Origin of the sequence: Halomonas sp. SSL-5, from assembly GCF_030708455.1 — a bacterium.
In the GTDB taxonomy this organism is placed as follows: domain Bacteria; phylum Pseudomonadota; class Gammaproteobacteria; order Pseudomonadales; family Halomonadaceae; genus Halomonas.
In genome coordinates this window covers 114040-170178 of the sequence record NZ_JAUYWF010000009.1, presented here as the reverse complement: position 1 = coordinate 170178, position 56139 = coordinate 114040, and the positions used below count along the sequence as shown (strand labels likewise).

Genomic DNA, 56139 nt, shown 5'->3' with positions numbered 1-56139 from the left:
CAACAAGGAGCGGGTGCTGGCGTTCATCACCGACGGGGAGCCCTACATCTCGGGCCAGCCACTCCCCACCGAGCAGAACGCCATCGACGCCGGCAACGTCATCGACAGTGTCTCCATGCTCTCCTCCTACGGCTTCAACATCGACCTGGAGGACACCCAGTACACCGCCTACGTCGACAACACCCCGGGCGACGGGGTGCCGGTAGTGCCGGGCGGCGACCCCTCGGTGCTCGCCAACTCGCTGGGCTATGTGTTCTCGCCGGTGGCCGACGCCAACCCGGCGCATATCGTTTATGAGTGCCTGACCGACACCGACTGGGGCATGGGCGCCGACCCGGCGAGCCTTGACACCGCTAGCTTCGAGGCCGCCTCCCAGGTGCTCTACGCCGAGCAGTTCGGCGTGTTCATGACCTGGATGCAACAATCCAGCATCGAGGACTTCATCGGCGACGTGCTGGACCACATCAAGGGCGCCCTCTACCCCCACCCCCGCACCGGCAAGATCACCCTGCGCCTGTTGCGCGACGATCTCGACCACGACACCCTCAAGGAGATCACCCCCGACAACGCGGTGCTGGGCAACTTCAGCCGCAAGGGCTGGGGCGAGACCACCAACGAGATTGTGGTGACCTGGACCAACCCCGACACCGAGAAGGGTGAGACGGTGCGCGCCCAGGACCTCGCCAACCTGGCGCAGCAGGGCCAGCTCGTCTCCGGCAGCAAGAACTACTACGGCGTACGCACCCCGCAACTTGCGCTGCGCCTGGCCGAGCGTGACCTCCGCGAAGCCTCGGCGCCGCTGGCCTCCTGTGAGGTTGAAGTGGGCCCCGAGTTCTGGGACACGGTGCCGTTCGACGGCGTCAAGGTCACCTGGCCCGAGTTCGGGCTGGACGGCCTGGTGATGCGGGTGATGAAGGTCAACTACGGCGATAGTGCCAGCCGCAAGATTCGCCTCTCCCTGGTGGAGGACCTGTTCGCCCTGCCGCTGGCCAGCTATGTGCCGCCGCAGCAGGGTGAGTGGGAGGACCCCACGGCGCCGCCGGCCCCCGTATCGCACGCCTGGATGATGTCGTTCCCGCTCTACTTCGTCGATCTGGTGGGGGGTACGGTGAACGACCTGACTCACCCGGAGACCGGGGTGGTGGTGCTGGCGGCCAACCCGACTACCGACGAGAGCGCCACCTTCGACGTGCTGTGGAAGGGCACCACGGCCTCCGGCGATACCGCCTGGGAGTGGGTGCAGACCGACCGCCCCTTCCTGGGCCGGGCGACCCTGACCGTGGAGCTGCCGGCGGCGGTGACCAGCCCCGACGTGGGGCTGGAGGACCTCACCGGCTGGTGGGTACACCGTGACGACATCGTGCTGATCGGTGACAGCAGCCTGGCCCCCCACGAACTGGAGATGGCGTTGGTCACCGCCGTCGACGAGGAGACCGGGGCACCCACGTTGCTGCGCGGCGTGCTGGATACCGCACCGCGCACCTGGCCCGCCGGCACCCCGGTGTGGCTCACCACTCGGGAGATGTGGCGCCCACTGCCCAAGGACCTCAACGACGGCGACGCCTTCACCCTCAAGCTGCTGGTCACCACCGGCGAAGGGCAGCTCGACGAGAGCCTGGCCCCGGAGATCGCCGGCACGGGGGCAGCGCGCGCCTCGCTACCCTACCGGCCCGCCGACCTGCGCGCCCAGGGCTTCCTGTGGCCCGCCGAGGACTACTACCCGGACTACCCGGTCGGTGTCGAGTGGCTGGAGCGCAACCGCCTCACCGAGACCGGTGCCATGCTCGCTTGGGACGCCGCCGGTGCGACCCCGGAGAGCGGCACCGACTACCGCGTCACCGCCGAGGCCATCGACGAGACCGGCGCGGTGGCCGGGGTGATCGAGGAGGTAGTCACCGGGGGGCTCACCAGCTACACGCTGGATGACGCCACCGTGGGCGAGACCTGGGCCGGCTACCCCTTCATCCGTGTTTCGGTCGCCGCCGTGCGCGACGGGCTGACGAGCTGGCAGGCCGGGCAGGTGACCTTCCGCGGGCCGTTCCGTGAGCCGGAGGACGTGGGCATCGTCTACTTCCCGCCGGTTGGTCCCGAGATCATCGAAACCACTTTGACCCCATGAGGTGACACATGACGGTTCGTTTGCGCTGGACAGACGGCAACCCCGCGGAAACGGGGCACCGTATCTACCGCGACGGGGCGGCCATCGACCCCGAGGCGCTGCCTACGCCCCTGGCCGACATCGGCCCCGACATCGAGCAGTACACCGACGATACGGCGGTGGGTGGGCAGACGCACCACTACCGCGTCAGCGCCTATGTGGGGTCCGTGGAGAAGGTAGGTGCCGAGCTGGTGGTCGACGCGAATGGCCCCCTCGACCCCGTGGTGGGCAACGTCAATTTCTACTACAAGATGGACACCCTCGTCGGCGGCGAGGTGGTCGACGCGGCGGGCAAGCACAATGCCCTGATCCGCAACGGGGCCACGCAGATTGCGGTCGGGACCGGCTACGCGATGCAGTTCGACGGTAGCAACGACTACTTGGCGATTCGGGGGCTCTACCGGCCCGCCGACGCCACTTACCCGGAGTTCTCCGGGGGATGCTGGTTCAAGACATCCTCGGCAGACCGGCAAGTGCTGACCTCGTTCGACCGCTCCGAGTTCTACCGTCTACAGGTCTGCTACGGAGACGGGACGAGCTACGGAGACGGGACGGGCCTGCTCGGCATCAGCGTGACGGTCGACACCGGGAAGGTGCTTGACGTTGGCGGTATCACCCGTGTGGACGACGATCAGTGGCACCTGGCAGTGTTCACCTATGACCACGGGGCGCTGACCCTTTACCTGGACGGACGCATCGAGGAGCAGGCGACCTACGGCACCACCCTCGGACCTTCGCGGGCGGGGGTGGATCGCTATGGCTTCGTCGCCGTGGGGTCTGAGGCGAACAACGAGGACGGAGCGAAGAGCACCTTCTGGTTCAAAGGGGCGATGACCAAGGTATTTGAGATGGAGCGCGTCATGACGGAAGACGAAGTGGTGCGCATGTACCGCCTGGGGGTGGACGGATGAAGGCTATTCTAAAGTGGCTCAAGGTCAACCCGGTCGAGGACGAGGTGCGGGTCTACCGTGACACCCAGCCCTTCGACGAGAACAATCTGCCTGCAATACTCGCGACCCTGACGGCGGGGACGACCGAGTACGAGGACGCCACGGTAGTCGACAAGACGCGCTACCACTACCGGGTCGCCACGGTGATCCGCGGGGTGGAGCACCTGGGGGCGGAGAGGATCGTGGCGGTGGACAGCGACCTGGAGGTGCCCTACGGCATCTGGGTATCGGCCGTGGCCGACGCGTCGGGGTCGACCGCCGAGGTGGAGCGCCCCTTCTACGCCCGCTATGACCGCATGGCAACCACGAACTTCCAGTGGGACCGGCTGTTCGGCCTGACCGATGGGTTCGCCGTGAGTCAGTACAGCGCCACCGGCAACCCCGACACCGGCACCTTCGGCGGCACCATCAACCGCTTCTCGCCTTTCTACACCTTCTGGATCGAGGCCCAGTGCCGAAGCGATTACAATGGCTTCGCCAACTTCGACCTGGAGTTCAAGGACGCGACCGATACTGTGGTGGCGGCGCTGCGCTGCCGGCGCGACGTCAGCTACGGCGTCTCCCTGTGGTACGGCCCTGACCTGGCCAACCTGACGAGGGCACCTCGCACAAGCACCACATACACCGAAGTTGCAGGGCACCTGCGCTTCGACGCCGGGGGCTTCACCTACACCATGGACCCCGCGCTGCCGCTGCGCAGCGATCAACAGGTGACGAGCTTCCGTTACGACGTGGACCTCACGACCGTGACGAAGGTCGCCGTGAGCAACGCCCGTGCCCAGCACAATGCCAGCAATTCTGTCGTCTTCGTCCTGCTCCAGCTTGTCGACCAACGGCTGTTCGATGGCTTCACCGTCTCCGCTGATAGTGGCGCCGGCGAGTCGACGCTGACCTGGCAAGAAGCGGCGCCGGATTCCGTCGACGAAGTGCGTATCTACCGCGATACGGGGCTGCTGGACCCGCAGAACCTCCCGACACCCTTGGCCACCGTCAGCGGAGGTGTCGAAACCTATGTCGACACGGTACCGAGCACCAACGACGACTATTTCTACCTGATCGACGTGGTGGCGGCCGGCACGTCCCATCTGTCGGGGCAGTCGGTGGCGGTTTACAGTGATCTCAGCAATGGGCTGGTGGCTTGGTACACCATGGACAACATCTCCGGGTCGGTGCTGGTCGATGACTCGGGTAACGGGTATGACGGTGTCATGGCCGGCGTGTCTCAGGCGCCCAGCTTCCTCTCAGGCGGCGGTCAGGCCCTGGAGTTCGTTCCGTCCTCGGTAAGTCATGTCGACATCACGCCCGCCGTCCCCACGGGGACGACCTACACCGTGGCCGTGTGGCTGAAGCCGGACATCGTCGGGGGCTCCAACGACTGGTGGGTGGCTTCGAACAGGAGCGGCAGTGACCCAACCCCGAGTGGCTCCTGGCAACTGATTTACTACCCCCAGACGGCCAACGACATCATGTTCCAAATCTTCTCCGGGGGCAGCGTCGGCAGCCGTTTGAGGTCCTACTATGCTCCGCAGGTAGGGGTGGCGGTCCACGCCGTCGTGACCTACGACGGCACTATCGCCCGCTTCTATATCAACGGAGCCGAGACCGGGCAGCTTGCTATCTCCGTGCCTGGGAGTACCGCAACCCATACCCGCATCGGTGCCATGGGGTGGGTCGATCCGGTCAATTCAAACAGCGGGCTTTTCGACGGGCTTATGGACGATCTGCGCTTCTACAACCGCGCCCTGACGGCGACCGAGGTGCAGGCGCTGTACAACCTCAACGCCTAAAAACCGGCTGCACCCAGTCCCCGCCCCTGCTAGGCTCGCTATGCCAATCATTCCGCTAAATCTTCGTCCTCTACCGCCGCTAGGCTATGCCAATTCCGCCGCTAGGCTATGCCAATTCCGCCGCGCGGTTACACGATGTTGGGTAGCGGGGGCCGCTGGTTCTGAAACGAGAGGGAACCGATGGCCTTCGGGTCATGGGCACGAAAAAAGCCGACTCCCGGAGGAATCGGCTTATTCGATATTTGGTAGCGGGGACCGGATTTGAACCGATGACCTTCGGGTTATGAGCCCGACGAGCTACCAGACTGCTCCACCCCGCATCAACGTGAGGCGTATTCTACACGGGATTCACCTTTAGTCAAGCATCGTCCTCAAACGCTCGTCCCTCTCGCCCTCCTTGGGCCATACTGTTCCCGGCTTGTCATCAAGATGACAGCTTGACCAAGAACAATGTGCAGTCCGGCCGGGGTGGCCGGTGTACAGTGTCATCATCATCAGGGAGGTATACATGGCCAATTCATCACGCGTCGCTTGGGTCACCGGTGGTACCGGCGGCATCGGTAGTGCGATCTGCCGTTCACTGGCCGCCGAGGGCTACAAGGTAGTGGCCGGTTATCACAATCCGGAGAAGGCCAAGGCCTGGCTCGAGGAGCAGAAGGCCGCCGGCTTCGACAATATCGACATCGCCGGGATCGACCTGGTTGATTACGACGCCTGCGTGAAGGGCGTCAAGGAGATCGAGGAGAAGCACGGGCCGGTCGCCGTGCTGGTCAACTGTGCCGGTATCACCCGTGATGGCACCATGAAGAAGATGAGCCCCGAGCAGTGGCACGAGGTCATCGATACCAACCTGAACAGTGTCTTCAACACCTGCCGCAGCGTGATCGAGAGCATGCTTGACCAGCAGTATGGCCGGGTCATCAACATCTCGTCGATCAATGGCCGCAAGGGGCAGTTCGGGCAGGTGAACTACGCTGCCGCCAAGGCGGGGATGCACGGCCTGACCATGTCCCTGGCTCAGGAAACCGCCACCAAGGGCATTACCGTTAACACCGTGTCGCCGGGCTATATCGCCACCGACATGATCATGAACATTCCCGAGAAGGTGCGCGAGTCGATCCGTGAAACCATTCCGGTGAAGCGCTACGGCAAGCCCGAGGAGATCGGCCGCCTGGTGGCCTACCTGGCCGACGAGGAGTCTGGCTTCATCACCGGTGCCAACATCGATATCAACGGCGGCCAGTTCATGGGCTGACGCGGTTGGCTTCCCGCCTCGGGGCGGGACAGCGTCATGCAGGAGCGCGGGGGAGACCTCGCGCTCCTGTGTCGTTCAGGGGGGGGGCAGGCGCGACAGCCGCTCCAGCATATGGTCCAGCTCGCCGACCTCGCGCTGCCAGAGTGCCGGCGGCACGGGGCCGATGGCCAGCAGTTCGGCGAGCACGCCGCGCACCTCCTCGGCCCGGGACGGCTCGCGCCCCAGGTTGTCGTTGAGGCGTTCGACCTGTATCGCCAGGCGCAGCGGCTCGTCGCGCTGGCTGACGCTGCCCACGGCCAGCAGCGAAAGGTGCACCCTGACGCGTGCGAGGCGCTCCTCTACCGTGTCGGTGGAGGTGGCCTCCTGGCGGGCGGCGTTGCGCCGAGCGTGGGCGCGGCCCATGTCGTCGCCCAGGGTGAGCGCCTTCGGCAGTGCCACCTCCCGTGCCTCGCCGCCCTCGAGTCGTGCGGCGTCTGCCTCGAGATGTTCCTCGAGCAGCGGGCGCACGGCCTGCCACTCCTCCACCTGCTCGGCCACCGCCAGGCGCTCCAGGCGCTCGCGGCGGGCACGCACGATGCCGGACCAGCGTCGCCGCATGCCCTCGCTGCGGCGTCCGCCTGGGAGCGGCTCCAGCGCGGCGGCCTCGTCGATGGCCCTGGCCAACAGCGCTTCGTCGGCCGGCTGAGCAGGCTGCCAGCCGTCCATGCGGTCGATGAGCGCCTGCATGGCGTCCATGCGCTCCCTGGCGTGGCGAACGCGGTCGTCCCGGGCCGCCTCGCGGCTGGCGAAGATGGTGTCGCACAGGCCGCGGAACTCGCGCCACAGCGCCTGCTCCTCGCCCTTGGGGGCTCGGCCCAGTTCTCGCCAGCGACGCTGCAACGCCTTGGCCTGCTCGGCGCGCCTGGCCGCCGGGCTCTCCTCGCCCGACAGCTGGTGGGCCTCCTCGATCAGCTCTCGCTTGGCCTCGGCGATCTCCCTCGCGCGCTGGTCGATCAGCGCCTGGAGCCGGTGGCGGATGGCGCCGAAGCGCCGGCCGACGGCCTCCGCCTGGTCGCGTGGGACCGGCGAGGCCCGGCGCCACTGGTCTCGGGCGCGGTCGCGGATCTCGCGCAGGGCGTCGGGGTCGGCTTGCTCGGCGGGGTGGTCGAGGAGTGTCTCGAGCTGTTCGCACAGGGCGATACGCGTCGCCAGGTGGTTGTCGCGCTCGGCGTCGAGGCGTGCCCGCCAGGCAGCCAGGCGTTCGTGAATGCGGTCCGAGGCGGCGCGGAAGCGCGCCGATTGTTCGCGGTTGGCGGCGGCGTCGCCCAGTGATTTCCACTCCTTGACCAGCTGGCGGTGGCGGCGATCCAGGGCGCCCTCCACGCTGGCCTCATCGTCGGCCAGGGCCTCGATGCCGGCGACCAGCTGCTCGCGCTTGGGACCGGCCACGAAGCCCCGCCAGTCGCGCAGCTCGGCCAGCCTGGCGCCGAGGCGCTTGAAGCGTGCCTCCAGGGGGCGGAATCGAGCCGGATCGATGGGCTCGGCAAGCCGGCGCAGGCGCTGGTGCAGGCGGCTGGCCGGCTTGAAGGCACCGCGCTCCAGCAGCCGCTCGAGTTCATCGAGCTGTTCCTCGAAATGCTCTGCTGATACCTCGGCGGTCGCCGGCGAGGCCGCGGGGCGGTGCTCGAGTCGCTGGCGGGCCCTGAGAAGCAATGGCGTGGGGGCCAGGTCGCTGGGCCAGACGATCGCCGTGATCAAGCCCTTCAGGCGCTCCTCGTCGTCGTCCTCGAGGGCACGCTCCAGTTCGCCGGCGCGCTGCGTGAGGCGCACCCAGGCGCCGCCGATCTCCTCGAAGCGATTGAGGGCGGCGTCGTAACGCCGGCGCAGCGCTGCATCGGTGACATGGTGGTCGGCGAGCTCCTGCCAGCGATGGGCCAGCAGTCGCTTCTGGGCGCGCAGGCTGTCGATGTCCTGGGCGCCCAGCGTCTCGCTGCGCTCGAGTGCCTCGAGGCTCTCCTCCAGCGCCTCCACCAGGCTCTCGCTGGCCTGCTGGGCATCCTCGCGATGCCGATGGGCGACGGCACTGGCACGCTGCTGCGCCTCGTGATCCTCGACCACCTTGCGACAGCGCAGGCAGGCGTCGTGGTAGCGGCGTTCCAGGCTTGCGTCGGGCGTGTCCTCGAGCTGCTGCCATTCGCGCATGAGGTGGCGCAGGCGCCCGGCGTAGAGCGGCTCCCAGGGAGCGCCGGCGTGACGCTCCAGGGCCTGCACCAGCGATTCGCGACGCTCCCTGGCGGCGGCCAGCTCGGCGGCATCGGCGCGGCGGCGGTTGAGCCGCTCCCGGGCCTGGCGCATTACCTGGCGATCGCGCTTCGCCTCGCGCACCAGCCGCGTCAGGCCGGCGTCACTGTCGACCCTGGCCGCCGCGGCATGGCGCACCGCGGCGATGCCGTTGTCACAGGCCTGGCGCACCAGGGCCTCCTCGTCCTGGATGCGCTCGATCGCCGCCAGGCGCAGCTGCTGGTTGTCGCCCTCGAGGGCGATCGTCCCGAGCAGCGCGGTATCGTTGAGCCGGCCGACCATGGCGACCCGGGCGGAAAGCTCCAGCTGGCCCTCCTTGCCGCAGATCAGTGCCGTCAGGCGGCGTTCGAGTTCCGGCGAGCGCGCCTCGTCATCGAGCAGGGCGATCAGCCCCTCGGGGTCATCGAGCCGCGCGAGCGCCGCGGTGCGCACGGCCGGGTCGGCGTCCGCTGCCAGGCGCTCCAGGGCGTGACGCTGATCGTCGCGGGCGGGGTCGAGGCGCGCGATGGCCTGGCGGCGCACGCCGGGGTCGGGGTGCTGCCAGCGGGGGGCGAAGAGGCGGCGGAAGAGTCCGGACATTGGGCATCCTGGCGTGGGCGGCGTTGCGTGCCGGGGCACTCCCGCCCGTATCGTTGTTGGTCAATCGTATGATGGCTATCTAAGCATGCGCCGCGCCTGGGGAAAAGTCCGTGCCCGGGGCGGTCTGTGGCCGTACGGCGACACTGACAGGCGGCGCTCCTCGCGCGTATGATGGAGTTGCAGGGGAGGGGCGAGTCGCTTAGCTTTGACTCTACTCCCATCACAGCGACCTGGAGTTCGGCAATGAGCCTCAAACTGGACAGGGAAAGCGCAGCCTTCACTTTCAAGGGAGGCATGCTGCCGATGACGGTCATGGAACTGGCCAGTGCCGATCCCGAGCAGATTCGCGATCAGCTCGCCGGCAAGCTCAGCCAGTCGCCGGCCTTCTTCCAGCACACACCGGTAGTGCTCAGCGTGGAGAAGCTCGACGAGCCCCATCTCGCGCTGGAGCGCATCTGTGCCGTGTGTCGAGGCCACAAGCTGCTGCCGGTGGCTGTGCGTGGCGGTGCCGACCCGGTCAAGCAGTCGGCCTGGGCCCTGGGCCTCGGCTGGTTCCCGCCCCAGGAGAGTGGCCGGGCGCGCCCCCTGGAGAGCGTCGCCCCCGGCGAGGCGAGCGCCGCCGACGAGCCGGTCGACCTGGCGGCAGCGCCGGGAATGACCCACGGCGGACGGATCTTCCGCGGCACGGTGCGCTCCGGCCAGCAGGTGACCTCGCCGGAGGGCGACCTGGTGGTGGTCGGTGCGGTCAATGCCGGTGCCGAGGTGCTCGCCGCGGGCAGCGTGCACGTCTACGGCGCCCTGCGTGGCCGCGCCCTGGCCGGGATCCACGGTGATCCCCAGGCCAGCATCTTCTGCCGTGAGCTCCATGCCGAGCTGCTCTCGGTGGCCGGCAACTACAAGCGCCTCGAGGACATCGACCGACGCTTGCTGGGTACCCCGGTTCAGGTGCGCCTCGACGGCGATCAGCTGGGCATTACCTCGCTCGCCTGAGCGGCATGCCCGTGATGGCCCGATCCATTTCAACGACACGACAGGAAGCGACTCTTGGCCAAGATCATCGTTGTGACCTCCGGCAAGGGAGGCGTCGGCAAGACAACCAGTGCGGCAGCCATTGCCACTGGCCTGGCACTGCGCGGCAACAAGACCGTGGTCATCGACTTCGACGTCGGGCTGCGTAACCTCGACCTGATCATGGGCTGCGAGCGACGCGTGGTCTACGACCTGGTGAACGTCATCCAGGGTGAGGCGGGGCTGAGCCAGGCGCTGATCCGCGACAAGCGCGTGGACAACCTGCATATCCTCCCGGCCTCCCAGACCCGCGACAAGGATGCCCTGACCCTGGAAGGGGTCGAAAAGGTGCTCGATACCCTGAGCAAGGACTTTGACTACATCCTCTGCGATTCTCCCGCAGGCATCGAGCGTGGCGCCCAGCTGGCCATGTACTTCGCCGACGAGGCGATCGTGGTCACCAACCCCGAGGTCTCCTCGGTGCGCGACTCCGACCGCATCCTAGGACTGCTGGCCTCCAAGACCCGGCGTGCCGAGCGCGGCGAGGACGAGATCAAGCAGCACCTGCTGATCACCCGTTACAATGCCATGCGGGTCGACACCGGGGACATGCTCAACCTCGAGGACATCCGCGAGATCCTGGCCATCGACCTGGTCGGCCTGATCCCGGAGTCCGAGGCGGTGCTGCGCGCGTCCAACCAGGGGGTGCCGGTGACCCATGACAATGATAGCGATGCCGGCCAGGCCTACGCCGATACCGTGTCGCGTCTGCTCGGCGAGGAGGTGCCCCTGCGCTTCCACGAGTACCAGAAGAAGAGTCTGCTGAGCCGCATGTTCGGAGGAGGTCGTCGTTGAAACTGCTTGAATTCCTGAAGCGAGAACGCAAGAAGTCCGCGTCGGTCGCCAAGGAGCGGCTACAGATCATCGTGGCACACCAGCGCAGCCAGCGTGGGCAGCCCGATTACATGCCGATGCTCGAGCGCGAGCTGCTGGAGGTGATCCGTCGCTACGTCCAGGTGGACGATGACGCCATCAACATCAGCCTCGACAGCGAGGACAACTGCTCGGTGCTGGAGCTCAACGTGACCCTGCCCAAGGGCTCGCCGGGCTGAACCCGCCTGGCTGAGCGAGTCGCGGGGCTGTGCTAGGCTGTGGCCTCCATGCTGAATCGCCGGAGAGACCTTGCCCATGGCGCCGCCTGACGCCCCGCAGACCTTCCTGTGGCACGACTACGAGACCTTCGGTGCCGATCCGCGTCGCGATCGGCCTTCCCAGTTCGCCGCGATCCGCACCGATGCCGAGTTCAACGAGATCGGTGAGCCGGTTACCTGGTATTGCCGTCCGGCCGACGACTTCCTGCCCCATCCCCAGGCCTGCCTGGTCACCGGCATCACGCCCCAACAGGCGCGGCGTCGCGGGCTGCCGGAGGCGCAGTTTGCCGGACAGATCGAGGCGCTGATGAGCGTGCCGGGCACCTGCTCGGTGGGCTACAACAGCGTGCGCTTCGATGACGAGGTCAGCCGCCACCTCTTCTACCGCAACCTCCTCGACCCCTACGCCCGGGAGTGGCAGAACGGCAACTCGCGCTGGGACCTGATCGACGTGGTGCGGGCCTTTCACGCCCTTCGCCCGGAAGGGCTCGAGTGGCCGCGTCGGGAGGATGGTGCCCCCAGCTTCCGGCTCGAGGACCTCACCGCCGCCAACGGTATCGAGCACGCCGGGGCTCACGATGCCCTGGCCGACGTGCGCGCCACCATCGCCCTGGCCCGGCGCCTGCGCGAGGCCAATGCCAACCTCTTCGACCTGCTGCTGAGCCGGCGCGGCAAGCGCGCGGTGGGCAAGCTGCTCGATGTGCCCGGCCGCAAGCCGCTGCTGCACATCTCGCGGCGCTACCCGGCCAGCCGCGGCTGCGCCGCCCTGGTGGTGCCGCTGGCCGAGCATCCCACCAACCCCAACGGGGTGGTCGTCTATGACCTTTCGGTGGATCCGGCGCCGCTGTTCGAGCTCTCCGCCGAGCAGATTCGCCAGCGGGTCTTCGTCAGCAACGATGACCTCGCCGAGGGCACCGAGCGCATCCCGCTCAAGGTGATCCATATCAACAAGTGCCCGGTGCTCTTCCCGGCCGCTGCCCTCAAGGACGTGGCGGGGGAGCGCAAGGGGCAGTATGGCGATATCGTCGAGCGCCTGGGCCTGGACATGGCGGCCTGTCGCGACCACTGGAAGCGCCTCTCGGGCCACCCCGAGGTCGCCGCCCGGGCCGCCGAGGTGTTTGCCGAGCCGCCGCCAGCGGGGCCCGGGGATCCCGACCTGATGCTCTATTCGGGCGGCTTCTTCTCGCCGGCGGATCGCCAGCAGATGCAGCGGGTGCGCGATACCGCCCCCTGGGACCTGGTGGGGGCCAGCTTCGCCTTCCAGGACCCGCGCCTGGAGGAGATGCTGTTTCGCTACCGAGCGCGCAGCTTCCCGGAGACGCTGGAGGGCGCGGAGCTCGCCCGGTGGGAGGCCGACCGCTGGGCGCGCATGAATGACGCCGAAGTGGCGAGCCTGACCCTCAAGGGCTTCGCCCGGGAAATCGAGCGCCTCAATGGCGTCGAGCTCTCCGACCGCGACCGCCAGGTCCTCGAGGAGCTGGTGATGCACGTCGAAGCCATACTGCCGCCCCAGGCCTTCGATGCTTGAGAACATAAGAGCTAAGGGCTGATCTGATCGCGGGGCTGACCCGGCGGCAGGCCTTCGAGGAGGCGCTGTGAACCCATCCCTGGGCGCTACCGACGCCCTGCTTCGCTCTCGCATCCTGCTCCGCTTGCAGGACCGGTGCTGGCCATCCATGGCCAGCCCGTTCGGAGCAGTGCTCCTCACCCATGGCGTAGGACCTCCTCTTCGGCCTGCCCCCTGCGCCCCTTACTCCTGGCCCTCCGGCAGCGGTACGAGGTGCCTGGTGAGCGCCAGCACATCGTCGGGTTCGTCGCCCGGATCGTAGGCGACCCGTACCGAGGGGGCAGCGCGCAGCGCCGTCCAGGCCTCGCGAAGCTCTTCTGCAGATACGGCCAGCACGCGCTCGGCGAGCCGCTCGCGGCGATCGAAGTCGGTGTCGCCGTAGGCCAGTGCCCGCCACAGGCGGTCGGTGCGGCCCCCCAGGCTGGTGTCGCGCCGGGTCAGCTCGGCGTGAACCGCCTGGCGATAGGGCGCGAGGGAGGCCTCGTCCAGCCCCGCCAGGGTGCTGCCGAACGCCTCCAGGAAACGATCCACGTGCTCGTCGATCGACTCGCTGTCGGTCTCCGGTGACTGCACCAGCAGGGCAAGCCCCGGCGCGTCCAGCATCGGCGAGTAGCCGGCGTTGACCACGTAGCCGAGCTGCTGCTCGGTGCGCAGGCGCTGGTAGAAGGGGGTGTCGATCAGCTGCCCCAGCAGCGCCAGGCGTGCCTGGCTGTCAAGCGAGCGGTCTGGCCCCTGCAGGTAGCGCAGCAGGATCGACTCCTCGCGGCTGGTGTGCGGGGTCAGGATGGGCAGGTCCGTGGCGGCATCCAGGGGCACCAGCTCGGGAATCGCATCGGCGGAGAGCGTCGGGTCGAGGGTCTCGGCCACCCGGCGCGCGATGGCCTCGGCCTCCTCGCCACCGAGATTGCCCACCGCCATGGCTTCCAGACGCAGCGCGCCGAGGAAGGTGTCGCGGAAGCGGCGCAGGTCCTCATGGGTCAGCCCCTCGCTCGCCTCGAGCAGCGCCGCGCTCGGCCACTGCGGGCGCACCAGGGCTTCGGCCAGGGTGCGGTTGGCCTGGCGGTACAGCGGGTCCTGGGGAGCGTTGCGCCACTCTCGCTGCAGGCGGTAGCGGACCCGCTCGAAGGTGGCCGGCGCGATCTCGCCGCGCTTCAGCTGCTCGATCACTCGCTCCATCACCACGTCCTGACGGTCGCGCCAGCCGGAGAAGGCCAGGGTGATCCCCCGGGCGTGGGCATAGGCATCGACACCCTGGCCGGCCAGGCGTGCCGGGTAGAGCGCCTCGTTGAGGCTGTCCCCCAGCCAGCCGGCCAGCAGCCGGGCCAGCACCGCCTCGCGGGGCGCCTCGGCGGCCCGCGGATGCTGCAGGCTGAAACGCCACTCCGCCTTGGGCGTGTCGAAGCTGGCGTCGGCCATGTGCCAGAAGGCGAAGGCGGGTTCGTCGATCCGCTGCTGCGGGCGCTCGTCCTGGGCGTCGAGCAGCGTGAGGTCCTCGGCGATATAGGGGTTGGGCTCGGGCAGCGCCAGGCCGGCGAGGGGGGCGCCGTCGGCGGCGTGCGTATCGTCGCGCCAGGGGGCGTCGAACCATGGCGAGGTCCGTTCGCCCTCGACGTCCGGGGCGCTGTAGAGGCGAATCAGGTTCTCGGGGGCGAGCGCGGCCAGGTAGTCGCGGGTACGCTCGCGGTCGAAACCGTCCATGCGATAGTCGGCGTACTGCACATCCTCCACCGGGAAGCGTGCCAGGTTCATGGCCAGGCGCATGGCGTCCCTCAGGGGCGAGCCGTGCTGCTGGAACCGGAAGGCCTGCTCGGCCAGGCGCGCCTGCTGCTCATAGCGCCAGGCCTCGGGGCCGGCCTCGCGGATCGTCTCGATGGCGGCGAACAGGCTCGCCTCGATGGCCTCGCGCTGGCTGGCGCCCTCCGGCGTCAGGCTGACGCTGACGGTGAACAGGGCATGCTCACCGTCGCCCCGGGAGACCCCGGCGGAGAGGCCGTCGGCCCAGCCCGCCTCGCGCAGGGCGGCGAGCAGGCTGCCCTCGCCCTCGTGCCCCAGCAGGTGGGCGATCGGGTCGGCGGGTTTGTGGCGGTACTCGGCGATGGGGTCGGGCACCGGGAAGAAGAAACGCAGCTGGCGGCTGTCGCGCAGCGACTGCACGGCGACCCGCCTGGGGAGTGCCTCCGGCAGGGCCAGCGGGGTGGCGATCGCGGGGCGCTCGAGGCCGCGGTCGGGCACCCTGGCGAAGCGCTCGGCGATCAGTGCCTCCAGCTCGTCCAGGGGCTGGGGGGCGACCACCGCCAGGTGCATGACGTTGGCGCCGTAGTAGGTTTCGTAGAAGTCGATGACCCGCTGGCGCAGGCTAGGCTCGCCCTCGGGGCGGTCGGCCAGGGTCTCGCGACTGCCCACCGAGAAGCCGGTGAAGGGGTGCTCGGGGTTGAGCAGGCGGTCGAGCACGTCGTTCTCTCGCCGTCCCTCGTCGCGGATGCGCGCCATGTACTCGGAGTGCACCACGTTGCGCTCACTCTCCAGGCGGTCGGCGTTGAACAGCGGGGCGATGAAGAACTGGCTGAAGCGGTCCAGGGCGCCTTCGAGGGCATCCGGCTCAATATCGAAGAAGTAGTTGGTGTCCTGGGGCGCGGTGAAGGCGTTGTGGCTGCCACCATGGCGGGTCAGGTAGCCCTGATAGGCGTCCGCCTCGGGGTAGGGCTCGGTGCCCAGGAACAGCATATGCTCGAGGAAGTGGGCGAGGCCGGCCAGGTCCCCGGGGTCCTGGGCGCTGCCCACCGAGACATTGAGGGAGGCCGCCGCCTTGTCGGCCTCGGGGTCGCTGACCAGCAGGGCGGTGAGGCCGTTGTCCAGGGTCACCACGCGATAGTCGCGCTCATCCTGGGGGCTGATGCGGGGGGTGGTGGCGTCGGCCACCGCCGCGATGCTCTCGGCCCGGGCCGGGTCGGCGAGCAGCGGCAGGACGAGCAGCTGCAGGCACAGCAAGCAGAGGGGCAGCAGCCGCGTGAGCGGCGCAATGGTCTGGGCGCGGGTCATCGTCTCTCCAGGGGATTCTGGTGGCGCAGCATGGGGCCTACCGGATGAGCGCAGGCCGCCTCCTGATTCGCGGGGCTGTTCACACGTCTTGATACCGGGAAAGCGCCAAACAGTTCCCGCGGTGCCGGCGTCAGCATGGCCTGGGCCGCCTCGACCGGCGTCTGCGGGTCCAGCCAGCGCAGCGCGTCGGCGGGGGCAATGGCCGCCGGCAGGCGGTCGCTCAGTGGCGCCAGCAGCGCGTTGGTCGGCACCGTGATCAGCGCCAGGGAGTCGGTATGTTCGGCCAGGCTGGTGTGGAAGCGACACCAGAGTGCGGCCAGCAGCAGCGGGCCACGATCCACCCGGGTGACCAGGAAGGGCTGCTTGGCGCGGGGTTGGGGCTTCCAGACATAGATGCCGGTCGCCGGGACCAGGCAGCGCCGGGCCTGGAAGGCCTCGCGAAACATGCGGCGCGAGGACAGGGATTCGGCGCGGGCGCAGTGGGGCGCGTGGTCCAGCACCGTAAGCCAGGGTGGTGTCAGCCCCCAGAACAGCCGTCCCAGATGCATTCGCCCTGCCTCCAGGCGGATGCCCGAGAGCATGCGGCGGGGTGCCAGGTTGGCACTGGTCACCAGGGGCGTGTCCATCGCCAGGTCGGGCAGCAGCTGGCTGAAGTCGATCGGTGCGATATGCAGTCGGCCGGCCATGGGAGCTCCGGGTCAGGGGGCATCAGGGTAACATAGCTATCGAAAACAGTGTTCGATGTGCGCTATCCTTGGGGCCCTTCACGTAACTGCCCGCTCCGGCTCGCGAGGAACTCGATGGCTCGTCCCAGACAGCATGCTCCCGAGGCGCTTCATGCCCAGGTGATGGCGGCGTGCGACGCCTGGTTGCAGGACAATCCGGTACATAGCCTGTCGCTGCGCGCCCTGGCGCGCGAGGTGGGGTGTGCTCCCAGCACCCTGCTCAAGCTCTATGGCAGCTTTCATAACCTGCTGCAGCACGTCAACATCGAGACCCTCGGCCACCTGCGCGAGGTGATCGAGCCGCTGACCAGCCAGGCAGCGCCGGAGGAGCGGTTGCTTGCCCTGGCGCGCGCCTACTGGCAGTTTGCCCAGCGCGAGGCCTACCGCTGGCAGCTGCTGTTCGACTTTCCGCTGGCCCAGGAAGGTGAGCTGGATCAGCGCCAGACCGAGATGATCGAGGCGCTCTTCCGGCGCGTCGAGGCCGCCCTCAAGGAGTATCAGCCGGCCCTCGATGACCTCGAGGCACGTCGCCTGGGGCGTACCCTGTGGGGCAGCGTGCACGGCCTGGTGCTGCTGGGCCTCAACGAGCGCCTGGGCTACTGGCAGGGGCAGCAGCTGGAAGTGGGTGAGTTGCTCGACCAGCTGCTGGAAACCATCTTCGCCGGCCTGCGGGCCAGATAGGTGTCGCGATGACAGCGCTGCTCTGGTCCCTGGTCGCCTGTGTGGCGCTGTGGCTCGCCTGGCGGGTCGCGCATTCGCCGCGTCCGGTGGTGCGCCTGCTGGTCTACCTGCTGGTCCGCCTGGTCTATCGGCTGCGCCTGGTGGGGATCGAGCAGCTCCCCAGGCGCGGGGCGGCCCTGGTGGTGTGCAACCACGTCAGCTTCATGGATGCGCTGGTGATGGGAGGTGCCAGCCCGCGACCGCTGCGCTTCCTGATGGACAAGCCGATCTATGACTCGCCCTGGCTCAACTGGCTGTTTCGGCTGGTGGGGGCGATTCCCGTGGCATCGGAGCGCTGCGACCCGGGTAGCCTGCGCCGAGCGCTGGGGGAGGTGAGTCGTGCGCTGCGCGATGGCGAGGTGGTGATGCTGTTTCCCGAGGGGCGCCTGACGTCGGATGGCGAAGTGCAGGAGTTCCGCCGTGGCCTGGAGCTGATCCTCGCGCGTGACCCGGTGCCGGTGATCCCGGCGGGCCTCTCCGGGCTCTGGGGCTCATGGACCTCCCATTGCCACGGCCGCGCACTGAGCCGGCCGCCGCATCGCTTCCGCGCGCGGGTGATGCTGCAACTCGGCGAGCCGCTCTCGCCCGGCGCAGCCACTCGGCGTCATCTTGAGGCTCGGGTATGCGAGCTCAAGTGTGCGGGCGATGCCTGGACCCAGCCGGCAGTCGAGCAGCAGGTCCAGCGCCACTGAGTCGTGGTGTCCGGCCGTGGTGCCCGGCTCAGCGCCGCCGCGGTGCCGGCCAGCAGCGGGCTTCGGTGATCAGGTTGTCGCGTACCTCCTGGATCTCCATGCGGATGCCGCCCACCTGCAGCGAGACGGGGCCCTCCGGAAACGCCTCCAGGTGCTCGAGGATCAGGCCGTTGAGCGTCTTGGGACCATCGGTGGGCAGCTGCCAGCCCAGCGACTTGTTGACGTCGCGGATGTTGGCGGTGCCCTCGATCACTACGCTGCCGTCCTCCTGGCGGTGGATATCCTCCTCCATGCCCGCCACGTCGGTGGTGAACTCGCCGACGATCTCCTCGAGGATGTCCTCCAGCGTCACCAGCCCCTCCACGTCGCCATACTCGTCCACCACGATGCCGATGCGGCGCTTCTGTTTCTGGAAGTTGAGCAGCTGGGTATGCAGCGGGGTGGATTCGGGGATGAAGTAGGGCTCGCGGGCCTCCTGGACGATGGCGGCCTTGGTGACCTCGCCACGGGAGAGGAAGCGTGCCGCGTTGCGCAGGTGCAGCATGCCGATGATGTTGTTGATGTCACCCTTGTAGACCGGGAGTCGAGTGTGCTGGCTGGTACGGATCTGGGCGAGGATCTCCTCGAGGTCGTCGTCGAGGTTGATGCCGACGACCTCGTGGCGCGGCACCATGATGTCGTTCACGGTGACGTTCTCGAGGTCGAGGATGGAGAGCAGCATCGTCTGGTGGCGCTGGGGGATCAGGGTGCCCGCTTCGTGGACCACGGTGCGCAGCTCGTCGCGGGTCAGGTTGTCGCCGTCGCCATCGATGTTGCGCACGCCGATCAGTCGCAGCAGGCCGTTGGAGATCACGTTGACCAGCCAGACCAGCGGATAGAGCAGCTTGAGCAGCGGCTCGAGCACCAGCGAGGCGGGGAAGGCGATGCGCTCCGGCTTCACTGCCGCATAGGTCTTGGGGGTGACCTCGGCGAAGATCAGGATGGTGATGGTCAGGGCGGCGGTGGCCACGGCCGGTCCGGTGACGTCGCCGAGAAAATGAATGGCGATGATGGTGGCGATGGAGGCCGCCAGGTTGTTGACGAAGTTGTTGCCGATCAGGATCACGCCGATCAGCCGATCGGGGCGAGAGAGCAGCCTGGCGACCCGCTGGGCGCGGGCCTCACCGCTGTTGACCCGGTGGCTGAGGCGGTAGCGGTTGATGGACATCATGCCGGTCTCGGAGCTCGAGAAGAAGGCAGACAGGCAGACAAGCAGGAACAGCAGGCCGAACAGCCATCCCAGTGGGAAGTCGTCGCTCAAGTCGAAGGGTCCTCGGTCGCGGGTCAGGCTCGATTTGACGGGAGGTGGGCGCGCGGTGTCAAGGCGACGTAAGGGCCGCTCAGCCGCGGCCGAGCAACACTTCCAGTACGAAGCGGCTGCCGAAGTAGGCCACCAGCAGTACCGCGCAGCCGCCCAGGGTCCAGCGCACGGCACGCATGCCGCGCCAGCCCAGGCGATGGTGGCTGAACAGCAGGACCGCGAAGATCACCCAGGCGGCCAGCGAGAGGATCGTCTTGTGGGCCAGGTGCTGGGCGAACATGTTGTCGAGGAACACGAAGCCGCTGAGGATCGCCAGGGTCAGCAGCCCCATGCCTGCCCAGATCAGCTCGAAGAGCAGGCGCTCCATGGAGGTGAGCGGGGGCAGGGCCTGGACGATGCCGCGGATATGGTGATGGCGCAGGGCGCGATTCTGCAGGCCCAGCAGTACCGCCTGCACGGCGGCGATGGCGAGTATCGCGAACCCCAGCAGGGAGCTGATGGCATGCAGCGCCAGGCCCGGCGGCAGCCCATCGGAGGGTGGTGCCGCCGGCACCGTGGCGGCCAGCAGCAGCGCGACGCCGGCCAGCGGCAGGATGCCCGTCGCGGCACCCAGTACCGGCTTGAACAGGCTGATTCCCAGCAGCAGGGCGACCGCCATGGCGCTGATCAGCACCATGCTGGCGTAGAGCCCCGGCAGCACCTGGGCGTCGTGGCCGAACAGGCCGATGACCAGCGGCAGGTGACAGAGCAGGCCGAGCAGCGCCAGGCCGCGCACCAGCATCGGCTGTGGAGCGACCCGACGCGCCAGGGTCAACCCCTGCCAGGAGGCGGCGGCGGTGTAGAGGAGGAAGGCCATTACGGCCAGGGCGAGCGCCTGCATGGGTTGCGATCCGTGCGCCTGTGGAAGTGAACAGCATAAGGGTGACTAGCGTGCGGCTACTATACCCAATCCCCCGCCTGCCGCACAGGCCGTGGCCTGCGGCACCTCGTCTTGGTAAGGGGCGGGCCAGAGCTATCTGCGATTGCCTTGGGGGTCGGGCCAGGGCTATCGCAGTTAGCCATGCGGTGATAGTGAAAGGCGCCGGGGGCAGGTCGGAGAGGGGGTCCGAGGACCAGGGATGGCCGAGGTAGCCTACAAGGACGTACTCGTAGCGCCCCCTCGTAGGCCTGTCGCCGGGTCAGCCTTGAGCAATGCTGCCAGCTGCGATTGCCTTGGGGGTCGGTCGAGGCGCATGGAGACTCACGGCCACAGCGCGTATAATCGCCCGCAACCTTCAGGCCATCGCACATGTGGAGAGGCCAATGTTCCAGAATCTCAGCGAGCGCCTGTCGCAGACGCTCAAGTCGATCAAGGGTCAGGCGCGCCTGACCGAAGATAACGTCAAGGATACCCTGCGCGAGGTGCGCCGGGCCCTGCTCGAGGCCGATGTCGCCCTGCCGGTGGTCAAGGACTTCATCGAGCGGGTGCGCGAGCGCGCCGTGGGCCAGGAGGTCTCCAAGAGCCTCTCGCCCGGTCAGCAGTTCGTCAAGATCGTCCAGCAGGAGCTCGAGGCGACCATGGGCGAGGCCAACGAGGGCCTGACGCTCAAGGGGGCGCCGGCGGTGGTGTTGATGGCCGGCCTGCAGGGCGCGGGCAAGACGACCTCGGTGGCCAAGCTGGCACGCTACCTGCGCGAGCGCGAGAAGAAGAAGGTGCTGGTGGTCTCCGCCGACGTCTATCGCCCGGCGGCCATCGACCAGCTCGAGACCCTGGCCCGCGAGGTCGAGGTCGACTTCTTCCCGTCGCGCTCCGACCAGAAGCCCGTCGATATCGCCGAGGCGGCGATCCGGCACGCCAAGATCCAGTTCCATGATGTGGTGCTGGTGGATACCGCCGGTCGCCTGGCCATCGATGAGGCGATGATGGCCGAGATCCAGGCGCTGCACAAAGCCGTCTCGCCCCAGGAGACGCTGTTCGTCGTCGACGCCATGACCGGCCAGGACGCCGCCAACACGGCCAAGGCCTTCCACGAGGCGCTGCCGCTGACCGGCGTGATCCTGACCAAGGCCGACGGCGACGCCCGCGGCGGCGCGGCGCTCTCGGTGCGCCACATCACCGGCAAGCCGATCAAGTTCATGGGTGTGGGCGAGAAGGTCGACGCCCTGGAGCCCTTCCACCCGGATCGCGTGGCCTCGCGGATCCTCGGCATGGGGGACGTGCTGTCGCTGATCGAGGAGGCCGAGCGCACCGTCGACAAGGGCAAGGCCGAGCAGCTGGCCAGGAAGGTCAAGAAGGGTCAGGGGTTCGACCTCGAGGACTTCCGTGACCAGCTCCAGCAGCTCAAGAAGATGGGCGGCATGGGCGGCCTGTTGGGCAAGCTGCCCGGCATGGGGCAGATGGCCGAGATGGCCCAGGGCCCCGGGCCCGAGAAGGAGATGGGCAAGCTCGAGGCACTGATCAACTCCATGACCCCCCAGGAGCGCCGCAAGCCGGAGATCATCAACGGCTCGCGCAAGCGGCGCATCGCCGCCGGCGCCGGCCTGCAGGTGCCCGACCTGAACCGCCTGCTCAAGCAGCACAAGCAGATGCAGAAGATGATGAAGAAGGCGGGCAAGAAGGGCGGCATGCAGAACATGATGCGCGGCATGTCCGGCATGATGGGTGGCGGCGGCCCGGGAGGCCCCGGTGGCATGGGGGGCATGGGCGGAATGGGTGGCCCGGGCGGCAAGCCTTGGCGATAAGCCCGAAAAAGGTTCCCAAGCGGGGCTGTTTTCCGTAGAATGCTGCGTCTTCACTGGCAGGACCGCGAATGGCGCGGTCATCGTCGTGACCGAATCCAACTCAACCGAAGGACTGACTAGGCCATGGTTACCATTCGTCTGGCTCGTGGTGGCGCCAAGAAGCGTCCCTTCTACCACCTGACCGTTACCGATTCCCGCAACGCCCGCGACGGCCGCTTCATCGAGCGTCTCGGCTTCTTCAACCCGGTCGCCCGCGGCCAGGAAGAGCGTCTGCGCATCGATCTCGACCGTATCGCCCACTGGCAGAGCCAGGGTGCCCAGCTCTCCGGCCGCGTGGCCGAGCTGGTCAAGGAAGCTCGCAAGCAGGCCTGAGGCCTGATGCGATGGTTATCTCGGTTCCGAGGTCGTCGATGAGCGAATCTGCCAAGGCTCAGCCCGCCGACGATCATGTGGTGCTGGGAAAGCTGACCAGCCCCTATGGCGTCAAGGGCTGGCTCAGGGTGTACTCGTACACCAGCCCCATGGAGGGCATCCTCGACTACCCCGTGTGGGTCGTGCGCCATGGCGAGACGCTGAAGCGTTATCGCCTGGAGCAGGGGCGTCGCCACGGCAAGAGCCTGGTGGCCCGGCTCGAGGGCTGCGACTCCCGCGAGGCCGCCGAAGCGCTGGCCGGGTCGGAAATCGTGATGCCCAAGGCCGAACTGCCCGAGCTTTCCGGTGACGACTTCTACTGGCACGAGCTGGAAGGCCTGCGGGTCGTGACCCGTGATGGCAGCGTGCTGGGCCGCATCGACCACCTCTTCGAGACCGGCGCCAACGACGTCATGGTCGTGAAGGGGAGCCTCGAGGCGGACGCCATCGATGCCCGCGAGCGGCTGCTGCCGTTCCTGCCCGAGGAGGTCATCCTCGAGGTCGACCTCGAGGGCGGCGTGATGACCGTCGACTGGGATCCCGAATTTTGACGGAATCCGAACCGACCCCGGTCGAGTCGGTGCCCGATATGTGGATCGGCGTCGTCTCGCTGTTTCCGGAGATGTTCGAGGCGATCACCCGCCACGGCGTCACCGGGCGGGCAGTGGACAACGGACGTATCGCGCTGGAGATCTGGAACCCGCGCGACTACGCCAGCGACCGGCATCGCACCGTGGATGACCGCCCCTACGGCGGTGGCCCCGGGATGCTGATGAAGGTCGAGACCCTGCGCGCGGCGATCCACGCCGCCAGGGCCAGGGCCGAGCAGGCCACCGGGCAGCGTCCCAAGGTGGTCTATCTGTCGCCCCAGGGGCGGCGGCTCGACCAGGCCGGCGTGCAGGAACTGGCCGCCGGACCACCCCTGGTGGTGGTGGCCGGGCGTTACGAAGGCATCGATGAGCGCGTGGTGGAGAGCGACATCGATGAGGAGTGGTCGATCGGCGACTATGTGCTGAGCGGCGGTGAGCTGCCGGCCATGGTGTTGATCGATGCTGCGGCAAGGCTGGTGCCCGGAGTGCTGGGCCATCAGGATTCCGCGGTCGAGGACTCCTTCAACGACGGGCTGCTGGACTGCCCGCACTATACCCGCCCTGAAGAGATCGACGGGCGGCAGGTGCCGGAAGTCCTGCTCAGCGGTAATCACGGCGCCATCCGGCGCTGGCGGCTGAAGCAGTCCCTGGGGCGTACCTGGCAGCGGCGCCCCGACCTGCTGGAAGGCAGGGAGTTGAGCAAGGAGCAGCGCAAACTGCTCCAGGAGTACCTCGAAGAACACGCGCTGCTCGCCAGATAGGGCAGGGCGGAGGTGCGGGACCCCCGAGCCACCGAGCTCGTGGCCCGCGTCACCCATTATCTCCCGCGCTCTCGAGTTCGTTCGAGCGCCGGGATCACGATTCACCGGCAAGCCAAGCGACCGCTGAATCAGGTTATCAAGGAGTCATTGTCATGAGCAGCAAGAACAAGGTGATCCAGGCGCTCGAAGCCGAGCAGATGAGCAAGGAAATTCCGACCTTCGCTCCGGGCGACACCGTCGTCGTCCAGGTCAAGGTCAAGGAAGGCAACCGCGAGCGTCTCCAGGCCTTCGAAGGCGTGGTGATCGGCAAGCGCAACCGCGGCCTGAACTCCGCCTTCACCGTGCGCAAGATCTCCCACGGCGTCGGCGTCGAGCGTACCTTCCAGACCTACAGCCCGCTGGTCGACTCCCTCAGCGTCAAGCGTCGCGGCGACGTGCGCCAGGCCAAGCTCTACTACCTCCGTGAGCGCAGCGGCAAGTCCGCTCGCATCAAGGAAAAGCTGGTCTGAGGCCGAGCCCTCGGAGCCCACGAGCCGGGGCCCTGCCCCGGCTCGACCGAGAAACCCCGTCACCGCTTGCGCGGGGCGGGGTTTCCTTTTACCCGAGGCATGCCAGCCGGAGCTTGCCATGAGCGCGCCAGACGAGAGTGCCACCATCGACGCCTTCCTCGACGCCCTGTGGCTCGAGCAGGGGGTGAGCGAGCATACGCTGGCCGCCTACCGCCGCGACCTGGTCGCCTGGGCGGCACGCCTCGCCGAGGGTGGCGAGTCACTGGTCACGCCGGGGGCCGGGAGCCTGCCTACCTGGCTCGACGAGCGTCGCGAGGCGGGCTATCGACTGCGCAGCAACGCCCGCTTGCTCTCCAGCCTGCGGCGCTTCTACCGCTGGGCGCTGGAGGCGGGGCGCATCGAGCGTGACCCGCTGGCCGAGGTCAGGCTGCCGCGGGTGCGGCCCAGCCTGCCGGAGACCCTGGAAGAGTCCGAGGTGGAGCGGCTGATCGCCGCGCCGGACGTGACGACCGATCTGGGGCTGCGGGACCGCACCATGCTGGAGGTGCTCTACGGGGCGGGGCTGCGCGTCTCGGAGCTGGTGGGGTTGACCACCGATGCCGTGAACCTGCGTCAGGGGGTGGTCAGGGTGCGCGGCAAGGGCGACAAGGACCGCCTGGTGCCGCTGGGCGAGGAGGCCGTCGACTGGGTCTCGCGCTACCTGCGCACCGCTCGCGGGGCGTTGATGCGCGACGCCACCCGGCCCGCGCTCTTCCCGGGACGCGATGATCGCCCGCTGACCCGGCAGGCCTTCTGGTACCGGATCAAGCATCACGCCCGGGTCGCCGGTATCGAGCGCTCGCTGTCGCCGCATACCCTGCGCCACGCCTTCGCCACCCATCTGTTGAATCATGGCGCCAATCTGCGTGTCGTACAGATGCTGCTCGGTCACAGTGACCTCTCGACCACCCAGATCTATACCCATGTGGCCCAGGCGCGCCTGGAGCGCCTGCATGCCGACCACCACCCACGAGGATGAACCATGACGACCCCTTCCCGGATCCTTCTTTTCGGCCTGCTGGCCGCGCCGCTGGCGGCCCTGCTTTCGGCGCCGGCCCTCGCCCAGCAGGACGGGGCCGAACGCCTCGCCGAGCGGCTCTCGGTCAACGGCCAGTCGATGCCGGTACGGAGCGTGCGCGAGGCGCCGATGGATGGCCTCTTCGAGGTGCACCTGGAGAGCGGTGAGCGCTTCTACAGCGACGCCGAGGGCGAGCACTTCCTGGTCGGCGACCTCTACCGCAACGGCGAGCAGGGCCTGGTCAACCTGACCGAGCAGGGCCGCAATACCGAGCGCGCCGCGCGACTGGCTCAGGTGCCGGAGTCGGAGCGGGTCATCTTCCGCGGGCCCGAGACCCGTGCCGAGGTGCTGGTGTTCACCGATACCACCTGCCCCTACTGCCGGCAGCTCCACGAGGAGGTGCCGCGGCTCAACGAACTGGGCATCGAGGTGCACTACCTGGCCTTCCCGCGCAGCGGCATGAATGCCCAGGGCGCGCGCACCATGCAGCAGGTGTGGTGTGCCGACAACCCCGCCGAGGCGATGAGCGCTGCCAAGCGCGGTGATTCGCTTTCGGCCCCCGCAGACTGCGACAATCCGGTCGAGTCGCAGTATCATCTGGGGCTGGAGCTGGGCGTCCAGGGGACGCCCGCCATCGTGCTGCCGGATGGCCGCCTGGTGCCGGGCTACGTGCCCGCCGAGCGCCTTGCCGCCATGCTGGGGCTCGATGAGTAAGCCGCACGCCATACAACCAACTCGGAACACGCGAGCAGGAGCAATACATTGAAACCGGTGAGAGTAGGAATCTGTGGGCTGGGGACCGTCGGCGGCGGAACCTTCAACGTGCTGACGCGCAACGCCGATGACATTGCCCGGCGGGCCGGGCGACCGATTGCCATCGAGCAGGTCGCCTATCGCACCCCCAACCCCGAGTGTGACCTTACCGGCATCAACACCACCGCCGACGTCTTCGCGGTGGCCAGCAATCCCGATGTCGATGTGCTGGTGGAGCTGATCGGTGGCTACGACGTGGCCCGGGAACTGGTGCTTGCCGCCATCGATAACGGCAAGCACGTGGTCACCGCCAACAAGGCGCTGATCGCCGTGCACGGCAACGAGATCTTCGCGGCGGCCCACAAGAAGGGCGTGATCGTGGCCTTCGAGGCCGCCGTGGCCGGGGGCATCCCGGTGATCAAGTCGCTGCGCGAGGGGCTCGGCGCCAACCGCATCGAGTGGGTGGCCGGCATCATCAACGGCACCGGCAACTACATCCTCACCCATATGCGCGACGAGGGCCGCGCCTTCGACGATGTGCTGGCCGAGGCCCAGGCGCTGGGCTACGCCGAGGCGGACCCGACCTTCGATGTCGAGGGCATCGATGCCGCCCACAAGCTGACCATCCTCGCCTCCATCGCCTACGGCGTGCCGCTGCAGTTCGAGAAGGCCTATACCGAGGGCATCTCCCGGGTCACCGCCGAGGACGTGGAACAGGCCGATAACCTGGGCTACGTGATCAAGCACCTGGGCATCTCCAAGCGCACCGAGCAGGGTCTGGAGCTGCGCGTGCACCCCACGCTGATTCCCAAGGAGCGGCTGCTGGCCAATGTGCACGGCGTCAAGAACGCCATCGCCGTGATGGGCGATGCCGTGGGGCCGACCCTCTACTACGGCGCCGGCGCCGGGGCCGAGCCCACCGCCTCCGCGGTGGTGGCCGACCTGCTCGATGTGGCCCGCGATATCACCACCGACCATCACTATCGGGTGCCCTACCTGGCCTTCAGTGGCATCAGCGAGGACGTCAGCCAGCTGCCGATCATGCCCATGGAGGAGATCATCACCGCCTACTACCTGCGGCTGCTGGCGGTGGATCGCCCCGGCGTGCTGGCGCGGGTGGCCACCATCCTCTCCGAGCAGGGCATCTCCATCGAGGCGCTGATCCAGAAGGAGGCCACCGAGGGCGAGCTGGTGCCGATCATCCTGATGACCCACCGCACGGTCGAGAAGCACATGAACGAGGCGATCCGCCAGATCGAGGCCATGGCCGATATCGCCGGACCGGTGATGCGGATCCGCGTCGAGTCCCTGGACGAGCAGGAGTAAGCCATGCGCTACATCAGTACCCGCGGGCAGGCGCCTGCGCTCTCCTTCGAGGAGGTCGTGCTCACCGGCATGGCCAGCGATGGCGGCCTCTACGTGCCGGAGACCGTTCCCCAGCTCTCCCATGACGACCTGGCCGAGATGGCCGGGCTCTCCTACGCCGAGATCGCCTTCCGGGTGATGAAGCCCTTCGTCAACGGCGAGATCGACGACGAGACGTTTCGCGGCATCGTGAAGGAGGCGTATGCCACCTTCAGCCACGATGCCGTGGTGCCGCTCAACCAGCTCGACGCCAACCACTTCCTGCTTGAGCTGTTCCACGGCCCGACCCTGGCCTTCAAGGACGTGGCCCTGCAGCTGCTCGGCCGCATCCTCGACCACTTCCTGCAGAAGCGTGGCGAGCGGGCGGTGATCATGGGGGCTACCTCCGGCGATACCGGCTCCGCCGCCATCGAGGGCTGTCGCCACTGCGACAACCTCGACATCTTCATCCTCCACCCCCACAACCGGGTCTCGGAGGTTCAGCGCCGTCAGATGACCACGGTGCTGGCGGACAACGTCTTCAACGTCGCCATCGAGGGCAACTTCGATGACGCCCAGGCGATGGTCAAGGCGAGCTTCGCCGACCAGTCGTTCCTGAACGGCACCCGGCTGGTGGCGGTGAACTCCATCAACTGGGCGCGCATCATGGCCCAGATCGTCTACTACGTGGCCTCCGCCGTGGCGCTGGGCGCGCCTCAGCGTCGGGTGAGCTTCTGCGTGCCCTCGGCCAACTTCGGCAACGTCTTCGCCGGCTACATGGCCTACCGCATGGGGTTGCCGGTGGAACGCTTCGTCATCGCCACCAACGCCAACGACATCCTGCACCGCACTCTGGCCGCCAACGACTTCTCCAAGCAGGAGCTCAAGGCGACCCTGGCGCCCTCCATGGACATCGTGGTCTCTTCCAACTTCGAGCGCCTGCTGTTCGAGGCCTACGAGCGCGACGGCGCCGCCGTGGCGGCCCTGCTGGAGCGCTTCCAGGCCGAGCCCACGGCCCTGGCCGACGCGCCCCTGGCCAAGCTGCGCGAGCGCTTCGCCAGCCACAGCGTGGATGACGCCACCATCCTCGAGGTGATCCGCGAGGCGCACCACCGCACCCAGGAGATCCTCGACCCGCACACCGCCACCGGCTACCGCGCCGCCGAGCGGGAACGGGGCGACGAAGCCGTGCCGATGATCACCCTGGCCACCGCCCACCCGGCCAAGTTCGCCGAGGCGGTGGTCAAGGCGGGCTTCCCGGGCGTGCCGCTGCCGCCCCACATGGACGACCTGCTGGAGCGCGAGGAGCGCTATAGCGTGCTGCCCGCCGAGCTTTCCGCCGTGCAGCAGTTCGTCGTCGAGAATCGCCGCTGAGTCTGCCAGCAGTATTCAGCTCCGAGTCTGCATGACGCTCGGGGCTGATCCGGCGACAGGCCCCGGAGCGCCGGACCGTCGATGGGGCGCTGTGAACCCCTCCCTGGGCGCTACCGATGCCATCCCTGGCATAGGACCCCCTCTTCGGCCTGTCCCCGGCGCCCCTCGCTATTCCGGCGGCCCTCTCTTGCCCGCGGTCACAGACTTGAACCAGAGGAGCCTGGCTTGGACGCAGTGACGGACCCTATCGATCTTAATCAGCGCCTGAGGCCACGCATCCTGCCGCGGCCCCGGGATGCCGCCCTCTATGCCCGCGCCCAGCGCGAGGGGCTCTCCGAGCTCCAATCCCGGGTGCTGGCCGGGCGCCTGGCCGGCTACCAGGGTGAGCTCGACCCTCTGGTGTCGCCCAGCCTGCGCCACCTGGCCCACCCCGAGCGCCTGGCCGATGGCCGCCGCGCCGCCGAGCGCATCGCCCAGGCGGTGGTCGATGGCGAGCATATCGGCATCCTCACCGACTACGACGTCGACGGCATCACCTCCCATGTGGTGATCCGGCGCACCCTGCACGAGCTCTTCGGCGTGCCCGAGGCGAAGCTGCATAGCCTGATCGGCCATCGCATCCACGACGGCTACGGCATCAGCCTGCCGCTGGTGGAACGTACCCTGGCCCTCAAGCCGCGGCCCAGCCTGGTGATCACCGCCGACTGCGGCAGCTCCGATGAGCCGCGCATCGCGCGCCTGGCCGCGGAGGGCATCGAAGTGGTGGTCAGCGACCACCACGCCCTGCCGGTGGAGGGGCCGCCGCCTTCCGCCCATGCCGTGGTCAACCCTACCCGGGACGACTGCGACTACCCCGACCCCACCATCGCCGGCTGTATGGTGGCCTGGCTGGTCATGTCGCTGAGCCGCGCGGTGCTGATCGAGTGGGGTGTGCTGCCCGCGGCCACCCCCAAGCTCTCGCCCTGGCTCTCCTACGTGGCGCTTGGCACGGTGGCGGACTGCGTCTCCCTGGGCGGCAGCCCCGCCAACCGCGCGGTGGTGACCCAGGGCCTGGCGCTGATCAACCGCATGGAGGCCGCCTGCTGGCGCGCCATGGCCCAGCGGTTGGGGGCCGACAGCGTACCCTTCGACGCCGAGACCCTGGGCTTCCAGATGGGGCCCCGCATCAATGCCCGCTCGCGGCTGGACGACCCCTATGCCGCGCTGCACTTCATGCTCGCGGCGGATGACGCCACGGCGGCCCGGCATCTGGAGACGCTGGATCAGGACAACCAGTCGCGGAAGGCGATCGAGGCGGACATGGCCGAGGAGGCGAGGGCGCTGGCGGCTCCCGCGCTTGCCGCCGACGAGCCGGCCATTGTCGTGTTCCTGGAGTCGGGGCATCCCGGCGTGCAGGGCATCGTTGCCTCACGGCTGGTGCAGGCCTACGGGCGCCCGGCGCTGGTGCTGACTCCCGCTGCCGCGCCCGGCATGCTCACCGGGTCCGGGCGCTCCATCGAGGCGCTCCACCTGCGTGACGCCCTGCAGCGCACCTTCGAGCTGGCACCCGAGGCGCTGCCGCGCTTCGGCGGCCACCGCGGTGCCGCCGGGGTCGGCGTGCCCGCCGACCAACTCGAGGCCTTCAAGGCCGCCTTCCTCCAGGCGGTGGCCGAGCAGCTGGGCGAGGCCGAGCTCTACCCGCGGATCCTCACCGATGGCGACCTGGCCCCCGAGCAGCTGAGCCTGGCGACCCTCGAAGAGCTGCAGGCACTGGGCCCCTACGGGCGAGAATTCGACGCGCCGCTCTTCCAGGGCGAGTTTATCGTCGAGCGCCTGCGTCCCGTGGGTGCCGACGGCACTCACCTGATGCTGGAGCTCTCGCTGGGCGCGGTCATCCACCGGGCGATCTGGTTCCGGGCGCTGACGCCGGGTGAGATGCCCGCCTTCGGAGTGGGCGACCGGCTGCGCTGCGCCTACAAGCTCAGTCGCAACCGCTGGCGCGGTAGAGAAAACCTGCAGCTGATGATCGAACACGCCGAGCCGGGCTAAGGAGCACGTCATGGATCCCCAGGAGCTGCCCAAGGACCCCCACTCCCTCTGGGAGGACGCCATGGCGATGCTGGTCGGCACGCTGTTCGTGGCGCTGGGCGTGACCCTCTACACCCAGGCCACGCTGCTCACCGGCAGCACCGCCGGCATGGCCTTCCTGCTGCAGTACGCCAGCGGCTGGTCCTTCGGCGCCTGGTTCTTCCTGATCAACCTGCCGTTCTACTGGCTGGCTATCAAGCGCATGGGCTGGTCCTTCACCCTGCGCACTTTCGCCGCCATCGGCCTGGTGTCGCTGTTCTCCGAGCTCACCGGCCGCTGGATCGACATCGCCGCCGTGACACCGCTCTACGGCGCGCTGATGGGCGGCTGCCTGATCGGCATCGGCATGCTGGTCCTGTTCCGCCACCGCGCCAGCCTCGGCGGGGTGAATATCCTGGTGCTCTATCTGCAGGACCGCTTCGGGCTGCGCGCCGGCTATGTGCAGCTGGCCATCGACGGCGTGATCATGCTGGTCGGCCTGGCGCTGTTGCCAGTCGACCGGATAGGGCTCTCGGTGCTCGGCGCGGTGGCGCTCAACCTGATCATCGCGCTGAACCACAAGCCCGGGCGCTACATGGGGGTGAGCTGAGCCGGCGGCTCAGCGCCTGCCCCAGAACCACCAGGCGATCAGGGCGATCAGGGCGAGTCCTGCCAGATTGACGATCCAGCTCATGTGCGTGCCTCCTCGGGGGTGTCGGGTGACGCCTCGGCGCCGCCGGCCTTGCCGGAGGGGCGGAACAGGCGCAGGCGGTTGGCGTTGCTGACCACGGTGATCGAGGAGAGCGACATCGCCGCCCCGGCGATCATCGGCGACAGCAGGGTGCCGGTGACGGGGTAGAGCACCCCGGCGGCGATGGGGATGCCCAGCACGTTGTAGCCGAAGGCGCCCACCAGGTTCTGCTTGATGTTACCAAGCGTCGCCCGGCTGATCTCGATGGCGGCGGCCACGCCGTGCAGCGAGCCGCGTACCAGGGTGATCCCAGCGCTCTCGATGGCCACGTCGGTGCCCTGGCCGATGGCGAAGCCGACATCGGCCCGGGCCAGGGCAGGGGCGTCGTTGATGCCATCGCCCACCATTCCGACGACCTCGCCCTCGCCCTGCAGGCGCTCGATCTCGGCGTGCTTGTCCTCGGGCAGCAGCCCCGCACGGAAGTCGTCGATGCCCACTTCCCGGGCGATGGCGGCGGCGGTGTGCTCATTGTCGCCGGTCAGCATCACCACCCTGAGGCCGTCGGCCTGCAGGCGCCTCACCGCCTCGACGGTGTCGTGGCGCAGCGGGTCGCTGATGCCAAACAGCGCGGCCAGCCGGCCATCCACCGCCAGATAGACCACGGTGCGCGCCTTTTCCTCCAGCTCGCCGGCCTTCTCCCTGCCACTCGTCATGTCGATGCCTGCCTCCTCCAGCAGCCGGGTGTTACCCAGCAGCAGGGCCTTGCCGTCGACCGTCTCGGCCTTCACGCCGCCGCCGGTGACGGTGTCGAAGTCCCGGATCTCGGCGTGCTCGGCGTTGGCCTCCTCCGCGTGAGCCATCAGAGCCGCGGCGAGGGGATGCTCCGAGCCGCGCTCCAGGGCGGCGACCAGGGCCAGCACTTCCCGTTCGTCGCCCTCGAGAAGCTCCGACTCCGTTACCTCGGGCTTGCCCTCGGTGAGGGTGCCGGTCTTGTCCACCACCAGGGTGGTGAGCTTGCTTGCCGTCTGCAAGGCGTCGCCGCTTCTCACCAGCACGCCGTGCTCGGCGGCCTTGCCGACCCCGATCATGGTGGAGATCGGCGTGGCCAGGCCCAGGGCACAGGGGCAGGCGATGATCAGCACCGTGGTGGCGGTCACCAGCATGTGCAGCACCCGCGGCTCGGCACCGAAATTGAACCAGGCAAGCGCCGTGATCACGGCGATGATCATCACCGAGGGTACGAAGATGCTCGAGACCCTGTCGGCCAGCTGCCCGATGGGCGGCCGAGAGTTCTGGGCGCTGGCCACCTGCTCGGTGATGCGCCCCAGGCGGGTGTCGGCACCGACCCGGGTGGCCCGGTAGACCAGTGAGCCCTTGCCGTTGACGGTGCCGGCGCTCACCTCGTCGCCCTCGGCCTTGGCCACCGGCAGCGGCTCGCCGGTGAGCATCGACTCGTCGATATGGCTCTTGCCCTCGGCCACCTCGCCGTCCACCGGCAGGCGCTCGCCGGGGCGCACGCGGATCAGGTCCTCCTCGCGCACCTCATCGATCTCCACCTCGCGCTCCTCGCCGTCACGGATCACCCGGGCGGTGCGGCTCTGCAGGTCGAGCAGGCGCTTCAGGGCGTCGCTGGTGCGGCCCCGGGCGCGCAGCTCCAGGGCGTTACCCAGCAGCACCAGGCCGATGATCATCGACGAGGCCTCGAAGTAGATGCCGCGGGCCATCTCGGGCAGCCAGGGGGCGAAGGCCACCACCGCCATGGAGTAAGCCCAGGCGGTGCCGGTGCCCATGGCGATCAGGGTGTCCATGTTGGCCTGGTGGTGCCGGAAGTTCTTCCAGGCGTTGACGAAGAAGTGGCGGCCGGGGAAGGCCATCACCGCGAGCGTCAGCGCCCCGACCACCAGCCAGAAGAGCCGGCCCGTGCCTTCCGGGTGGGGGTGGTAGACGAACATGCCCACCATCAACGGGATGGCCAGGGCCAGCGACCAGGCGCTGCCCCGCAGCAGGCGGCGATACTCGCGGCGGTCACGCTCGGCGCGGGCATCCTCGGCCTGGCGCAGGTCGTGGATCGGCTCGGCGCCGTAGCCCACCGCCTCCACGGCCTCGATCAACGCCTTCTCGTCGGCGCTGCCCTGCACTTGGGCGGTGTGGGTGCCGAAGTTGACCGTGGCCGATGCCACCCCCGGGGTGCGCTCCAGCGCCTGCTGGACGCTCTTCACGCAGCTGGCGCAGGTCATGCCGCCGATGGACAGGCGATGGGGGGTGGCGCGCTCGCCGGTGGGCGATTCCCGGGGTGCCTCGCTCGGGGCCTCGGTGGCGGGATCGGCTTCCTCCCGTTCGTCATCCATGGCGGCCTGTTGCTCCTCTCCCGGTGGATAGCCGGCCTCGCTCAGCAGGCGGTCCAGCGTCTCCCCATCCAGCCGGGTGGTCACGGTGAGGCGCTTCTCCGCCGGCGCGCCGATCACCTTGGCGTCGGAGTCCTCGGCCTGGATCGCCTCGCGCATGCGCCTCACGCAGCCCTGGCAGCTCATGCCGGGCACCTGGCGCTCATGGTGCAGTGGGCGATCCGCCGGCGGGTAGCCGGCGTCCTGCAGCGCGCGATCGAGGTGTGCATCGTCGAGCGAGGAGGTCACGGTGAGGCGCTTATCGCCCGGCTGGCCGACCACATCGGCCTGCGGATCCTCGGCCTGGATCGCCTCGCGCATGCGCTTCACGCAGCCCTGGCAGTTCATGCCGGGCACCTGGCGTTCGAGGGTGGCGTTCATGGCGTCTCCTTGTCGGAAGATTCGGCCCCGCCGTGCAGCGGTTCGGGAAAGCTCTCGATCAGCCGGCAAAGGCTGTGGCCGTCCGGGGTGCCGTCGGGCATCTCGGCCCAGGCGTTCAGCGCGCGCTCCATGCGCTCGGCCAGGGCCTGGAGCTCGGCGATGCGTTCGCGGATCTGTGGCAGCCGGCTGGCCAGCAGGTCGCGCACCATGGGGCAGGGGGAGTCGCCGTGGTCGGCGTGGTCGAGGATCTCGCGGATCTCGGCGACGCCGAAGCCGAGGGTGCGGGCGCGCTGGATGAAGCGCAGCCGCTCCAGGTCCTCATGGGCGAAGAGCTGGTAGCCGTTGTCGGGGTGGCGCTCGGGATGCAGCAGCCCCTCGCGCACATAGTGGCGCACCGTCTCGGCGGTAACGCCGGCGGCCCTCGCCAGTTCACTGACCTTCATGGGATCGCCTCTCGGAGTTGGCATGCCATGAGTGTAAAACCCTTGGGTTACACAAAGGTCAAGGCGTTCACAAACTGGCAGAGTGTGCTGAGGCGCTAGCGGGCTGGTACTCGGTAACCCCATGAAAGTTCATGGCTTCAAACGACCGTGCGACCAAAGTATTAGCGTTTTCAGCATTAAAACGCTCGTTTGGGGTTGAAACGCTCGTTCGCATACGAGAAAAGGGGAGTGCACGCGCCAGCCTCGGCGAGAGGCCACAACGGCGCCAAGGTCACAACAGCACCGCAAGGGATGTATCTATGAATAACAAGTTCAATCGCCTGACCGTCGCCGCCGCCGTGGCGGCTACCTCCTTCACCGGCCAGGTCCACGCCGGCGGATACCAGATCAACGAGCAGAGCGTCAGCGGCCAGGGCTATGGCCATGCCGGGCGCAGTTCCAACGTCAACGACGCCACCATCGTGTTCGGTAACCCGGCGGGGATGTCGTTCCTGGAACGCGCCCAGGTATCGGTGGGTGGGACCTATCTGAACGTCAACAGCGATCTCAATAACGTTGAGGCCCAACAAACCCTGGATGCCGGTGTGGCTGGAGGTGGTGCTCCGGTGGGGACTCAGGTGCCCATCGGTGAGATTCCCGGCGGCAACGATGGTGACATGGTGCCGGGTGCACTGATCCCTTATGCGTTTTATGCCCACCCGGTCAATGACAGGCTCGCATTCGGGTTCGGTGTCTATGCTCCCTTCGGTTCGCAGACCGACTATGAGGATGATTTCCAGGGTCGCTACTTTGGTGACTTCACGGAAGTGAGGGTAATGAGTGCTCAGCCGACAGTTTCCTACCGCTTCAATGACCAGTGGTCGGTTGGGGCCGGTATCACCTATAACCGGGTTGAGGGTGAGCTTCGCCGGCAACTGCCGAGTGGTACTGTCTATGATCCAGCGGGTGATATCGACTCGCGTGTCGATGGCGATGATGACGGTTGGGGCTACAACCTCGGTGTTATCTACAAGCCAATCCCCGAGACGACGCTTGGTCTGACTTATCGCTCCAAGGTGGACTTCACCCTGACCGGCGACTTTCGCGCCTACGACCCTGCGGGAAATGTGGTACGTGCCGACAACGCTAATCTGGACCTGACCACGCCGGAAACGGTCAACTTCTCCGTCACACAGGAAATGACAGAGCGGCTCAAGCTGATGTTCGGCGCCTCCTGGGCTCGCTGGAGCCAGTTCGACCAGATTCTGGTGGAGAACAACCAAGGTGACACCATCACGCAGGAGACTCAGAACTACTCCAATTCCTGGGCCTTTGCGGTGGGTGGCGAATACCAGCTGACGCCTGCGTGGGCGCTTCGTGCTGGCCTCAGCATCGACAATACACCGACCAGCGACGAGTATCGCAGCGTGCGTATCCCCTCTGACGATCGCCGGATCTTCTCGCTGGGTGCCGGCTGGAGTCCGACCGACAACATGACGCTGGACTTCGCCTATTCCTACCTCACGGAGCGTGGTACTCATGTCGAGCAGGAACGTGCTGATCTGCTGGCTAGTGCTGCAACAAATGGTGTCCCGGTCGGCGGTGCCACTTACTCCGCCGACTACAAGAACGAGGCCCATGGCTTCGGTGCCCAGCTGACCTACCGCTTCTAAACATCAGCCAGTCACGACGACCAAGCGAACCCGGCCTCGGCCGGGTTTCCTGCCGTCTGGGGTTGCGCGGTCGCGGCCGGCGGATGCGTGGTGCCGCGGCTTTCGCTACAATGGTCGTCTTTTCCTTGCCGACGCGGCACCGGTTTTTCGCCGGTGCCGCGTCGGCCGTACGTCCACCGCAGATTCAGGCGAGACGCCCCATGCTGGAAACCAACCCGATTCACAACCTCATAAAGGACCTGTCTGAGCGGACAGATGTCCTGAGGGGGTATCTTTGACTATGCCGAGAAGAAGGATCGGCTAGAGGAAGTCACCCGCGAGCTCGAGGACCCCAACGTCTGGAACGATCCGGACTATGCCCAGAAGCTGGGCAAGGAACGGGCCTCCCTGGAGCTTATCGTCGCCACCATCGACGAGCTGGACCAGGGGCTCGGCGACAGCCGCGACCTGCTGGAACTGGCCGAGATGGAGGAGGACGAAGGCACCGTTGCCGAGGTGGAGAAGGAGCTCGAGGGCTTCCGGGCGAGCCTCGAGAAGCTCGAGTTCCGGCGCATGTTCTCCGGCGAGATGGACGAGAACAATGCCTACCTCGACATCCAGGCCGGCTCCGGCGGCACCGAGGCCCAGGACTGGGCCAACATCTTGCTGCGCATGTACCTGCGCTGGTGCGAGCACCACGGCTTCAAGGCGGAGATCACCGAGCTTTCCGCCGGCGAGGTGGCGGGCATCAAGTCGGCCTCCCTGCATATCCAGGGCGACCACGCCTTCGGCTGGTTGCGCACCGAGACCGGCGTGCACCGCCTGGTGCGCAAGAGCCCCTTCGACTCCGGTGGCCGCCGCCATACGTCGTTCGCCTCGGTGTTCCTGTCGCCCGAGGTCGACGACAGCTTCGAGGTGGAGATCAATCCCTCGGACCTGCGCGTCGATACCTACCGCTCCAGTGGCGCCGGCGGTCAGCACGTCAACACCACCGATTCGGCGGTGCGTATCACCCACGAGCCTACCGGGATCGTGGTGGCCTGCCAGAGCCAGCGCAGTCAGCATGCCAACCGCGACTTCGCCATGAAGCAGCTCAAGGCGAGGCTGTGGGAGCACGAGATGGAGAAGCGCAACGCCGCCAAGCAGGAGGCCGAGGACTCCAAGTCGGATATCGGCTGGGGCAGCCAGATCCGCTCCTACGTGCTGGATGACCAGCGTATCAAGGACCTGCGCACCGGCGTGCAGACCAGCAACTGCGACAAGGTGCTGGATGGTGATTTAGACCAGTTTATCGTCGCCAGCCTGAAGCAGGGTCTGTAGTCACCCGTCTGGGTCCGCGAAGCGGGGAGGCCTTCGGCCTCCTTTCGCCCGGCACAGCCGGCCTCCCACCAGGCTCGCGCGGCTACAGCAGCAGGCGTGTCCCAGTTTCCTTATCAAAGATTTCCAACAGGTAGCGAAATGGCCAACGAGAGCCCCACCCCGGACAGCCCCCAGAACGACGAGAACCGCCTGATCGCCGAGCGTCGCGCGAAGCTGGCGGCGCGCCGCGAGAGGGCCGCCGCGCAAGGCGAGAGCGCCTTTCCCAACCACTTCCGTCGTGACAGCCAGGCCGCCGAGCTCGCGGCGGCGCTGGGCGACAAGGACAAGGCCGAGCTCGAGGCGCTGAACCACCAGGCCGGCGTGGCCGGCAGGATCATGCGCAAGCGCGGCCCCTTCATCGTCATCCAGGACGTCAGCGGCCAGATCCAGCTCTACGTCGACAAGAAGGGACTGCCCGCCGAGACCCTCGAGGAGATCAAGGGCTGGGACATCGGCGATATCGTCGCGGGGCGTGGCCCGGTGCACAAGTCGGGCAAGGGCGACCTCTATGTGATGATGGAGGAGGCGGTACTGCTCACCAAGAGCCTGCGTCCGCTGCCCGACAAGTTCCACGGCCTCACCGACATGGAGGCGCGCTACCGCCAGCGCTATGTGGACCTGATCATGAACCCCGACTCGCGTCAGGTGTTCGAGACCCGTGCCGGGGTGATCAGTGCCATGCGCCGCTTCTTCGAGGCGCGCGGCTTCATGGAGGTGGAGACCCCCATGCTGCAGGCGATTCCCGGCGGCGCCACGGCGCGCCCCTTCGTCACCCACCACAATGCGCTGGACCAGGACATGTACCTGCGCATCGCACCGGAGCTCTACCTCAAGCGCCTGGTGGTGGGCGGCTTCGAGAAGGTCTTCGAGATCAACCGCAACTTCCGCAACGAGGGGCTCTCCACGCGTCACAACCCCGAGTTCACCATGATCGAGTTCTATCAGGCCTACGCGGACTACCATGACCTGATGGACCTCACCGAGGAGATGCTGCGCACCCTGACCCGCGAGGTGCTGGGCACCACCACCGTGGTCAACACCGTGCGCAACCGCGATGGCGAGGTGCTGGAGCACTTCGAGTACGACTTCGGCCAGCCGCTGCGCCGCCTGACCGTGTTCGACTCGATTCTCGAATACAACCCCGAGATCCACGCCGAGGCGCTGGCCGACGAGGCCGCGGCGCGCCAGATCGCCGAGCGTCTGGACATCGACGTCAAGGATGGCTGGGGCCTGGGCAAGATCCAGATCGAGATCTTCGAGAAGACCGTGGAGCATCGCCTCACGCAGCCAACCTTCATCACCGAGTACCCCACCGAAGTGAGCCCGCTGGCGCGCCGCAAGGATTCCAATCCTTTCGTCACCGAGCGCTTCGAGTTCTTCGTCGGCGGTCGTGAGATCGCCAACGGCTTCTCGGAGCTCAACGACGCCGAGGACCAGGCCGAGCGTTTCCGCGAGCAGGTGGCGGAGAAGGAGGCCGGCGACGACGAGGCGATGTACTACGATGCCGACTACGTGCGCGCCCTCGAATACGGCCTGCCGCCTACCGCCGGCGAAGGCATCGGCATCGACCGCCTGGTGATGCTGCTGACCGACAGCGCCTCGATCCGCGACGTGCTGCTGTTCCCGGCCATGCGGCCGGAAGTCGAGTAAAGGCAAGCCATCGGGGTCCACCCCGTTTGAGGCCACTCTGACCTGGGGCTGTGAGGCGAAGGGCGCTGGGGATAGGCCGTAGGGGAGGTCCGAGGACCAGGGAGGGCCGAGGTAGCGTCCAGGGAGGGATTCATAGCGCCTCTCCGAAGGCCTGTCGCCAGATCAGCCCTGAGCGAAGCAACCGGAGGTAGCCATCTGAGGGCCATGCCACCAGCCTCGGTAAGTACGGGAACCATTGGTAAACGCCGTGCGCAGCACCCATAATGACCGTCGTTTCGACGTCGAGGAGACCACCATGAAACTGCTCAACCGCTCTGCCCTGAGCGTTCGCCCGACCCAGCACTTCGTGGACTGGATCAACGGGCTCGAGCCCACCCTCGGCGACGACGACCTGACGCTGGCCGACGTCGAGCGCGAGAGCACCGTCTACCTGATTCCCGAGATGGACACCCCGGAGGCCCTGCAGGCCTGCGTGCGCGAGCGTTATCTCGAGATCCTCGAGACCGAGCTGCGCGCCTGGGAGGAGGACGAGCGGCAGTGGCCCGAGACCATCGACTGGCCGCTGTTCCAGCGCTTCCTCCAGCTCGAGCACAGCTATCTGGCCATCGACCTCGACAACGAGGCGGCACTGGAGATCTCCGAGATCGACGACAGCCTGCTGCTGGAGACCGATCAGGACTGACCCCTGATCAGCAATCAGCAGCCCACGAGAAACCGGCTTCGGCCGGTTTCTTCGTTGACGGACCCCGACGGAACATGGAATGAGTCAACTCTTCGCGACCCGCCCCGGCGACGATGGCCTGCCGGGCCCCGAGCGGCGCCTGGCGGTGCTGGCGCTGATCCTGGGAACCCTGATGGCGGTGGTGGACACCACCATGGTCAATATCGCCCTGCCCTCCATCGCCAGGAGCCTCGAGGTCTCCGCCTCCCGGGTGGTGTGGGTCACCAATCTCTTCCAGGTCAGCTGCGCCGCCTTCCTGCTGGTATTCGCCGCCTTGAGCGAACTGCTCAGCCGGCGTCGACTCTACGTGGCCGGGGTCGCGGTCTTCGCCCTGGCGGCACTGGGCAGTGCGCTCTCCACAAGCCTCGAGTCGCTGCTGGTGTTCCGCGCCCTGCAGGGGCTGGGGGCGGCGGCGACGCTCTCCATCGGCCCCTCGATCTACCGGCAGATCTTTCCCACGCGGCTGCTGGGCAGCGCCCTGGGGCTCTCCGCCATGGTGGTGGCGGGCGGCTATGCCGCCGGCCCGGCCATCGGTGGGCTGCTGCTCTCGGTGGCCGACTGGCCGTGGCTGTTCGCCTTGCATCTGCCGCTGGGCGCGGTGGCGGTGGTGCTGGCCTGGCGGGCGCTGCCCCGCGAGTCGGCACGTCCCGGCGGCTTCGACTGGCAGGGGGCGCTGCTCTCGGTGGCCATGCTCGGCGGCTTCTTCGTCGCCATGGATGGCCTCGGCCACGGCATGTCGGTCGCGGCGCTGGCGGCGTGGCTGGGCAGCAGCCTGGTCGCGGCGCTGCTGTTCCTGCGTCGCCAGCGCCGCGCCACCCACCCGCTGCTGCCTCTGGCGATCTTCGCCGAGCGACGCTTCAGCCTGGCGCTGGCCGCCCAGGGCAGCGCCTTCGTCGGCCAGGGGCTCGCCTTCGTGGCACTCTCCTTCCTGTTCCAGCAGCAGATGGGCTTCTCGCCGCTGGAGACCGCCTGGCTGTTCACCCCCTGGCCGTTGGCGATCATGCTGGTGGGGCCGCTGGCGGGCCGACTGGCCGACCGGGTGAACCCCACCTTGCTGGCCTCGCTGGGCCTGACCCTGCTGATGGTAGGCCTGGCCGCGCTGGCCCGGCTCGATGCCGAGGCCGGGGTGGTCGATGTGCTGTGGCGAATGGCGCTGTGCGGAGTGGGCTTCGGGCTCTTCCAGCCGCCCAACAATCGCGAGCTGATGGGCAGCGTGCCTGTCGCGCGCAGCGCCAACGCCTCCGGAGCCATGAGTACCTCGCGCACCGTGGGGCAGTCGCTGGGGGTGGCCCTGGTGGGGGCCTTCCTGGCCGCCGGGGTCGCGGTGCAGGCCACGCTGTGGCTGGGCGCCCTGACGACCCTGGCCGCCTTGCTGTTCAGCCTGCTCAGGGTGCCGCTCGCCGCTACCCGGCGCGAGTAGCGGACGCAGGCGGGGAGCAGGGTAATCGCAGATGGCTTGTAGCTTGGGGCTTGTCCCCAGTGCCCCTTGGTTGCTGAAACTGCGATAGCCCTGACGCGCGGCGCCGGTCGCATCGTTCGCGCCGCCCATAGCGAGTACAATGATCCCTTCACTTCACTACGTCGGGAAGCCGCCATGAGCATCCAGTCAAGCATCGAAGAGAAGCTCAAGGCCCTCGAGCCCGCCTTTCTGCAGGTGGAGAACGAGAGCCATCGGCACGCCGTGCCGCCCAATTCCGAGACCCACTTCAAGGTCACCCTGGTCAGCGAGCGCTTCGAGGGGCTGATGCCGGTGAAACGCCACCAGCAGCTCTACTCCCTGCTGGCCGATGAGCTGGCCGGCCCGGTGCATGCCCTGGCGCTGCACCTCTACACCCCGAAGGAGTGGGAGGCCAGCGGCCAGGCGCGCCCCGACTCCCCCGACTGCCAGGGCGGCGGCCGGTGATCAGCGAGCCGCAGCGCCTCCAGTACCTGGAGGCGATGGGGCTGACCGGGTGGGCGGCGCGCTATGTGCTGCCCAACGCCCGGCCGACCCCGGCTTGCGCCTGGGAGCTGCCCGAGGCGGCAGCCGAGGCCGATCACGGCGAGCGCCTGCATGCGCTGCTCGACGAGGCGCGGGAGCAGCCTGCCGCCCCCCGGCCGGAGGCTCCGGCCCAGGAGCGGGCGGTGCGCGCTCCGCGACCCGGCAAGGCGCGCGCGGCCCTGCTGGGGGATATCCCGCCTTCGCCAGAACCCGACGGCGGGGCCGAGGAGGCGGCAGAACCTGCGGCACGGCCCGCCGGAGAGGCGCTGCACTTCGCCTTCCAGGTCGCCTGCCTGGAGGGGCGCTGGCTGCTGGTGCTGCCGGGCGAGCAGGCCCCGGGGCGTACCCAGCTGATGCTGCTCGCCAACCTGCTGCGGGCCGCGGGTATCGAGTCGCCGTTGCCGGTCTTTCAGGACTTTCGCTGGCCGCTGCAGGAGGGGCTGCCGGTGTATGAGCCACTGGAGGAAGCCCGCGAGGGCCTGAAGGCCTTCATTGCGGGGGCCAGCCGGCGCGGCTGGGCGCCACAGCGGCTGCTGATGTTCGGCCAGGATGACACCCTGGGCCGGGTGCTGTCGCTCGAGGCGGGACACTGCCCGGTGTTCGACCTGCCTGCCTGGCAGGCGCCGGCCCTGGCCGAGCTGGCCGCCGGCGCCGCCGCCAAGCGCGCGCTGTTGCCGCCGCTGCTTGAGCTGGGCGAGGCGTGGCGAGACGCGACGGAGAACGTGCCGGATGAGCGCTAGTCCGCGCGCAAGGAAGCCGCTGCTGGTGCGCCTGACCGAGGCCGACCTGCCCCTTGTGGTGGCGCTGGAGGATGCCCGCGGCTGGCCCATGGGCGGCTCCGAGGCGCAGCTGAGGGCGGCACTTGCCGACCCCGCCACGGCGGTCTTCGGTCTCAGGGTCGGCTCGGCCCTGGAGGCCTATGTCGCGGTGGCCCGGCTGCCCTTCGAGGCGGAGCTCCAGGCGATCCTGGTGGATGAGCCCCGGCGGGGCCAGGGGCTTGCTCGGCGGCTGCTCGGTGTCGTGGTCGACCAGGCCCGGGAGTGGGGCAGCGAGCGGCTGCTGCTCGAGGTGCGGGCGGGGAACGCTGCGGCCGTCGCTCTCTATCGCAGCGCGGGCTTTCAGGAGGACGGCGTTCGTCGCGGCTACTATCCGCCTCTTGCCACCGCACCGGAAACGACGCCGCCCCGACAGGGCGGGGCGGCGGAAGCGGCGCGGGAGGATGCGCTGCTGATGTCGCTGACGCTGGCTGCAGAGGACGCAGCCGGCGACTGAGCCGGCTCAGGCCGTCTCGGTGGACTCGATCTCGTCGAGCTTGCCCAGCACGGCGGTCAGGCGGCGCTCCCACTCCTCGCGCTCCTGCTTCAGGCGGGCGTTTTCCTCACGCAGCTCCTCGGCTTCCATCTTCAGCAGTTCCAGCGCCTCGACGGCGCTGGTGACCTTCTGCTCGAGCCGGTTGAAGAGTTCGATGCTCATGCTGTTCTCCTGATGTCCTTCCGGGATGGCCCTTCGACATGGTCCTTCTGGAACGCTCCTTCTTGAACAGTCCTAGAGGCCGAGCCGGCGCCCCGTGGTGGGGCGAGGTGATGTGATTGATGAGTGAATGGGCAGCAGCGTAACGCCGCGCCTTCACCTCAGCAAGCGTCGTCTTGCCGCGACGCCATGCGGCGGTAGAGCCGCCCGTGGCTGTCGCCGGCGCGTACCTCCCGATGGAGCTGCCAGGTGGCCGGTACCTCGGGGGTGAGCTCCGCCTCGGTCTCCAGGTAGATGAGGGCGTCGGCCGCCAGCCAGCCGGACTCCAGGGCGGCGCAGCAGGGCTCGGCCAGCCCCTGGCGGAAGGGAGGGTCGAGGAAGATCAGGGTGGCGGGGGAGGGCGCGCCGCCCAGGCAGGCAGTGACATCGGCGTTGATCACCCGCCCGCGTTCCGTTGCCCCCAGGGTGGCGAGATTCTCGGTGAGCTGGTCGGCGACCCGGGCATCGTGCTCCACGAAGGTGGCCTCCCGGGCGCCGCGCGAGAGGGCTTCCAGGCCGAGGGAGCCGGTGCCGGCGAAGAGGTCCAGCACCCGGGCGCCGGGCAGGGCGGCGGAGAGCCAGTTGAACAGGGTCTCGCGGACCCGGTCGGGCGTGGGGCGCAGGCCTGGGCTGTCGAGTACCGGCAGCAGCCGGCGGCGGTAGTCGCCACCGATGATGCGCAGGCGGCCGGCGCTCCGGCGGCCGGCCCGCCGGCGACCGGCGTCCTTGCCGCCGTGCTGGCGGGCGGTGGCGGGCTTGCCTGAGCGGCGTGAGCGTGGGGGGCGTCGAGTCATGGCGAGGATTGTAACGGGCGGCTTGTCCACAGTCATGGTGGGCAGTGGTAGGATGTGGCGATTCGTTCATCCGCGAGGCTGATTCTGTCCATGTTCGGTTTTTTCAAGCGCAAGAAGAAGCAGCAAGAGGCGACCCGCGAGGAGCAGGCGCGTCAGGAGGAGGTTGTCGAATCCGTCGAGGAGGGGGAATCCGCCGCCGAGTCGGAGGCGCGTCCGGTGCCGGCGGCACCCGAGGAGGCGCGCGACTCGGCCCCGGAGCCCGCCCCCGAACCCGAGCCGGAGCCGAAACCTGCCCCGGAGCCCGAGCCCGCCCCTGAGCCTGAGCCTGAGCCCGAACCGGAGCCTGAGCCCGAAACCGCCCCTGAGCCTGAGCCTGAGCCTGAGCCCGAACCGGAGCCCGAGCCCGCTCCTGAGCCGGAACCAGAGCCGGAACCAGAGCCGGAACCAGAGCCGGAACCAGAGCCGGAACCAGAGCCGCCCCGTGCCGCGCTGCAGGACAAGCCCGTCGCCGGCGAGAAGAAGGGCTGGTTCGCGCGCATCCGCTCGGGTCTCGGCAAGACCCGCGCCAACCTGACCGACGGCCTGGCCGACCTGTTCCTGGGCCGGAAGCAGATCGATGACGACCTGATGGAGGACCTCGAGACCCAGCTGCTGATGGCGGACGTGGGGATCGAGGCCACCACCGAGATCATCGACCGCCTGACCGCGCGCGTGTCCCGCAAGGAGCTCAAGGACAGCGAGGCTCTCTACCGCGCCCTGCAGGAGGAGCTGGCCGCCATGCTCGAGCCGGTCAGCCACCCCCTGACGCTGCCCCCCAAGGGCGAAGGCCCCTTCGTGATCCTGGTGATCGGCGTCAACGGCGTGGGCAAGACCACCACCATCGGCAAGCTGACCCAGCGCTTCCAGCGCGAGGGGCGCAGCGTGATGCTGGCCGCCGGCGATACCTTCCGTGCCGCCGCGGTGGAGCAGCTCAAGGTATGGGGCGAGCGCAACCAGGTGCCGGTGATCGCCCAGCACACCGGCGCCGACAGCGCCTCGGTGGTGTATGACGCCGTGGCCGCCGCCAAGGCGCGCGGCGTCGATGTGCTGATCGCCGATACCGCCGGGCGACTGCACAACAAGGCGCACCTGATGGAGGAGCTCAAGAAGGTCCACCGGGTGATGGGCAAGCTCGACGCCGCAGCACCCCACGAGGTAATGCTGGTGCTCGACGCCGGCACCGGCCAGAACGCCCTCTCCCAGGCCAGCACCTTCCACGAGGCGGTGCCGATCACCGGGGTGACACTGACCAAGCTCGATGGCACCGCCAAGGGCGGCATCATCTTCGCCCTGGCCAAGCAGCTGGGCATACCGATCCGCTTCATCGGGGTCGGCGAGTCCCTGGACGACCTGCGGCCCTTCGTGGCCGGCGAGTTCGTCGATGCCCTGTTCGACCGCGCAGGGGACGACGCCCAGGGATGATCGTCTTCGAGCACGTCGGCAAACGCTACGGCGGGCGCTTCGAGGCCCTCGCCAATCTCGATTTCCGCGTGCGGCGTGGCGAGATGCTGTTCCTGACCGGCCACTCCGGGGCCGGCAAGAGCTCACTGCTGCGCTTGATCATGCGTCTGGAGCGCCCCTCCCGGGGGCGCATCCTGGTCGCCGGCCACGATATCGATCGCCTCCATCCCAGCCAGGTGCCCTTCTATCGTCGCCAGATCGGCGTGGTCTTCCAGGATCACCAGCTGCTCTACGACCGCTCGATCTTCCACAACGTGGCACTGCCCCTGGCGATCCAGGGCGTCGAGCCCCGCGAATCGGCGCGTCGGGTGCGGGCGGCGCTGGACAAGGTGGGGTTGCTGCACCGCGAGAAGGCGCTGCCCATCGAGCTCTCCGGCGGCGAGCAGCAGCGGGTCGGGATCGCCCGGGCGGTGGTCAACAAGCCGGCCCTGCTGCTGGCCGACGAACCCACCGGCAACCTCGACCCCCAGCTCTCCGCCGATATCATGGCGCTGTTCGAGGACTTCAACCGCATCGGCACCACGGTGATGATCGCCAGCCACGACCTGGCGCTGATCGCTCGCCTGCACCATCGCACCCTGCGCCTGCGCGATGGTCGCCTGGTGGGCGACCAGGAGGCCGCATGAGCCGACCTCCTGCCTCGCCGCCCCGCGGCGCACGTACCCATCGCACGCGCTCCTCCAGTCGCTTCCGGGGCTGGCTGCGCCACCACCGGGCCATGGCCCTGGACAGCGCCGGTCGTCTGCTGCGCACCCCCATCGGCAGTCTGGTGACCATGCTGGCCATCGCCATCGCCCTGGTGCTGCCGGCGGGGCTGTGGCTGACCCTGGACAGCGCACGACTGCTCGACGCCGAGCTCACCGAGAGCGCCACCCTGACCGCCTACCTGGCCCCGGGGGTCGGCGATGGCGAGGCGGTGCGCATCGAGGAGGCCCTGGGCGCCCAGCCCGGCGTGGCGCGCACCCGGCTGATCACGGCCGCCGAGGGCATGGCGGAGTTCCAGCAGGCGCTGGGGCTCACGGACGCCCTGGCGCGCCTCGATGACAACCCCCTGCCGGCCAGCGTGGTGGTGACCCCCGTGGCGCCGGAGGCGGTGCGCGAGCTGGCCGAGACGCTGGAGACGGTGTCGGGAGTGGAAGAGGTGCGCCTGGACCTGGCCTGGATCGAGCGCCTGCGCAGCCTGGCCGAGCTGGGGCGACGCGTGGCCCTAGCGCTGGCCGTGCTGTTCGGGGGAGGGGTGCTGCTGGTGGTGGGCAATACCATCCGCCTGGCGGTGGAGAGCCGCCGCAAGGAGATCGAGGTGGTGACCCTGATCGGCGCCACCCATGGCTTCGTGCGCCGCCCCTTCCTCTACAGCGGGGCCTGGTATGGCCTGGGCGGCGGCCTGCTGGCCTGGGCGCTGCTGACCCTGGGCGGAGAGTGGCTGGCGGCGCCGGTGGCGGGGCTGGCGGCCAGCTACGGCGCCAGCTTCAGCCTGCCGCGGCTGGGGGCGGGCGGTTCCGCCACCCTGGTCGGCTGTAGTATACTATTGGGCTGGTTGGGTGCCTGGATCGCGGTCAGCCGCCACCTTGCCGAGGTGAAGCCGCGCTGAGGCCAGGCCTCCGCGATACCGGCGCCGACGAGGTCGCGGAACCTTTCGCTGTTCCCGGCGTCTCAGGAGCCGCACGCCACGACACACATGGGCTGATTGAGGAGACATCCTGCACATGAGCAACAGTCTTCTTCCGGTGGGCCAACTCTCCCCGGGGCACGACCTCAACGGGTATATCCGGGCGGTAAATGGCATTCCCATGCTCACCTCCGACGAGGAGCGCGAGCTGGCCTTCCGGCTGCATGACGAGGGTGACCTGGAGGCGGCGCGCCGCCTGGTGCTGTCGCACCTGCGCTTCGTCGTGCATATCGCCCGCAGCTACTCCGGCTATGGCCTGCCCCAGGCCGACCTGATCCAGGAGGGCAACGTCGGCCTGATGAAGGCGGTCAAGCGCTTCGATCCCAATCAGGGCGTGCGACTGGTCTCCTTCGCCGTGCACTGGATCAAGGCCGAGATCCACGAGTTCGTGCTGCGTAACTGGCGCATCGTGAAGATCGCCACCACCAAGGCCCAGCGCAAGCTGTTCTTCAACCTGCGTAGCGCCAAGAAGCGCCTGGCTTGGCTCAACAGCGACGAGGTCGAGGCGATCGCCAAGGACCTCGACGTCAAGCCCGAGGTGGTGCGCGAGATGGAAGGCAGGCTCTCCTCCCATGACGCCGGTTTCGATGCGGCTCCCGGCGAGGACGACGAGAGCAGCTGGCAGGCGCCGGTGCACTATCTGGACGACGCCTCCGCCGATCCGGCCACCCAACTCGAGGCGAGCGACTGGGAAGGCGACGCCACCCGCCGGCTGCAGCTGGCGATGGAGGCCCTGGATGATCGTTCGCGCGACATCCTGCAGCGCCGCTGGCTCAGCGAGCCCAAGGCGACCCTGCACGACCTGGCCGATGTCTACGGCGTCTCCGCCGAGCGCATCCGCCAGCTCGAGAAGAACGCCATGAAGAAGATCAAGCTGCAGATCGGCGACGCCCTGGTCGCGTAAGAGCGCCGAAGGCATTGTGAAACACCAGAGCCCTCATCGGACGAAAGTCCGGCGGGGGCACTGACGTTTCTGCGGTCCGGCTACGCCGTCTGCGGACTCTCCCTGAGCAGCTGGGCGGAGAGCAACGCCCACTGCTCCTCCCAGTGCTCGGTGGGGCGGCGGCGGAAGTCGCTTCTCACGTACTGGCTGATGCGTCCCTCGGCGGTGGCCAGCAGCAGGTTGGCGGCGGCGGAGGCGGGCAGGCTGGAACGACGCCCCTCGCGCAGCTCGGCCTCGCGCAGGACCTGCCTGAGCTGGGTCTCGAGCCGCTCGAAGAGCTGGTGGATGCGCATCCGCAGGCGCGCCGTCTCGCCGGTGAGCACGCCGCCATCGAGCAGCCGCGAGAGGCCGGGGTTCTTCTCGGCGAAGCCCAGCAGCAGGGTCAGCAGCGCCGCGCAGCGCGGCAGCGCCTCGTGCTCCTCTTCCAGGATGCGCCCGATCCGGGCGAACAGGGTCTCCTCGATGAATTCGATGAGGCTCTCGAACATGCGTGCCTTGCTGGGGAAGTGGCGATAGAGGGCGGCCTCGGTGACGCCGACCTGCTTCGCCAGGGCGGACACGGTGATGCGCTTGCCGCTGTCCTCTTCCAGCATCATGGCCAGCGCCTGCAGGATCTGCTCGCGGCGGCTGGGGGTGGGGGGTGCCTGCGTCATGGTGTGGTCAGCTTTCGTCGGTGATCAGGGTGCCGACACCGGCGTTGGTGAAGATCTCCAGCAGGGTGGCGTGGGCCACCCGGCCGTCGATGATATGGGCGCTCTTCACGCCGCCCTTCACCGCCTCCAGGGCACAGCGGATCTTGGGCAGCATGCCGCCGTGGATGGTGCCGTCGGCGATCAGCGCATCCACCTGGGCGGTGGTCAGGCCGGTGAGCACCTCGCCCTCGGCGTTCATCAGGCCGGCCACGTTGGTCAGCAGCATCAGCTTCTCGGCACCCAGCGCCTCGGCCACCTTGCCGGCCACCAGGTCGGCGTTGATGTTGTAGCTGTGACCCTCGGCGTCCACGCCGATGGGGGCGATCACCGGGATGAAGTCGCGCTCGGCGAGCATCTCGATCAGGTCGGTGGAGATATGCTCCACCTCGCCCACATGGCCGATGTCGATGATCTCCGGCGCGGTCATCTCCGGGCTCTGGTGCTCCACCTTGAGCTGGCGGGCACGGATCTGGGCGCCGTCCTTGCCGGTCAGGCCGATGGCCTTGCCACCGCACTGGTTGATCAGGTTGACGATGCCCTTGTTGACCAGGCCGCCCAGGACCATCTCCACCACGTCCATGGTCTCGGCATCGGTGACGCGCATGCCGTTGACGAAGCGCGACTCGATGTTGAGCTTCTTGAGCAGGTCGCCGATCTGCGGGCCGCCGCCGTGGATCACCACCGGATTGATGCCCACCTCCTTCATCAGCACGATGTTGCGCGCGAAGGAGTCGATCAGGGTGTCCTCGGTCATGGCGTTGCCGCCGTACTTCACCACCACGGTCTTGCCGGTGAAGCGCTGGATATAGGGCAGTGCCTCGGAGAGCACCTCCACTACCAGGCGCGGGTCGCGAGTCTGTTCGGTCATGTCATTCCCTTCTCTTGCTCGTGGCCGCCGCCTCGGCGGTGGCGTTTTACCTTGAGGTGTCATGGCGGCACCAAAGGCTCCGGAGGATCAGAGCGCCACGTCCAGCTCGGGCGCGACCTTCCCCAGGGCGTCGGCGAAGCGCGCCTTGATGCGCTCGAGTGCCGCCTCGTCCTTGCCCTCGAAGCGCAGCACCAGCACCGGCGTGGTGTTGGAGGCGCGGCACAGGCCCCAGCCGTCGGGGTAGTCGACGCGGATGCCGTCCAGGGTGGTCTTCACCCCCTCCTCGCCGAAGTCGCCCTCCCGGGCCAGGTGCGCCACCAGGTCGAACTTGGTCTCGTCGGTGACGGTGATGTTGATCTCCGGGGTGCCCTTGTCCTGGGGGTAGCGGTCGAAGAAGGCGTCGGCGTCCTCCTCCTGGCGGGAGAGGATCTCCAGCAGGCGGGCGGCGCCGTAGAGGCCATCGTCGAAGCCGTACCAGCGCTCCTTGAAGAAGATATGCCCGCTCATCTCGCCGGCAAGCTGCGCGCCGGTCTCCTTCATGCGCGCCTTGATCAGGGAGTGGCCGGTGCGCCACATCTCGGGCTCGCCGCCGGCCTCATCGATCACCCGCGCCAGGTTGCCGGTGCACTTGACGTCGAAGATTACCCTGGCCCCCGGGTTGCGCTCGAGCATGTCCTCGGCGAAGGCCATCATCAGGTGGTCCGGGTAGATCATTCGGCCGGCGGGGGTGATCACGCCCAGGCGGTCGCCGTCGCCATCGAAGGCCAGGCCGATATCGGCGCCACTCTCCTGCACCACGCGGATCAGGTCCACCAGGTTCTCGGGCTTGCCCGGGTCCGGGTGGTGGTTGGGGAAGGTGCCGTCGATCTCGGCAAACAGCGGCAGCGTCTCGACGCCGAGCTTCTCGATAAGCTTCGGGCCCAGTTCGCCGGCCACGCCGTTGCCGCAGTCCACCACCGCCTTCAGCGGGCGGGCCAGTCGCACGTCGGCCAGGATGCGCGCCAGGTAGGCATCGCGCACGTCGACCTCGCGCACGCTGCCCTGGCCCTCGGTCAGATCTCCCGTGGCGATGCGGGTGTGCAGGGCGGTGATCGCCTCGCCGGAGAGGGTCTCGCCTCCTAGCACGATCTTGAAGCCGTTGTAGTCCGGCGGGTTGTGGCTGCCGGTGACCATCACCCCCGAGGCGGTGCCGTCCAGGGCATGGGTGGCGAAGTAGAGCACCGGAGTGGGCACCATGCCGACGTCGATGACGTCGCGGCCGGCGGCGGTCAGGCCCCGCACCAGGGCGCCCTTGAGTCGTTCGCCGGAGAGCCGGCCGTCGCGGGCCACCACCACGGTGGACTCGCCGCGGACGGCGGCCTCGCTGCCGATGGCACGGCCGATCGCCTCGACGGCGGGCTCGGTGAGGGTGTCGTCGACGATGCCGCGGATATCGTAGGCGCGGAAGATGGAGGCGGGAACGGTCTGGGTGTCGGCTGTCATGGGTGTCCTTGTCCTGTGAGTCGCGTCGGGGCGGGATGTCAGTGGCGGCCGGAGCTGCCGAAGCCGCCGGTGCCACGCTGGCCGCTGCCACGCTGGTCGCTGCCACGCGGAGTGGTGTCGAAGTCGTCGACCACCTCGAGTTCGGCCTGCACCACCGGCACCAGCACGTATTGGGCCAGGCGCTCGAAGGGCTCGAGGGTGAAGTCGGCCTGGCCGCGGTTCCAGACCGAGATCATCAGCTCGCCCTGGTAGTCCGAGTCGATCAGCCCCACCAGGTTGCCGAGCACGATGCCATGCTTGTGGCCCAGCCCCGAGCGGGGCAGGACCAGGCCGGCGAGGCCCGGGTCGGCGATATGGATGGCCAGGCCCGTGCGCACCAGTTCGCACTGGCCCGGGGCCAGGGTCAGGGGCGCGTCGAGCAGGGCGCGCAGGTCCATGCCGGCGGAGCCCTGGGTGGCATAATGCGGCAGGTGGTCGCGCAGGCGCTCGTCTAGGAGCTTCACGGCCAGGCGTGGCTTGGCATCGGGTCGGGGCATCGGTGGTTCCTGATTGTTCGTCGGGGTGTGCTGCCGCTGAACTCAGCGGGCGGTGCGCTCGGCCAGGCAGGCCAGGGCGCGCCGCATCACCGCCCGGGCCATCTCGCGCTTGGGCTGCGGGGCGAGATTCTCCTGCTCCTCGCCCGCGGTGCCACGCCACAGCAGCAGGGCGGCGTTATGGTCGCTGCCGAAGCCGAGGCCCTCGCGAGAGACGTCGTTGGCGACGATCATGTCGAGCCCCTTGCGGGCGAGCTTGTCCCGGGCATAGGCCGCGACGTCGCGGGTCTCGGCGGCGAAGCCGACCACCAGCGGTCGCTGCGGCGCCGGCAGTGCGGCCACCGAGGCGATGATGTCGGGGTTCTTGACCAGGCGCAGCGTCATGCCGTCCTCGCCGTCGACCTTCTTGATCTTGTGCTCCGCGGCCGTCTCGGCGCGGTAGTCGGCCACCGCGGCGCAGCCGATGAAGAGGTCGCTCTGCGGGGCGAGCCGCATGGCGGCCTCATGCATCTCGAGCGCCGTCTCCACCTCGATCCGTTCCACGCCTGCCGGGCAGGGCAGGGCGACCGGGCCGCTGATCAGCTTGACCCGGGCGCCCAGCGCCGCGGCGGCCTCGGCCAGGGCGTAGCCCATCTTGCCGGAGCTGTGGTTGGAGAGGTAGCGCACCGGGTCCAGCGGCTCCCGGGTGGGGCCGGCGGTGATGGTGGCGGTCAGCCCGGCGGCCTCGAGGGAGGCGCTCGTCGCCGGCGCGGCGTCGGGCGCCTTGGTCGAAGCGGTGTCGGACGTCTTGACGGGCGCGGCGTCGGGTGCCGACGAGAGCAGCGCGGCCAGTATCGCCTCGGGCTCCAGCATGCGCCCGGGCCCGGTATCGCCGCAGGCCTGGTCGCCGCTGTCGGGCCCCAGCAGGCGCCAGCCGTCCGCGGCGAGGCGCGCGGCATTGCGCTGTGTCGCCGGGTGGCGCCACATGGCCTGATTCATCGCCGGCGCCATGACCTTCTCGGCGTCGCTGGCCAGGCACAGGGTGGTGAGCAGGTCGTCGGCCATGCCGGTGGCCAGGCGCGCCATCAGGTCGGCGGTGGCCGGGGCGATGAGGATGGTGTCGGCCCACTTCGCCAGCTCGATATGTCCCATCCCGGCCTCGGCCTCGGGGTCGAGCAGCGAGGTGCGCACCGGCTCGCCGGTGAGCGCCTGCAGGGTCAGCGGGGTAATGAAGGCCTGGGCGCCCTGGGTCATGACGACGCGCACCTCGCAGCCCGCCTGCTTGAGCAGGCGGGCGAGCAGGGCGCTCTTGTAGGCGGCGATGCCGGCGCTGATGCCGAGCAGCACGCGTCGGCCTGTGGTGGGTCCGGATGGCGATGACATGGGTGTATCCCGGGGCGCTGTGGTCAGCCGCCTACCTTACCACCGGCGCCTGACCTTGCGTAGCCGGTGGCTTGCCTGCGAGTGGCTACACTGAGGTCAGGCTGACGGGAGGGGAGGGAGTATGTCGATCCGGGACTGGCCCGAGGGGGAGCGCCCCCGGGAGAAGCTGCTGGCGCTGGGGGCGGAGGTGCTCTCGGATGCGGAGCTGCTGGCGATCTTCCTGCGGGTGGGCGTGCAGGGCCGTTCGGCGGTGGACCTGGCGCGTGATCTGCTGCTGGAGTTCGGTGGCTTGCGTCAGTTACTGGAGGCCAGTCGCGAACGCTTCTGTGCGGCGCGGGGCATGGGCGATGCCAAGTTCGTGCAGCTCCAGGCGACCCTCGAGCTGTCGCGGCGTCACCTGGCCAGCCAGCTGGCCCGAGGCGAGGCGCTCACCTCGCCGACCCTGGTGCGTGCCTACCTGGCCAGCCAGCTGCGCCACCTCGGCCACGAGGAGTTCGCCGCCCTCTTCCTGGATACCCAGCACCGGGTGATCCGCTACGAGTCGCTGTTCCGCGGCACCCTGGACAGCGCCTCGGTGTACCCTCGGGAGGTGGCGCGGCGCGCCCTGGAACTCGGCGCCGGGGCGCTGATCCTCGCCCACAACCACCCTTCGGGGGTGGCCGAGCCCAGTGACGCCGACCGGCGCATCACCGAGCGCCTGCGCGAGGCCCTGGGGCTGTTCGAGATCCGCGTGCTCGATCACTTCGTGGTGGGGGATGGCGAGGTCGTCTCCTTCGCCGAACGCGGGTGGCTGTAGCGAAAGGCGCCGGGGACAGGTCGTAGAGGGGGTCCGAGGACCAGGGAAGGCTGAGGTAGCGTACAGGGACGTATTTACAGCGCCCCATCGACGGTCCGGCGCTCCGGGGCCTGTCGCCGGAACAGCCTTGAGCGCCCCAGCTAGACCGCCGAAACGATCCGAAGCATGACGCGGGGCGCGACTTCCTCTATAATGCCGCCTCGGCTGCGCCTGGCCCCGGAGAATCGGGGCCGCCTGCCAAGCGCCTGCCCTCCGTCAGTCGCCTTTCGCGTCGCACTCGCCGTCGCGGGGCATGTCATGCCCTTGCGCTCCGGGCTTGTCCGGCGAGGCGGTCTCTGGTATAAAGTGCAGCCTTTGAATTCCCTTGGGTCAAATGTCACGGGATCTCCCGGTTTGCCCGACAGGTTTTGAACACAACAGGTGATTGAACACCTGGCCAGTGGTTGGAGGCTCCCATGTCCAAAGTATGTCAGGTTACCGGCAAGCGCCCGGTGACTGGTAACAACGTTTCACACTCCCAGCGCAAGACTCGCCGCCGGTTCCTGCCGAACCTGCACTCCCACCGTTTCTGGGTGGAGTCCGAGAACCGCTTCGTCAAGCTGCGCGTCTCTTCCAAGGGCATGCGCATCATCGACAAGAAGGGTATCGAGGCGGTGCTCGGCGATATCCGCAAGCGCGGCGAAGCCGTCTAAGCGATTCGCTTTCCAGCGATTCATTCAAGGGGAGTAAGCAGTCATGCGTGACAAGATCAGAATGGTGTCCAGTGCCGGTACCGGCCATTTCTACACCACCGACAAGAACAAGCGGAACACTCCGGACAAGCTGGAGATGAAGAAGTTTGATCCGGTCGTCCGTAAGCACGTGATGTACAAGGAAGCCAAGATCAAGTAAGCCTTGATCCGCTTCTGCAGGTGTTCAAGCCTGTTGATCTGAACCCGGCTGACCCCTCAGCCGGGTTCAGGCGTTTCTGAGGCCGCCGCAGAGACCGCCGTCGATGCCCGAACTCCCCGAAGTCGAGACCACCCGCCGCGGCATCGCCCCCCATATCGAGGGGCGCGAGATCACTGAGGCGATCGTGCGCCAGCCGCGCCTGCGCGTGCCGGTGCCTGGCGACCTGGCCGAACGGCTGGTGGGCGCCCGCATCGGTACCCTGGCCCGGCGTGCCAAGTACCTGCTGCTGCCCCTCTCCGGGGGAGACGCCGCCGAGGGCACCCTGCTGTGGCATCTGGGCATGTCCGGCAGCCTGCGCATCGCGCGCCTCGGCGAGCTGCCGAAGAAGCACGACCACCTCGACCTGGTGCTCGATGGCGGCGCGATCCTGCGCTACCACGATCCGCGCCGCTTCGGCTTCGTCGACTGGCTCGACGGCAGCATCGAGCGCGACCCGCGCCTGGCCCGGCTGGGCCCCGAGCCGCTCTCGGCGGCCTTCGACGGCGAGCGGCTCTACCGGCTCTCCCGGGGGCGGCGCGTGGCGGTCAAGCCCTTCCTGATGGACAACGCCGTGGTAGTGGGGGTGGGCAATATCTACGCCTCCGAGGCGCTGTTCATGGCCGGCATCGATCCGCGGCGCGCCGCGGGACGCATTTCGGCCGAGCGCTATGCTCGCCTGGCCGCCGCCGCGAAGGAGGTGCTGGCCGCCGCCATTACCCAGGGCGGCACCACCCTGCGTGACTTCGTCGGTGGCACCGGCGAGCCCGGCTACTTCAAGCAGCGGCTCAATGTCTACGGCCGCCACGGCGAGCCCTGCCGCCGCTGCGGCGCCGAGCTGCGCCTTATTACCCTCGGGCAACGGGCCAGCGTCTACTGCCCGCACTGCCAGACCTGATTCCCCGGAGAGACCCATGACCCTGTCCTCGCTACGCCTGAAGAAGAACGCCGATCGCCGCCTCAAGGCCGGCCACCTGTGGCTCTACTCCAACGAGATCGACATCGGTGCCACCCCGCTCAAGGGCCTGGAAGTCGGCCAGCAGGTG

52 protein-coding genes and 1 tRNA gene (2 of these 53 cut by a window edge) are annotated in these 56139 nt (G+C 68.3%); 38 read left to right on the top strand and 15 right to left on the bottom strand.

Annotated elements, in window-relative coordinates:
* The 3 genes in view from RAN53_RS12270 to RAN53_RS12260 are tightly spaced (at most 8 nt apart) and all read left to right on the top strand, a layout consistent with a single transcriptional unit that may run on beyond the window.
* Positions 1-2119: the 3' portion of a phage tail protein gene (locus tag RAN53_RS12270; protein ID WP_305797096.1), read on the top strand. The gene continues 896 nt to the left of window position 1, outside the view; only the last 2119 of its 3015 coding nucleotides appear in the window; the start codon falls outside the window, past its left edge; the stop codon is at positions 2117-2119.
* 8 nt (positions 2120-2127) lie between these two features.
* Positions 2128-3069 (top strand): LamG-like jellyroll fold domain-containing protein, encoded by a 942-nt coding sequence (locus RAN53_RS12265; RefSeq protein ID WP_305797095.1) that lies wholly within the window; start codon positions 2128-2130, stop codon positions 3067-3069.
* A complete protein-coding gene (locus RAN53_RS12260) occupies positions 3066-4895 on the top strand; it encodes a LamG domain-containing protein (protein WP_305797094.1) in 1830 nt (609 codons plus the stop codon). Before RAN53_RS12265 ends, RAN53_RS12260 begins: the two co-directional genes overlap by 4 nt.
* 243 nt (positions 4896-5138) lie before the next feature.
* Here RAN53_RS12260 and RAN53_RS12255 read toward each other — a convergent pair.
* Positions 5139-5215, bottom strand: a tRNA-Met gene (locus tag RAN53_RS12255).
* Between the two features lie 188 nt (positions 5216-5403).
* Here RAN53_RS12255 and phbB point away from each other — a divergent pair.
* Positions 5404-6150: an acetoacetyl-CoA reductase gene (gene phbB, locus RAN53_RS12250; protein ID WP_305797093.1), complete on the top strand. Its 747-nt coding sequence runs from the start codon at positions 5404-5406 to the stop codon at positions 6148-6150.
* A 75-nt stretch (positions 6151-6225) separates the two neighbouring features.
* On the opposite strand, the gene RAN53_RS12245 is transcribed toward phbB, so the two are convergent.
* Positions 6226-9009 (bottom strand): DUF349 domain-containing protein, encoded by a 2784-nt coding sequence (locus tag RAN53_RS12245; protein ID WP_305797092.1) that lies wholly within the window; start codon positions 9007-9009, stop codon positions 6226-6228.
* A gap of 243 nt (positions 9010-9252) precedes the next feature.
* On the opposite strand from RAN53_RS12245, the gene minC reads away from it, so the two are divergent.
* The 4 genes from minC to sbcB all read left to right on the top strand — a co-directional run bounded on the left by minC (position 9253) and on the right by sbcB (position 12696).
* A complete protein-coding gene (gene minC / locus RAN53_RS12240) occupies positions 9253-9999 on the top strand; it encodes a septum site-determining protein MinC (protein ID WP_305797091.1) in 747 nt (248 codons plus the stop codon).
* A 54-nt stretch (positions 10000-10053) separates the two neighbouring features.
* Positions 10054-10872, top strand: a complete 819-nt coding sequence (gene minD, locus RAN53_RS12235) for a septum site-determining protein MinD (protein WP_305797090.1) — start codon at positions 10054-10056, stop codon at positions 10870-10872.
* Entirely contained in the window at positions 10869-11129 is a 261-nt protein-coding gene (gene minE, locus RAN53_RS12230) for a cell division topological specificity factor MinE (RefSeq protein WP_161429996.1), read from the top strand. Before minD ends, minE begins: the two co-directional genes overlap by 4 nt.
* A gap of 76 nt (positions 11130-11205) precedes the next feature.
* Positions 11206-12696: an exodeoxyribonuclease I gene (gene sbcB / locus RAN53_RS12225; protein ID WP_305797089.1), complete on the top strand. Its 1491-nt coding sequence runs from the start codon at positions 11206-11208 to the stop codon at positions 12694-12696.
* Between the two features lie 222 nt (positions 12697-12918).
* On the opposite strand, the gene RAN53_RS12220 is transcribed toward sbcB, so the two are convergent.
* Positions 12919-15774 carry an insulinase family protein gene (locus RAN53_RS12220; protein WP_305797088.1) on the bottom strand — a complete coding sequence of 952 codons (2856 nt, stop codon included), beginning with the start codon at positions 15772-15774 and terminating at the stop codon, positions 12919-12921.
* Positions 15771-16460 carry an SOS response-associated peptidase gene (locus tag RAN53_RS12215; RefSeq protein ID WP_305797087.1) on the bottom strand — a complete coding sequence of 230 codons (690 nt, stop codon included), beginning with the start codon at positions 16458-16460 and terminating at the stop codon, positions 15771-15773. Before RAN53_RS12215 ends, RAN53_RS12220 begins: the two co-directional genes overlap by 4 nt.
* Before the next feature lie 114 nt (positions 16461-16574).
* Between RAN53_RS12215 and RAN53_RS12210 the strand changes: the two genes are divergently transcribed.
* Both RAN53_RS12210 and RAN53_RS12205 read left to right on the top strand, forming a co-directional pair.
* Entirely contained in the window at positions 16575-17180 is a 606-nt protein-coding gene (locus RAN53_RS12210; protein WP_305797086.1) for a TetR/AcrR family transcriptional regulator, read from the top strand.
* Between the two features lie 8 nt (positions 17181-17188).
* On the top strand, positions 17189-17911 hold the full coding sequence (locus RAN53_RS12205; protein WP_305797085.1) for a 1-acyl-sn-glycerol-3-phosphate acyltransferase: 723 nt from the start codon (positions 17189-17191) through the stop codon (positions 17909-17911).
* 28 nt (positions 17912-17939) lie between these two features.
* Here RAN53_RS12205 and RAN53_RS12200 read toward each other — a convergent pair whose 3' ends face one another.
* Together RAN53_RS12200 and RAN53_RS12195 are read right to left on the bottom strand one after the other, a co-directional pair.
* The gene (locus RAN53_RS12200) at positions 17940-19211 is read right to left on the bottom strand and encodes an HlyC/CorC family transporter (protein WP_305797084.1); all 1272 of its coding nucleotides are present in this window, start codon (positions 19209-19211) and stop codon (positions 17940-17942) included.
* A gap of 79 nt (positions 19212-19290) precedes the next feature.
* Positions 19291-20091, bottom strand: coding sequence for an inner membrane protein YpjD (locus tag RAN53_RS12195; protein WP_305797083.1), 801 nt, complete (start codon positions 20089-20091; stop codon positions 19291-19293).
* 422 nt (positions 20092-20513) lie between these two features.
* Between RAN53_RS12195 and ffh the strand changes: the two genes are divergently transcribed.
* The 11 genes from ffh (at position 20514) to RAN53_RS12140 (ending at position 31387) form a co-directional block, all read left to right on the top strand.
* Positions 20514-21932 carry a signal recognition particle protein gene (gene ffh / locus RAN53_RS12190; RefSeq protein ID WP_305797082.1) on the top strand — a complete coding sequence of 473 codons (1419 nt, stop codon included), beginning with the start codon at positions 20514-20516 and terminating at the stop codon, positions 21930-21932.
* A 123-nt stretch (positions 21933-22055) separates the two neighbouring features.
* A complete protein-coding gene (rpsP, locus tag RAN53_RS12185) occupies positions 22056-22304 on the top strand; it encodes a 30S ribosomal protein S16 (RefSeq protein WP_161430004.1) in 249 nt (82 codons plus the stop codon).
* Between the two features lie 38 nt (positions 22305-22342).
* Positions 22343-22894 carry a ribosome maturation factor RimM gene (rimM, locus tag RAN53_RS12180; protein ID WP_305797081.1) on the top strand — a complete coding sequence of 184 codons (552 nt, stop codon included), beginning with the start codon at positions 22343-22345 and terminating at the stop codon, positions 22892-22894.
* 38 nt (positions 22895-22932) lie between these two features.
* Complete coding sequence (gene trmD, locus RAN53_RS12175; protein ID WP_305797143.1) at positions 22933-23694, top strand: tRNA (guanosine(37)-N1)-methyltransferase TrmD; 762 nt, start codon at positions 22933-22935, stop codon at positions 23692-23694.
* Positions 23695-23846: 152 nt separating this feature from the next.
* Complete coding sequence (gene rplS, locus RAN53_RS12170; protein ID WP_305797080.1) at positions 23847-24203, top strand: 50S ribosomal protein L19; 357 nt, start codon at positions 23847-23849, stop codon at positions 24201-24203.
* A gap of 118 nt (positions 24204-24321) precedes the next feature.
* A complete protein-coding gene (gene xerD / locus RAN53_RS12165; protein WP_305797079.1) occupies positions 24322-25221 on the top strand; it encodes a site-specific tyrosine recombinase XerD in 900 nt (299 codons plus the stop codon).
* Between the two features lie 3 nt (positions 25222-25224).
* Positions 25225-25974 carry a DsbC family protein gene (locus RAN53_RS12160; RefSeq protein ID WP_305797078.1) on the top strand — a complete coding sequence of 250 codons (750 nt, stop codon included), beginning with the start codon at positions 25225-25227 and terminating at the stop codon, positions 25972-25974.
* A 48-nt stretch (positions 25975-26022) separates the two neighbouring features.
* Positions 26023-27339, top strand: coding sequence for a homoserine dehydrogenase (locus RAN53_RS12155; RefSeq protein ID WP_305797077.1), 1317 nt, complete (start codon positions 26023-26025; stop codon positions 27337-27339).
* A gap of 3 nt (positions 27340-27342) precedes the next feature.
* Entirely contained in the window at positions 27343-28731 is a 1389-nt protein-coding gene (thrC, locus tag RAN53_RS12150; protein ID WP_305797076.1) for a threonine synthase, read from the top strand.
* A gap of 234 nt (positions 28732-28965) precedes the next feature.
* Positions 28966-30759 carry a single-stranded-DNA-specific exonuclease RecJ gene (locus tag RAN53_RS12145; RefSeq protein ID WP_414842985.1) on the top strand — a complete coding sequence of 598 codons (1794 nt, stop codon included), beginning with the start codon at positions 28966-28968 and terminating at the stop codon, positions 30757-30759.
* A 10-nt stretch (positions 30760-30769) separates the two neighbouring features.
* On the top strand, positions 30770-31387 hold the full coding sequence (locus RAN53_RS12140; RefSeq protein ID WP_305797074.1) for a YitT family protein: 618 nt from the start codon (positions 30770-30772) through the stop codon (positions 31385-31387).
* 80 nt (positions 31388-31467) lie between these two features.
* Here RAN53_RS12140 and RAN53_RS12135 read toward each other — a convergent pair whose 3' ends face one another.
* Together RAN53_RS12135 and RAN53_RS12130 are read right to left on the bottom strand one after the other, a co-directional pair.
* On the bottom strand, positions 31468-34233 hold the full coding sequence (locus RAN53_RS12135) for a heavy metal translocating P-type ATPase (RefSeq protein ID WP_414842983.1): 2766 nt from the start codon (positions 34231-34233) through the stop codon (positions 31468-31470).
* Positions 34230-34676, bottom strand: a complete 447-nt coding sequence (locus RAN53_RS12130) for a MerR family transcriptional regulator (protein WP_282039838.1) — start codon at positions 34674-34676, stop codon at positions 34230-34232. Before RAN53_RS12130 ends, RAN53_RS12135 begins: the two co-directional genes overlap by 4 nt.
* A gap of 299 nt (positions 34677-34975) precedes the next feature.
* On the opposite strand from RAN53_RS12130, the gene RAN53_RS12125 reads away from it, so the two are divergent.
* The 8 genes from RAN53_RS12125 to RAN53_RS12090 all read left to right on the top strand — a co-directional run bounded on the left by RAN53_RS12125 (position 34976) and on the right by RAN53_RS12090 (position 43290).
* A complete protein-coding gene (locus RAN53_RS12125; protein WP_305797073.1) occupies positions 34976-36328 on the top strand; it encodes an OmpP1/FadL family transporter in 1353 nt (450 codons plus the stop codon).
* A gap of 203 nt (positions 36329-36531) precedes the next feature.
* A protein-coding gene (gene prfB / locus RAN53_RS12120) for a peptide chain release factor 2 (protein WP_305797141.1) occupies positions 36532-37627 on the top strand; the annotation gives its coding sequence in 2 pieces (ribosomal slippage) (positions 36532-36603 and positions 36605-37627; 1095 coding nt in all).
* 138 nt (positions 37628-37765) lie between these two features.
* Positions 37766-39316 carry a lysine--tRNA ligase gene (gene lysS / locus RAN53_RS12115; protein WP_305797072.1) on the top strand — a complete coding sequence of 517 codons (1551 nt, stop codon included), beginning with the start codon at positions 37766-37768 and terminating at the stop codon, positions 39314-39316.
* A gap of 295 nt (positions 39317-39611) precedes the next feature.
* Complete coding sequence (locus tag RAN53_RS12110; RefSeq protein WP_305797071.1) at positions 39612-39998, top strand: hypothetical protein; 387 nt, start codon at positions 39612-39614, stop codon at positions 39996-39998.
* A gap of 79 nt (positions 39999-40077) precedes the next feature.
* Entirely contained in the window at positions 40078-41457 is a 1380-nt protein-coding gene (locus RAN53_RS12105; protein WP_305797070.1) for an MFS transporter, read from the top strand.
* A gap of 174 nt (positions 41458-41631) precedes the next feature.
* Positions 41632-41940 (top strand): BolA family protein, encoded by a 309-nt coding sequence (locus RAN53_RS12100; RefSeq protein ID WP_305797069.1) that lies wholly within the window; start codon positions 41632-41634, stop codon positions 41938-41940.
* Positions 41937-42758, top strand: a complete 822-nt coding sequence (locus tag RAN53_RS12095; protein ID WP_305797068.1) for a hypothetical protein — start codon at positions 41937-41939, stop codon at positions 42756-42758. Before RAN53_RS12100 ends, RAN53_RS12095 begins: the two co-directional genes overlap by 4 nt.
* Entirely contained in the window at positions 42748-43290 is a 543-nt protein-coding gene (locus RAN53_RS12090; RefSeq protein ID WP_305797067.1) for a GNAT family N-acetyltransferase, read from the top strand. Before RAN53_RS12095 ends, RAN53_RS12090 begins: the two co-directional genes overlap by 11 nt.
* A 6-nt stretch (positions 43291-43296) precedes the next feature.
* Here the strand turns inward: RAN53_RS12090 and RAN53_RS12085 are convergent, their stop codons facing one another.
* Both RAN53_RS12085 and rsmD read right to left on the bottom strand, forming a co-directional pair.
* Positions 43297-43491, bottom strand: coding sequence for a cell division protein ZapB (locus tag RAN53_RS12085; protein ID WP_253446195.1), 195 nt, complete (start codon positions 43489-43491; stop codon positions 43297-43299).
* 158 nt (positions 43492-43649) lie between these two features.
* Positions 43650-44321 (bottom strand): 16S rRNA (guanine(966)-N(2))-methyltransferase RsmD, encoded by a 672-nt coding sequence (gene rsmD, locus RAN53_RS12080; protein WP_305797066.1) that lies wholly within the window; start codon positions 44319-44321, stop codon positions 43650-43652.
* A 90-nt stretch (positions 44322-44411) separates the two neighbouring features.
* Here rsmD and ftsY point away from each other — a divergent pair, with 90 nt between their 5' ends.
* From ftsY to rpoH, 4 genes are all read left to right on the top strand, one after another.
* Complete coding sequence (gene ftsY / locus RAN53_RS12075; RefSeq protein ID WP_305797065.1) at positions 44412-45782, top strand: signal recognition particle-docking protein FtsY; 1371 nt, start codon at positions 44412-44414, stop codon at positions 45780-45782.
* A complete protein-coding gene (gene ftsE, locus RAN53_RS12070; RefSeq protein WP_305797064.1) occupies positions 45779-46447 on the top strand; it encodes a cell division ATP-binding protein FtsE in 669 nt (222 codons plus the stop codon). Before ftsY ends, ftsE begins: the two co-directional genes overlap by 4 nt.
* Positions 46444-47412 carry a permease-like cell division protein FtsX gene (gene ftsX, locus RAN53_RS12065; protein WP_305797063.1) on the top strand — a complete coding sequence of 323 codons (969 nt, stop codon included), beginning with the start codon at positions 46444-46446 and terminating at the stop codon, positions 47410-47412. Before ftsE ends, ftsX begins: the two co-directional genes overlap by 4 nt.
* Positions 47413-47527: 115 nt before the next feature.
* Positions 47528-48394 carry an RNA polymerase sigma factor RpoH gene (rpoH, locus tag RAN53_RS12060; RefSeq protein ID WP_305797062.1) on the top strand — a complete coding sequence of 289 codons (867 nt, stop codon included), beginning with the start codon at positions 47528-47530 and terminating at the stop codon, positions 48392-48394.
* Positions 48395-48474: 80 nt separating this feature from the next.
* On the opposite strand, the gene slmA is transcribed toward rpoH, so the two are convergent.
* From slmA to coaBC, 5 genes are all read right to left on the bottom strand, one after another.
* A complete protein-coding gene (gene slmA / locus RAN53_RS12055; protein ID WP_305797061.1) occupies positions 48475-49086 on the bottom strand; it encodes a nucleoid occlusion factor SlmA in 612 nt (203 codons plus the stop codon).
* Between the two features lie 7 nt (positions 49087-49093).
* Entirely contained in the window at positions 49094-49993 is a 900-nt protein-coding gene (gene argB, locus RAN53_RS12050) for an acetylglutamate kinase (protein WP_305797060.1), read from the bottom strand.
* Between the two features lie 87 nt (positions 49994-50080).
* Positions 50081-51475, bottom strand: a complete 1395-nt coding sequence (locus RAN53_RS12045; RefSeq protein ID WP_305797059.1) for a phosphomannomutase/phosphoglucomutase — start codon at positions 51473-51475, stop codon at positions 50081-50083.
* A gap of 38 nt (positions 51476-51513) precedes the next feature.
* Positions 51514-52011 (bottom strand): dUTP diphosphatase, encoded by a 498-nt coding sequence (gene dut, locus RAN53_RS12040; RefSeq protein ID WP_305797058.1) that lies wholly within the window; start codon positions 52009-52011, stop codon positions 51514-51516.
* 42 nt (positions 52012-52053) lie between these two features.
* The gene (gene coaBC / locus RAN53_RS12035; RefSeq protein WP_305797057.1) at positions 52054-53370 is read right to left on the bottom strand and encodes a bifunctional phosphopantothenoylcysteine decarboxylase/phosphopantothenate--cysteine ligase CoaBC; all 1317 of its coding nucleotides are present in this window, start codon (positions 53368-53370) and stop codon (positions 52054-52056) included.
* Between the two features lie 121 nt (positions 53371-53491).
* Between coaBC and radC the strand changes: the two genes are divergently transcribed.
* From radC to RAN53_RS12010, 5 genes are all read left to right on the top strand, one after another.
* On the top strand, positions 53492-54166 hold the full coding sequence (gene radC, locus RAN53_RS12030) for a RadC family protein (RefSeq protein ID WP_305797056.1): 675 nt from the start codon (positions 53492-53494) through the stop codon (positions 54164-54166).
* Positions 54167-54621: 455 nt separating this feature from the next.
* Positions 54622-54858 carry a 50S ribosomal protein L28 gene (gene rpmB / locus RAN53_RS12025; RefSeq protein WP_213312076.1) on the top strand — a complete coding sequence of 79 codons (237 nt, stop codon included), beginning with the start codon at positions 54622-54624 and terminating at the stop codon, positions 54856-54858.
* Between the two features lie 43 nt (positions 54859-54901).
* Entirely contained in the window at positions 54902-55057 is a 156-nt protein-coding gene (gene rpmG, locus RAN53_RS12020; protein ID WP_021819788.1) for a 50S ribosomal protein L33, read from the top strand.
* Positions 55058-55160: 103 nt separating this feature from the next.
* Complete coding sequence (gene mutM, locus RAN53_RS12015) at positions 55161-55991, top strand: bifunctional DNA-formamidopyrimidine glycosylase/DNA-(apurinic or apyrimidinic site) lyase (protein WP_305797055.1); 831 nt, start codon at positions 55161-55163, stop codon at positions 55989-55991.
* Between the two features lie 16 nt (positions 55992-56007).
* Positions 56008-56139: the 5' portion of a class I SAM-dependent rRNA methyltransferase gene (locus tag RAN53_RS12010; RefSeq protein ID WP_305797054.1), read on the top strand. The gene runs 1062 nt beyond the window's last position; only the first 132 of its 1194 coding nucleotides appear in the window; it begins with the start codon at positions 56008-56010; its stop codon lies beyond the right edge, outside the window.

Excerpts from the sequence above, each read along its gene's own strand:
- RAN53_RS12100 (WP_305797069.1), top strand. The coding sequence starts at position 41,632 with ATGAGCATCCAGTCAAGCATCGAAGAGAAGCTCAAGGCCCTCGAGCCC.
- phbB (WP_305797093.1), top strand. The coding sequence starts at position 5,404 with ATGGCCAATTCATCACGCGTCGCTTGGGTCACCGGTGGTACCGGCGGC.
- RAN53_RS12105 (WP_305797070.1), top strand. The coding sequence starts at position 40,078 with ATGAGTCAACTCTTCGCGACCCGCCCCGGCGACGATGGCCTGCCGGGC.
- RAN53_RS12220 (WP_305797088.1), bottom strand. The coding sequence starts at position 15,774 with ATGACCCGCGCCCAGACCATTGCGCCGCTCACGCGGCTGCTGCCCCTC.
- rsmD (WP_305797066.1), bottom strand. The coding sequence starts at position 44,321 with ATGACTCGACGCCCCCCACGCTCACGCCGCTCAGGCAAGCCCGCCACC.
- ftsE (WP_305797064.1), top strand. The coding sequence starts at position 45,779 with ATGATCGTCTTCGAGCACGTCGGCAAACGCTACGGCGGGCGCTTCGAG.
- ftsY (WP_305797065.1), top strand. The coding sequence starts at position 44,412 with ATGTTCGGTTTTTTCAAGCGCAAGAAGAAGCAGCAAGAGGCGACCCGC.
- RAN53_RS12260 (WP_305797094.1), top strand. The coding sequence starts at position 3,066 with ATGAAGGCTATTCTAAAGTGGCTCAAGGTCAACCCGGTCGAGGACGAG.
- RAN53_RS12140 (WP_305797074.1), top strand. The coding sequence starts at position 30,770 with ATGGATCCCCAGGAGCTGCCCAAGGACCCCCACTCCCTCTGGGAGGAC.
- RAN53_RS12110 (WP_305797071.1), top strand. The coding sequence starts at position 39,612 with ATGAAACTGCTCAACCGCTCTGCCCTGAGCGTTCGCCCGACCCAGCAC.
- RAN53_RS12205 (WP_305797085.1), top strand. The coding sequence starts at position 17,189 with ATGACAGCGCTGCTCTGGTCCCTGGTCGCCTGTGTGGCGCTGTGGCTC.
- rplS (WP_305797080.1), top strand. The coding sequence starts at position 23,847 with ATGAGCAGCAAGAACAAGGTGATCCAGGCGCTCGAAGCCGAGCAGATG.
- thrC (WP_305797076.1), top strand. The coding sequence starts at position 27,343 with ATGCGCTACATCAGTACCCGCGGGCAGGCGCCTGCGCTCTCCTTCGAG.
- slmA (WP_305797061.1), bottom strand. The coding sequence starts at position 49,086 with ATGACGCAGGCACCCCCCACCCCCAGCCGCCGCGAGCAGATCCTGCAG.
- RAN53_RS12045 (WP_305797059.1), bottom strand. The coding sequence starts at position 51,475 with ATGACAGCCGACACCCAGACCGTTCCCGCCTCCATCTTCCGCGCCTAC.
- RAN53_RS12085 (WP_253446195.1), bottom strand. The coding sequence starts at position 43,491 with ATGAGCATCGAACTCTTCAACCGGCTCGAGCAGAAGGTCACCAGCGCC.
- RAN53_RS12135 (WP_414842983.1), bottom strand. The coding sequence starts at position 34,233 with ATGAACGCCACCCTCGAACGCCAGGTGCCCGGCATGAACTGCCAGGGC.
- RAN53_RS12160 (WP_305797078.1), top strand. The coding sequence starts at position 25,225 with ATGACGACCCCTTCCCGGATCCTTCTTTTCGGCCTGCTGGCCGCGCCG.
- dut (WP_305797058.1), bottom strand. The coding sequence starts at position 52,011 with ATGCCCCGACCCGATGCCAAGCCACGCCTGGCCGTGAAGCTCCTAGAC.
- mutM (WP_305797055.1), top strand. The coding sequence starts at position 55,161 with ATGCCCGAACTCCCCGAAGTCGAGACCACCCGCCGCGGCATCGCCCCC.
- rimM (WP_305797081.1), top strand. The coding sequence starts at position 22,343 with ATGAGCGAATCTGCCAAGGCTCAGCCCGCCGACGATCATGTGGTGCTG.
- RAN53_RS12195 (WP_305797083.1), bottom strand. The coding sequence starts at position 20,091 with ATGCAGGCGCTCGCCCTGGCCGTAATGGCCTTCCTCCTCTACACCGCC.
- RAN53_RS12265 (WP_305797095.1), top strand. The coding sequence starts at position 2,128 with ATGACGGTTCGTTTGCGCTGGACAGACGGCAACCCCGCGGAAACGGGG.
- rpsP (WP_161430004.1), top strand. The coding sequence starts at position 22,056 with ATGGTTACCATTCGTCTGGCTCGTGGTGGCGCCAAGAAGCGTCCCTTC.
- ffh (WP_305797082.1), top strand. The coding sequence starts at position 20,514 with ATGTTCCAGAATCTCAGCGAGCGCCTGTCGCAGACGCTCAAGTCGATC.
- minC (WP_305797091.1), top strand. The coding sequence starts at position 9,253 with ATGAGCCTCAAACTGGACAGGGAAAGCGCAGCCTTCACTTTCAAGGGA.
- RAN53_RS12245 (WP_305797092.1), bottom strand. The coding sequence starts at position 9,009 with ATGTCCGGACTCTTCCGCCGCCTCTTCGCCCCCCGCTGGCAGCACCCC.
- rpmG (WP_021819788.1), top strand. The coding sequence starts at position 54,902 with ATGCGTGACAAGATCAGAATGGTGTCCAGTGCCGGTACCGGCCATTTC.
- RAN53_RS12130 (WP_282039838.1), bottom strand. The coding sequence starts at position 34,676 with ATGAAGGTCAGTGAACTGGCGAGGGCCGCCGGCGTTACCGCCGAGACG.
- ftsX (WP_305797063.1), top strand. The coding sequence starts at position 46,444 with ATGAGCCGACCTCCTGCCTCGCCGCCCCGCGGCGCACGTACCCATCGC.
- rpmB (WP_213312076.1), top strand. The coding sequence starts at position 54,622 with ATGTCCAAAGTATGTCAGGTTACCGGCAAGCGCCCGGTGACTGGTAAC.
- RAN53_RS12215 (WP_305797087.1), bottom strand. The coding sequence starts at position 16,460 with ATGGCCGGCCGACTGCATATCGCACCGATCGACTTCAGCCAGCTGCTG.
- trmD (WP_305797143.1), top strand. The coding sequence starts at position 22,933 with ATGTGGATCGGCGTCGTCTCGCTGTTTCCGGAGATGTTCGAGGCGATC.
- RAN53_RS12210 (WP_305797086.1), top strand. The coding sequence starts at position 16,575 with ATGGCTCGTCCCAGACAGCATGCTCCCGAGGCGCTTCATGCCCAGGTG.
- RAN53_RS12125 (WP_305797073.1), top strand. The coding sequence starts at position 34,976 with ATGAATAACAAGTTCAATCGCCTGACCGTCGCCGCCGCCGTGGCGGCT.
- radC (WP_305797056.1), top strand. The coding sequence starts at position 53,492 with ATGTCGATCCGGGACTGGCCCGAGGGGGAGCGCCCCCGGGAGAAGCTG.
- lysS (WP_305797072.1), top strand. The coding sequence starts at position 37,766 with ATGGCCAACGAGAGCCCCACCCCGGACAGCCCCCAGAACGACGAGAAC.
- xerD (WP_305797079.1), top strand. The coding sequence starts at position 24,322 with ATGAGCGCGCCAGACGAGAGTGCCACCATCGACGCCTTCCTCGACGCC.
- RAN53_RS12090 (WP_305797067.1), top strand. The coding sequence starts at position 42,748 with ATGAGCGCTAGTCCGCGCGCAAGGAAGCCGCTGCTGGTGCGCCTGACC.
- argB (WP_305797060.1), bottom strand. The coding sequence starts at position 49,993 with ATGACCGAACAGACTCGCGACCCGCGCCTGGTAGTGGAGGTGCTCTCC.
- rpoH (WP_305797062.1), top strand. The coding sequence starts at position 47,528 with ATGAGCAACAGTCTTCTTCCGGTGGGCCAACTCTCCCCGGGGCACGAC.
- sbcB (WP_305797089.1), top strand. The coding sequence starts at position 11,206 with ATGGCGCCGCCTGACGCCCCGCAGACCTTCCTGTGGCACGACTACGAG.
- coaBC (WP_305797057.1), bottom strand. The coding sequence starts at position 53,370 with ATGTCATCGCCATCCGGACCCACCACAGGCCGACGCGTGCTGCTCGGC.